This window comes from Nocardia sp. MH4, assembly GCF_019266065.1.
Lineage (GTDB): Bacteria > Actinomycetota > Actinomycetes > Mycobacteriales > Mycobacteriaceae > Nocardia > Nocardia canadensis.
The window spans coordinates 1-56,782 of sequence record NZ_LPNR01000082.1 but is presented as its reverse complement, the minus strand read 5'-3'; the positions used below and the strand labels follow the sequence as shown (position 1 = coordinate 56,782).

Genomic DNA, 56,782 nt, shown 5'->3' with positions numbered 1-56,782 from the left:
CGGGTCGCCGATCGGATCGTGGGTCCGGCGGGGCGGGGTCGGCTTGCGCGGTGCGCGGCCCGCCTCGGGGGTCTGGGCGGGCAGTGCGGTGGTGGCGGTGCGGTCGGCGGGGGATTCGGCGCGATGGGGGGCGCCCACGATGTCGTCGACGACGGGCGAGCTGTCGGCGCGCGGGGATAGATCGGGGCGCTGGGTGGGCCGGGGCGCCTGCTCGCGAGCGCGGCGGCCCGCACGCGAACCCTCGGCCTCGGGGGCGGCGTTGCGCCTGCCGCGCCGGGTTCGTTCGCTGTCGACCCGGTCGACGAGGTCCTGCACCGTCAGTGGGGCCGCACCGGGGTCCTGGGTCGCGTCCGCGTGCCGGGAACGTCGCGCGCCCGGCTCCGGCTGCTCGGTGGGTTCGGCCGTCGGATAGCGCTCCCAGGGGGCGCGACTTCCGGGCCGGGGCGTTCGCCCACGCCGATCGTCACCCACCAACGAACCTCACTTCTCTAGCTGCCGCAGCATGCGCGTCATCGTCCCGGCTCCGAGTCGAACCGCAGCCGAACGATGTCCGCAATGATAACGATTCCGCCACGAGTGGCCACTCCTGTGCACAACAGATTCGCTGACGATCTCGTTGCGACGCTCTGACCGGCGGGGAAAGCGGAAGGTCGGCAGGGGAGAAATCAGCCGCCGCTGTGCATCACGTCGGCCGCGGCGGGGACGGTGTCGTCCTCGGGGTCGTCGAGCCAGCCGTCGGGGAGGGCGACTTTGGTCTGCGGGGAGCCCTGACGGCCGCGGGGGCCGAGGGCGTCGGTGGGGAAGGGGACCGCGGGGTCGAGCTGGGCGACGAGGTCCTCGAGCTGAGCGAGCCGGGACACGGTGGCGAAGCTGCGGCGCAGCTGCGAGCCGACCGGGAAGCCCATCAGATACCAGGCCATGTGCTTGCGGATGTCGCGCATCGCCTTGTCCTCGCCGTCGTGGGCGGTGAGCAGGGTCGCGTGGCGGATCAGGATCTCGCCGACGCGGCCCAGGGTCGGGCCGTCGGGGATCGGCTCGCCGCGCAGCGCGGCGCTGAGTTCGGCGAACAGCCACGGGCGGCCGAGGCAGCCGCGGCCGACGACGACGCCGTCGCAGCCGGTCTCGGTCATCATCCGCAGGGCGTCGTCGGCGGAGAAGATGTCGCCGTTGCCGAGCACGGGGATGGTGGTGACGGCTTCCTTGAGCCGCGCGATGGCCGACCAGTCGGCCGCGCCGGAGTACAGCTGGGCCGCGGTGCGGGCATGCAGGGCGACGGCGGCCGCGCCCTCGGCCTCGGCGATGCGGCCGGTGTCGAGGTAGGTGAGGTGGTCGTCGTCGATGCCGATGCGGAACTTGAAGGTCACCGGCACGCCTGCGGGTTCGGCCGCGGCGACCATCTCCTTGACGATATTGGCGAAGAGCCTGCGCTTGTACGGCAGCGCCGAGCCGCCGCCGAGCCGGGTCACCTTGCGCACCGGGCAGCCCAGGTTGAGGTCGATGTGATCGGCCCAGCCCTCGCCGACGATGATCCGCACCGCCTCGCCGAGCGTCTTCGGATCGACGCCGTAGAGCTGCATCGAGCGCGGGTTCTCGTCGTCGTCGAACGACATCATGTGCAGCGTCTTCTCGTTGCGCTCGACCACCGCGCGGGCGGTGATCATCTCGCAGACGTAGATAGACGTCGCGCTGCCGAACTCTCGGCACAAGGTGCGGAACGCGCGGTTGGTGATGCCCGCCATCGGGGCGAGCACCACGGGCGGATCGACCGGGTAGGGCCCGATCCGCAGCGGCGTCGTCACCTGGGGCATCGTCGTAGTCACGCTGGCCATTGTCTCATCACCCGAGGTCGCGACCGAAAAAAGCCCTGGTGCGGCCGATCACAGCGAGAACGAGCACCCGAACCGAGCACCGCGACGCGCCCGGCCCCGGCCGGGCACGCCTTCTGCGTTCCGCCCGCCACGCTGCCCGAGGGGCCGGCGCTGCGGGGCGATCTGTTCGGCCCGCTGACCGGCGTCGCGGGCTGACCGCAGCACTTCGGGGGCTGAGCGGCGCGAGTGTGATCGATATCGCCCACTACCTGTTTCGTGTGGTTACAGCATCATGACCGCCCTCGCGAGCGGTCGGGTGTGAGCAACACGACAGCGTTCGGCCGTGGCCGATCGCTGCGCGCGCTACGGCTCAGTAACCTGTGACTGCTGGCACCGTCGCCTCCGGCGGTGCGCTGTCCCCACGTAATCGGAGAAACCACCCATGGCCGAACCCGCTGACGACGCCACCGACCCGACCGAGCCCGCCGCCGCGCCCGCGCGGCCGGACAAGGGGACGGTCGCCGTGCAGATCTCGTCGCTGATCGGCGGCGCTGTCATCGCCGTCCTCGCGATCATCGCGATCGTGCTCGGCGTGCTGCTCGGCTCGGCGCGCTCCGAGCTCTCCGATATCGAGGCCCAGAACGCCGACGACGCGAAGGCCGAGCAGATCGCGCTCGACTATGCCGTCGGCTCGGCGACGCTGAACTATCAGGACGTCAACGCCTGGGTGGCCAAACTGAAGGCGGGCACCTCGCCGGAGCTGTCCAGCAAGTTCGAGGCGACCGGCGACAAACTGGAGCAGATCATCGTCCCGCTGAAGTGGACCTCCAGCGCGACGCCGATCACCGCCAAGGTGATGTCGCACGAGGGCGAGGTCTACAAGGTGGCCGCGTTCGTCGACGTCAGCACCACCAACGCCCAGAATCCCGACGGCCTGCGCAACACCGTCACCTACAACATCACCGTCGACGCCGGCAAGGACTGGAAGATCACCGACGTCGGCAGCACCGACGGCGCCCTGCCGACCAAGTAGCCCCACCGACGACAACAGCGCCGCCCTCCGAACACGGAGGGCGGCGCTGTGTGGTTGTCGGCTAGACGCGCGCCAGCTCGAGCTTCTTGGCCTCGCGGGCCAGCATCTTGTCGCGCTGCTCCTCGAACTTGAGCACATCCTGGCCCAGCTTGTCGAGGAAGGCGGCGAGCCGCTCACGGGTGGCCTCACCGCGCGCGGTGAAGTCGGTCCGCTCGAAGATGTTCCACTTCTTGAGCACCGGCTGCACGACCTCTTCGAGGTGCTGACGCAGGTCGTAGATGCCGTGCTTGGCCATCAGCACGCCGTTGCGACGGAAGTTCGGCATGCCCGCGCCGGGCATCTGGAAGTTCTCCACGATCAGGGAGATGGCCTCGATCGCCTGGTCGGGGCTCAGGTCCAGCGCCGCGCCGCACAGGTTGCGATAGAAGATCATGTGCAGGTTCTCGTCGGCGGCGACGCGCTGCAGCATGCGGTCGGCGATCGGGTCGTCACAGACCTTGCCGGTGTTGCGGTGGCTCACGCGAGTGGCCAGCTCCTGGAACGTCACGTAGGCGACCGAGTGCAGGAAGCCGGCGTCGACCTCGGTGGGGGAGGCGAATCCGTTGGTCATGTGGATCATGCGGGCGTTCTCGAGGGCGACCGGGTCCACACCGCGGGTGACCACCAGGTAGTCGCGCATCACGATGCCGTGCCGGTTCTCCTCGGCGGTCCAGCGACCGACCCAGGTGCCCCAGGCGCCGTCCTGGGAGAAGTTCTCGGCGATCTCACGGTGGTAGGACGGCAGATTGTCCTCGGTGAGCAGGTTGGTGATCATGGCCGCCTTGGCGACCTCGTTGAGCTTGGACTGCTCCGGATCCCAATCGACGCCGCCCATGGCGGCGAAGTTGCGGCCCTCATCCCACGGGACGTAGTCGTGGGGATGCCATTCCTTGGCCAGCGACAGGTGCCGGTTGACGTTTTCTTCGGCAACCGGCTCCAACTCTGTGAGCAGTTCGAGTTGAGTCAGATCCCTTGCCATGTAAAAACCCTTCGCTGTCGTGCTTACGGTCGAACGTCGCGATGCGGCCATACCTTACGGCACCGTAGGTGTGATGCGAAACGCAACTGAGCGGAATTCTGCCGAGTTTGAGCAACGCCACAACCTCGTCCGACGCCGTCTCGTCGTGCTGACGAGTCTAGGTGTTCGGCCCGCAGCGTAGGGACTATCGCTGCGGGCCGCACGGTGTTAGCTCCCGGTGGGAAACCTCTCAGCGCTTGCCGCCGAGCAGGCCGCCGAGAATGCTGCCCAGACCGCCGCCCGCGTTCTTCGCCAGCGCCTCGCCGATCACGCCGCCGAGCCCGCCGCTGCTGGTGCTGCCACCGATCAGCCCGCCGAGCAGATCGCCGAGGCCGCCGCCGGAGGCCTGCGGCTGCGGCGCGGGCGCGGGCGCGGCCGCGCCGCCACCGCCGGTGAGCTGCTTGGCGACATAGGCCAGCACGATCGGCGCCAGGATCGGCAGCAGCTTGCCGATCAGGTCGTTGCCGCCGGTCCCGCCGGTGCCGCCGAGGGCGCTGATGACGGTGTTCTTCTCGTCGCCGAAGACGTTGTCGACGATCTTCTCGCCGTCGGCGACGTCCACCTGCTGCAGATCGACGGCGCCCTCGCCCTCGACGAGCCCGCCGTGGTTGTCGAGCGCGCCCAGCAGCGACGCCGCGCCCTGCGGTTCGGCCGCGTTGGCCTGCAGCCCGCCGAGCAGCGTCGGCAGCGCGGCCTGGACGGCGTTGGTCGCGGTCGCCTGGTCGACGCCGAGCTGGTCGGCGATCTGGGCGATCGGTACTTGGGAGAGCAGGTCATCGAAGGAAGTCATCGGCTCCGCCTGTGTCGAGGTAGTCGCACGCTGCGCGTGCTCGGCCCGGTAGTGCCCGGGTCGGGCTCAGGGTAGGGGACCGAGATGGCGGAACCGGGGGTTTCGGCGGCGTCTGCGTCTGGCGCGTCGCCACGTGACGTTGGCCATGCGGCCCGTGGGAGTCGGCCGCCGCCGAACCCGAGTAGCCGGGTACGCGTGCCCCGCGCCCGCCGAAGTCGGACCGTGGAGAAAACGAGCCAAGGGCGTTGGGAGTGAGGACGATGGCCGAGCAGACGATGATCGCGGCGGATCCGCCGCCGAGTCCGGCGCCGCCTCCGGCCTACGACGCCTTCCTGTCCTATTCGCACGCCGACCGCGCGATCGCCGCCGGCATCCAGCGCGGTCTGCACCGCATCGGCCGCCGCGTGGGCCGCCTGCACGCCCTGCGCGTATTCCGCGACGCGACCGACCTGACCGCCAGTCCCGATCTGTGGGGCAAGGTCGCCGAGGCGATGGACCAGGCCCGCTACTGCATCGTCGTGCTGTCCCCGCATTCGGCCGCGTCGGAGTGGGTCGACCGCGAGATCGGCTACTGGCTGCGCACCCGCGGACCGGATCAGCTGCTGTTCGTCGTCGCCGGCGGACAGGTGAAGTGGGACCGCGACACCCACCGCTTCGACCCCGCGCGCTCGACCGTGGCGCTACCGGTCCTGACCCAGCCGGGGTCACTGCCCACCGAGCCCCTCTACGTCGACGTCACCGAGGATGCCCCATGGGACCCGCGCGCCGCGCTCTTCCGCGAGAAGCTCACCGACCTGGCGGCGCCGATCCACGGCAAGCCGAAATACGAACTGGCGGGGGAGGACCTGCGGGAACAGCGGAGATTCCGGCGGTTGCGTCGCGCCGCCGTCGCCGGGCTGGTGCTGCTCACCGTCCTCGCCTTGGTCGCCGCGTTCATCGCCATCGACCGCCAGCAGGAGGCGGTGCGCCAACGCAACCAGGCGATCGGGCTGCGGTTGATCTCCGACACCGAGTCGATGCTGGGCGGTGCCCGACCACGCGACGACGTGCGCGCGATCCAGCAGACGCTGGCCGCGCGCCAGATCACGCCCGACTTCGACGAGGGAGCGTTGCTGCGGACGCTGAATGCCGAAGTGGCGGTGGACAAGATCGTGCAGACGGGCAAGCCCTACGATCCGCTCTACCTGCCCGAGGACCTCGGGGTGCTTGGCGACTACATCCGGACGGTCAAGCCGGACATGGGCATAGCGTTCAGCCCGGTCGGCGACCGAATCCTGACCATCGGCATCGAGATGCGGCTCTGGGACGCGGCGACCGGATCTCGGATCGATCGGGACTTCGAGGCGCTGTCGCCGGAATCACGCGCGATGTTCGCCGCGGCGTTCAGTCCGGATGGTCGGCGGATCGCCGCCGCCACCGGTGACGGCCCGATCCGGATCTGGGACGTCGAGACGGGCAGGCTCGTAGGCACGCCCTCGGCCGGTTACGACACGGCCCCGAACAGCATCACCTTCTCGCCGGACGGCAGGTCGATGGCAGCCTCCGGAAAGGACGGCACGATCCGGTGGTGGGATATCGCCGACGGCCGGACGGCGGTCTTCACCGGCCACGACGGACCGGTGCACGCCGTGGCATTCAGCCCGGACGGGCGCGACCTCGTCTCGGGCGGCGAGGACACCACCGTGCGGATCTGGAAGGTCGACGCCCCCGGGGACGGCCCCGAGACCCTGCGCCGGCACACCTATCCGGTGAAATCGGTCGCGTGGAGCCCCGACGGCCGGCGCATCGCGTCCGGCAGCGTCGGATCGGCCAAGGCGGCGGAAGTGGCGCCCGAATTCGGTACGGCGCTGCTGCTCTGGGATGCGCGGACACGTCAGCCTGTCGGCACACCGCTGGTCGGGAACGAGGTGCTCGTCAATGCGGTCCAATCCGTCGCGTTCAGTCCGGACAGCAGCACGTTGGCATCCGGGTCGTCCGACAACACGGTCCGGCTGTGGGACGTCGGCTCCGGGCGTGCCGAAGGGCAGCCGCTGACCGGCCATGCGGGGATGGTCATGGGTGTGGCCTTCAGTCCTGATGGCCGGCGCCTGGCCTCCACGGCGTGGGACGGAACGATGCGCGTGTGGAACGTCGGCACCCCTGGTTCCGGGTCGCTCGGCGCTCCCTGGCAGCAGGCAGCGGGATCCCCCAAGCCGGGTTTCGGTCCCGTGCTGGCGTTCGAGAGGGACGGTCGGCGGTTCGTGAAGATGGAAGAGGGGACCGCCACGGTCTGGCTGACGGACACGCAGACCGGCGGCAGTCTCGCTCTGGTGGACTTCCCCGACGGCTCCGGCGCCCGCGCCGCGCTCAGTGGAGACGGCCGTCTGGTCGCGGTCGCCGGGCCGGACAAGACCGTCACCTTCTACGACACCGCGACCGGTGCGCGAATCGGTCGCCCGCTGACCGGTTTCGCGGAGCCGGTCAGTGCGCTGGAATTCGATGCCGGCGGTGCGCGTCTGGCCACTGTCACGCTGGCCAACGTCCTCCAGTTGTGGGACACCGAGACCGCGGCCGCCGTCGGCGGCCCGTTCGAAGGGCTGCCCGATGCCGATGGGGTCGTACTCAGCTCGGACGGTCGCCTTCTCGCCGGCACCGACGGCCGGACCGTACGCCTGTGGAACACCGAGACCGGCGCCACGATCGGCGAACCGATGACCGGCCACACCTCAGACCTCAGCAGCCTCGAGTTCGACGCCACCGGCACTCGCCTGCTGACGCACAGCCCCGATTCGGTCCGCCTGTGGGATCTGCGCACCGGAGCGCTCGTCAAAGAAATCCAGGCGACGTCGATCTGGTCGGTGGCGATGGCTCCCGACGGTTCCCGCTTCGTCACCGGTGAGGAAACCACGTTGCGCCGGTGGGACCTGCGGACCGGCGAGCAACTCGGCCCCGCGATGGAAGGCCACACCGCGATGGTGCGCAGCGTGGCGATCAGTGCCGACAGCCGCTACATCGTCTCCGGTTCCAGTGATCAGACCTTGCGTTTCTGGGACCTCGGCGACGGCCACCCCCTCGGCGAACCCTTGCACGGGTCACCGGGCTGGATCGAGAGCGTCTGGCTCTACGCGGACGGTTCGGGCGTCCTCACCAGGAGTCAGGACTTCGGCAACAACTCGGCCCTGTGGACTTGGCCCGGTCCCACCACCTGGGCGGACCTGCTGTGCGACAAACTGACTTTCGAGATGAGTCGGCAGCAGTGGGCGGATTGGGTTTCCCCCGACCTGGAATATCGCTCCGGCTGCCCTGGCCTTGCGCCCCGTCCGGACGAAGGATGACACCGCTGAGCGTGGCGGGAATCACAAGAACTCGCGCCGGCGGACCTCGGGGTCCACGCACGGGGAATCTCGACGAGCGAGCCTCGGGAGTGATTGTCGGCGGGATGTCTCGGCGGTGGTACCCGCGCGAAGTCGTGGCCTGCGGGCGGCCTCGATGGCTCGCAGTGCCTATCCCCGCAGGTCAACCAGGAAAAATCATGGTGCCCCCTGTAGGACTCGAACCTACGACCTAGTGATTAAAAGTCACCAGCTCTACCAACTGAGCTAAAGGGGCGCGGTGGGGAGTCTAACCGACACCGTGCCGTCGGGCCGAATACCGGTCCCCGGCCCCGTCGCGGCCCGGGGTCGGCGCTGGTGGGCGCCGGTAACGAACCGTCGGAGTCCGACGATTCGTGGTAAACAACTGGTACCCATCACCGTTCGCGCTTCCGGCGTCGGCATGGTATCGAATACTGTTGTATCGCAACAGTTTTCGATGAGCAGGGGTTTCGTGGCCGATGAGGTGGTCCGGTGTGGGCGCGGGTCTCGCGACCGGCGGGCGAACAGCAGGGGGTTCGCGCGCGGGTGGTGGGCCGGGTCAACCGGGCTGTGCGCCTATGGAATTCGTAGCTTACGAAACCAATTCGGTTGCGCCTCGTTTGCTGGACTGGATAACCGAACCGGATGTTCGGATGGGTGTTCCATTTGCCGCGTGTCGGCTGCGGAATGCGGGTACGGTGATCGCCTGGTGAATTTCGGAACAATCACGGGTGCTGCGTTATCCGACGGCCCGGTGCTGGGTGCGGTGTCGCGGAATTCATCGAGGGTTCGAAGTGCCGGGGCACACGCGGTGGGCGCGCGAATCTTCGGCAAAGGGGCAGTCGTTACCGCAGGAGGAGGCGGTTCTCACAGGTAGTTGGGCCCGAGTGTGCACCCCCTGCGGCGCACTCGGGCAGGCGAACTATACCAGCCGGAGGGGTACCGGCTTTTCTGCGAGATTTCATACCGAAAGTATGTAATAAAACCACAATTCGCGCTATCGGTTGGTTATTGATCGTTAGCGACGAGAAGGTTCGGAGGCGTTTCGAGCATGGCACGGCAGCAAGAGCGGGCGCGCCGGACACGCGCGGCGATAATCAAGTCCGCGGCCGTCGAGTTCGGGAAGAGTGGATATGCCGCGGCATCCCTCAACCGCATTCTGGAGGGTTCGCGCGCGACCAAGGGCGCGATGTACTTCCACTTCGACTCCAAGGAGGATCTGGCGCGCGCGGTCCTGGAGACCGCGGTCGAGCGCTACCGCATCTGTGCGGAGCGCTGGCTGGCCCGCGCCGATCTGGGGCCGCTCGACGTCCTGCACGGGATGGTCGACGAGATCGCGCTGCGGCTCGAGCACGACACCATCGTGCAGGCCGAGTACCGGCTCGTGATCGAGCCCGAGTTCCACCGCGACGCGGGCAACGGTGGCGGCCGCATCGTCGGCCGGGCCACCCGGGTGCTGGCGGTGCGCGCGATCGACGACGGGCAGCTGCGCGCCGACGCCGACCCCGATCGCTTCACCCGCACCCTCTCCGCGGCCCTGGCCGGCCAGCGCTATCTGGTCGACCCGATCGCCAACGGGTCGGCCGCCGACCTGCGCGCCCGGTTCGCCGAGGTGCTGGAGGTTATCGTGGAGGCGATGGCGACCCCGGTGTGGATCCAGAACTTCCGCAGCGACGGGTGGCGTTCTCAGGCGCGCCTGGACGACCTCGGTTTGGGCGCCTGACCAGCCGATTTGGAAGTCTGCGCACACCTGTCATAAGCTATGCGAGCTCCCAACGGAAACGTTGAAAGCCGGTCCGGAGAGATCCGGGACGAGCCCCCTTCGTCTAGCGGCCTAGGACGCCGCCCTTTCAAGGCGGTAGCGCGGGTTCGAATCCCGTAGGGGGTACAGTCTTCGGACTGTGTAGTACAGCAAGGCCCTGTGGCGCAGTTGGTTAGCGCGCCGCCCTGTCACGGCGGAGGTCGCGGGTTCGAGTCCCGTCAGGGTCGCAAGTAAGCGCCGGAGTGATCCGGCGCTTCGCGTATGGCATTCAGTACGGGTGCCTGCGGCCAGGTAGCTCAGTTGGTACGAGCGTCCGCCTGAAAAGCGGAAGGTCGCCGGTTCGATCCCGGCCCTGGCCACCACGAAATCCCCTCACCAGTTCCTGGTCGAGGGGATTTTCTCGTCAGCGGGTGGGCATGCGCAGGGCGTTCACCCAGAGGCGGGTGACGGTGTAGACGATGTCTTCCAGGGGGCGGGGTTCGCCGTCGAGGTGGCCGTCGGCGACGACGAAGTAGTTGAAGGCCAGGCGGCTGACCATGCCCGAGAGGGCGCGGGAGGTGAGCATCGGGTCGAGATCCGGGTCGGCCAGGCCGCGCTTCTGCAGGTCGGCGATGCTGCGGGCGTTGCGCTGGATGAAGGCGTCGGCGCGGTTCTGGCGCAGCTTGCTGAACTCGGGATCGATCGTGGCGACCTGCTCGAGCAGGCCCATCAGCTTGGCATTGCGCCGGTAGGCCTCGAAGTAGGCGCGGTTGCTCGCCTCGACGATGGAGGCCGGGTCGTCGTCACCGGCCACATGCTGCATACCGGGATGCAGCATGTCCTCCTGGGCGTGCTCCAGGATCGCCGCGAAGATCTCTTCCTTGCCGGCGAAATAGGTGTAGAAGGTGCCCGAGGAGCAGTTGGCTTCCTGGGTGATGTCGACCAGCCGGGTGTCGAGATAACCCAGCCGCTCGAAGACCTTGCGGCCCGCGTCGATCAGGGCCGCCCGCGTCCGCAGACCGCGCGGGGTGGCGGGTAGTTCACGCAGCAGCGAAGTGCGCGCCATCGAGGGCAGCGCGCCTTCGCTGTCGGTGTCGTCCATGCAGTATTTATAGCGCTCAGGGCTGGAAGACGACGCGACCGACCGTGCTGCCGTCGCCGAGCCTGCCGAGGCCATCGGGCACCTCGGCCAGCGAAAGCCGCTCGCTGATCAGCGGTTTCAGCTGTCCCTCGGCGGCCAGCCGGGTCAGTTCGGCGTGGCAGTCCGCGATCGCCTGCTGGTTGTACTGCTTGTACAGGCCCCAGTGCAGACCGATGATCGAGTAGTTCTTGATCAGCGCGTGGTTGAGCGCGGGCTGCGGGATGGTGCCGCCGGCGAAGCCGATCACCAGGATGCGGCCCTCGAAGGCGACGCATTTGGTCGACTTGGCGTAGGCGTCGCCGCCGACCGGGTCGTAGATCACGTCCGCGCCGCGCCCGCCGGTGAACTCCTTCACGATCGGCACGAAGTCCTCGGTGTGCCGATCGATGACGAGGTCGGCGCCGAGGCGGCGGCAGTACTCGGCCTTGTCCGGACCGCCCACCACGCCGATCACCGTCGCGCCCGCGGCCTTGCCCAGCTGCACGGCGGTGCTGCCGACGCCGCCCGCGGCCGCGTGCACCAGCAGCGTCTCGCCCGCCATCAGCTGGGTGCGCCGGTGCAGCGCGAACCAGCTCGTCTGGTAGCCGATGGACAGCGCGGCCGCCTCGGCGTCGTCGAGCGCCGCCGGTGCGGGAAAGACGTTGTCCGCGTCCAGGACCGCCAGTTCGGCGAACGCGCCGCCGGGCAGCGTCGTGGTGCCGACGACCCGATCGCCGACCGCGCACCGGGTGACATCGGCGCCCACCGCCACCACCGTGCCGCACAGCTCCACACCGGGCGTGAACGGCAGCGGCGGCTTGATCTGATACTGCCCTCGGCACAGCAGCACGTCCGGGAAGTTGGCCGGGGCGGCCAGCACCCGCACCAGCACCTGGCCGGGGCCCGCGACGGGGTCGTCGACGTCGTCGAGCCGCAGCACCTCGCGCGGTTCGCCGAGTTCGCGCACCTGCCAAGCCTTCATGATGATCTCCTGTCAGATTCCGGCGTCGTCGGCGACGTCGCGGGCCAGCCGCACCACGGCGTCGATGCGTTCGACGGTCGGCGTGCCCGCCGCCGCCTTGTTCGCGGGGGTGTCCTGTGCCCGGCGCAGCACGCCCTCGGCGATGATCGCGAGCTTCCACAGGCCCAGGACCTGCCAGTACCGCAGCGCGGCCGGGTCGCGGCCGGTCAGCTCGAGGTACATCCGCGACATCTCGGCGCGGTTCGGGAAGCCGTCGAGCGCGGACGCGGGAAAGTCGCCGCCGATCAGCTCGCCCGGCTCTGCCCAGTAGGCGAGCATGCTGCCCATATCGGCCAGCGGGTCGCCGAGGGTGGACAGTTCCCAGTCCAGCGCGGCCGTCACGGCACCGGTCTCGCGCGAGGTGATGACGTTGCGGAGATGGAAATCGCCGTGCACGAGACACACTTCGGTCTGCTCCGGCACCGCGGCGGCGAGGCGGCGGGTGAGGTCGTCGAGCTCGGGCAGGTCCCTGGTCTTGGACCGTTCCAGCTGACCGCTCCAGCGCTTGAGCTGACGCGGCGCGTACGGGGTGTGCGCGGCGAGGTCGGCCAGGCCGACGGCGGCCGGGTCGACCGCATGGATGCGCGCGAGCGTGCGCGGCAGCGATTCCGCGATGGCCCGGCGGCGCTGCGGCGTGAGCGATTCCGCGATCGGCATGGTGTCGACCACCTGCCCGTCGACGTACTCCATCAGCACCAGCGGCGCGTCGACCACGTCCGGATCGGCGAGCACCCCGAAGATCCGCGGCACCGGCACCTCGGTGGACTCGAGCGCGGCGATGATCCGCGCTTCCCGCACCACATCGTGGGCCGAGGCCAGCAACGTGCCGAGCGGCGGCCTGCGCAATACCCACCGCCGGTCTTCGGCATCGGTGACCAGGTAGGTCAGGTTCGATTGGCCGAGCCCGATCCGGTCGAAGCGCAGCGGTGCGGCGCACCCGATGCCGAGCGTGCCGAACCAGCCGGTCACCGCGGCCGGGTCGATCCCGACGACGTCACGTGTGTCAGACACCGAGCGATGCTCCGCTCCGGAACAGCGGCGCGTCGCCGAGCCGCTGCCCGCCGTCGATCACCATGACCTCGCCGGTGATCCAGCTCGCGGCGTCGGAGACGAGGAACGCCACGGCGGCGCCGATGTCCTCGGGCTCGCCGATCCGGTCCAGCGCGGTGGCGCCGGCGACCGACTCCTCATGGTTCTTCCACAGGGCCTCGGCCAGCTTGGTGCGGACGACGCCCGGCGCGATCGCGTTGACGCGCACCTTCGGCGACAGTTCCAGCGCCATCTGCTTGGTCAGATGGATCAGCGCGGCCTTGGACGCGTTGTACAGGCCGATGTCGGGCTCCAGGGTCAGCCCGCCGATCGACGTCGTGTTCACGACGGCGCCGCCGTGCTCGCCCATCCAGGCCGTGGTGACCAGCGAGGTCCACAGGATCGGTGCCCACACGTTCACGTCGAAGGTCTTGGCGAACCGCCCGTGGTCCTGGCCGGTCACCGGGCCGAAGGCGGGGTTGGTGCCCGCGTTGTTGACCAGGATGTCGACGCTGCCGAAGCGCTCCACGGTCAGCTCGACGCACCGGCGAGCCGCTTCCTCGTCCGTGGCGTGCGCGGCGACACCGAGGGCGGTGCCGTCCACCTGCGCGGCGGCCGCGTCGGCGGCTTCCTGGGTGCGCGCGGTCAGTACGACGGTCCCGCCCGCCGCGGCGATGGACCGGGCGATCGCCAGCCCGATGCCGCGCGAGGCGCCGGTGACGATGGCGGTGCGCCCGGTCAGGTCGAGTCCGGTCATCAGTTGCTCTCCTTGCTGCGGTACTTGCTCAGTTCCTGGCGCGCGATGGCGCGCTTGTGCACCTCGTCGGGGCCGTCGGCCAGGCGCAGGGTGCGCAGCTGGGCCCAGGCCATCGCGAGGGGGAAGTCGTCGGTGACGCCACCGGCGCCGTGCACCTGGATCGCGCGGTCGAGGACCTTCAGCGCGATGGTCGGCGCGGCCACCTTGATGGCGGCGATCTCGGTGCGGGCTTCCTTGTTGCCGACGGTGTCCATCAGGTGCGCGGCCTTGAGCGTGAGCAGCCGGATCATCTCGATCTCGATGCGCGACTCGGCGATCCAGTCCTGGATATTGGCGTTCTCGGCGATCGGCTTGCCGAAGGTGACGCGCGACTGCGCCCGCTTGCACATCATCTCCAGCGCGCGCTCGGCCATGCCGATGCTGCGCATGCAGTGGTGGATGCGGCCGGGCCCGAGCCGGGCCTGACTGATCGCGAAGCCCTCGCCCTCACCCTTCAGTACGTCGGCCACCGGCACGCGGACATCGGTGAAATCGATCTCGGCGTGGCCCTCGCGCTCCTGGTAGCCGAACACCGGCAAACCGCGCACGATCGTGACGCCCGGCGCGTCGATCGGGACGACCATCATCGACTGCTGTCGGTGCGGCGCGGCGGTCGGATCGGTCTTGCCCATCACGATCAGCACCTTGCAGTTGCGGTGCAAAGCGTTGGTGGCGAACCACTTGCGGCCGTTGAGGACGTACTCCTCGCCGTCGCGCACCATCGACAGTTCCACATTGGTGGCGTCGGAGCTGGCCACGCCGGGTTCGGTCATCGCGAACGCGGAGGCCATGGTGCCGTCGAGCAGCGGTTCGAGGTACTTCTTCTTGTGCTCCTCGGTGCCGAACAGCTCGAGCACCTCCATGTTCCCGGTGTCGGGGGCGTTGCAGTTGCAGGCCTCCGAGGCGAGATGGCTGCGGCCCATGATCTCGGCGAGCGGCGCGTACTCGAGGTTGGTCAGGCCGGGGCCGCGACCGGGATGCGGATGGAAGAGATTCCACAGACCGCGCCGCTTGGCCTCGGCCTTGAGCTCCTCGAGGATCGGCGGCTGGAAGTGCGGGTCGCCGGACTCCCGCATCTGCTCGTCGTAGACGGCTTCGGCGGGGTAGACGTGCTCGTCCATGAACACGAGCAGGTCCGCGCGGTATTTCTCGGCGCGCTCGGAGAGATCGAACAGCGACATGGGGTGCTCCCGATGGTCGGCGGTGACTTGTCAGCGAACCTATTAGAAGTTGACGTCAACTTCAAGTTTGTGCGTGTGCGACCGCCCGGCCGGGCGGTGCCGGGGCTACCTCACGGCCGATTCCGGACCAGCGTGGTGATCCAGGCACGGGTGTCGGCGGGGTCGATCACGTCGTCGAGTTCGAACCCGGTCGCCGCGGTGAGCGCCTTGCCCTGCTGATAGGCCAGGGCGAGCAGCTGCCCGAACAGCGTCTCGCGCTCGGCCGGATCCGCGACGGCGGCCAGCTCCTTGCGAAAGCCCAGGCGCACCGCGCCCTCGAGCCCCATCGGCCCGATCTCGCCGGTCGGCCAGGCGACGGTGAAGTTCGGCGCGCGGAAGTGCCCGGCCGCCATCGCCATCGCGCCCAGGCCGTAGCCCTTGCGCAGGATGATGGTGCCGAAGGGGACGGTCAGCCGGGCGCCGAGCACGAACAGATCGCTGAACCGGCGCACCGTCGCGGTCCGCTCCGCGTCCGGTCCGACCATGAATCCCGGTGTGTCGCACAGGGAGACGATCGGCAACCCGAACGACTCGCACAATCCCAGGAAGTCGCCCATCTTGTCGGCGGCCTCGGCGTCGATGGCGCCGCCGAGATGATGACTGCTGTTGGCCACCAGGCCGAACGGCACGCCGTCGACCCGGACCAGCGCGGTGACGACGCCGACTCCGTAGTCGGGCCGCAGTTCCAGGATCGAGCCGAGATCGGCGATCGCCTCGATCGCGCGGTGGATGTCATAGGCGCGCAGGCGATTCTCCGGCACCACATGCCGGGCCAGGCGCGGATCGGGCACCTCGAAGTCCTCGACCGGGCCCTGGAAATAGCCGAGGTACTGCTTGGCCAGCGCGACCGCGTGCGCCTCGTCGCGGGCCACCAGGTGCACGACACCGTTGCGCCGCTGCACCTCGATCGGCCCGATGTCCTCGGGCCGGTACACGCCGAGCCCGCCGCCCTCGATCATCGCCGGGCCGCCCATGCCCAGATTGGCGTCCGGCGTCGCGATGATGACATCACAGACCCCGGCCAGCGCGGCATTGCCGGCGAAGCAGCGGCCCGACACGATCGTCACCAGCGGCACCCGCCCGCGCAGCGCGGCGAGCGCGCGGAAGGTCGGCACGTCCAGACCCATGCCGGTCACGTCGGTGTCGCCGGGCCTGCCGCCACCACCCTCGGCGAACAGCACCACCGGCACCCGCTTGCGGGCGGCCAGCTCGAAGGCGCGGTCGGTCTTGGCGTGATTGTTCTTGCCCTGGGTGCCCGCGAGCACGGTGTAGTCGTAGGAGACCACCACGGCCTCGGCGGCCGCCGTGCCGAAGCGGTCCGCGCCGATGGTGGCCAACCCGGTGACCAGGCCGTCCGCGGGGGTGTTGGCGATCAGGTCCTGCTCGGAGCGCCTGCTGCGCTGCGCGGCGACGGCCAGCGCGCCGTACTCGACGAAGCTGCCCGGGTCGACCAGGTCGGCGATGTTCTCCCTGGCCGTGCGGCGGCCGAGCCGGTGTCGCTTGGCCACCACGTCCGGGCGAGCTTCGTCCCGTGTGACGCGGTGGCGCGCGCGGATCTCGTCGACGTCGGCCCGGGCGCGCACCGGGTCGAGCTCGGCCTGCGCGGCGCCGGTGGCGTCGGCACCGGTGGGGGCGATGATCACCAGCGGATCGCCGGGCGCGACGACCTGGCCCGGGCGGACCAGCACCCGGACCGTCCGCGCGGCGGCCGGTGCGGCGAGCACGTGCTGCATCTTCATCGCCTCGAGCACGACGAGCTGTCCGCCCGCCGCGATCTCGAGGTCCTCGCCGGTCACCTCGACCACGGTGCCCGCCAGCTGCGCCCGCACCGCCTCCTGCCCCGGATACAGCTCGACCGCCGCGACCGCGAGCTCCGGCTGCCCGGCCTCGGCCGCCGCGACCAGCGTGGCCAGGTGCTCGCCGAGATAGGAGGTCGTGACGGTGCCGGTCTGGAATCGGCGGTCGGTGAGCACTTCCCGCAGGAAGCCGCTGTTGGTGCGGAGGCCGTCGACGGTGAATTCGGCCAGTGCGGTCGCCGCCTTGCGCGCGGCGGCGGGGAAGGAGTTCCCCCTGGTACGGGTGATCACCTTGGCCAGCAGCGAGTCGTAGCGCGGGCTCGGGGTGAGGCCCGGTCGGCCGAAGGTGTCGACGCGCACGCCCGGACCGGTGGGCGGGGCGAAGGCGGTCAGCGTGCCCGCCGTCGGCACCGCCGATCCATCGGCCGCCATGGTCTCCATGTTCACCCTGGCCTGAATGGCGATGCCGTCGGCGGCGGCCGGTTCCCCTTCGGCTCGGGTTCCGTCCGAGACGATTCCGCTCGGCAGGCCCAGCGCGTCGAAGGTCGCGCCCCGGGCGATGTCGAGCTGGACCGCGACCAGGTCGACCCCGGTCACCTCCTCGGTGACGGTGTGCTCCACCTGGATGCGCGGATTGACCTCCAGAAAGACGAAACGGTCACCGGCGACCAGGAATTCGACGGTGGCCAGGCCGCGATAGCCGACCCGCGCGCACAGCCGGGCCGCCGCCTCGTGCAGGCCACGGCGCAGCTCGTCCGGAAGCCCCTGCGCCGGAGCGATTTCGATCAGCTTCTGATGCCTGCGCTGCACACTGCAATCCCGGTCGCCGAGCGCGAGCGCGGTGGTGCCGTCGTCGGCCGCCGCGGCGACGACCTGCACCTCGATGTGCCGGGCGTCGGTCATCAGCGCCTCGGCGAACACCGCCGGATCGCCGAAGCCGAGCTCCGCCTCGGCGGCGCACTGCCGGTAGGCGTCGTCGAGCTCGACGGCGGTGCGCACCACGCGCATGCCGCGCCCACCGCCACCGGCCAGCGCCTTGATCATGATCGGGCCGGATTGGGCCGCGAAGAACGCGCCGACCTCGGCGAGCGTGCTCGCGCCCGCGGTGGCGGGCAGCACGGGGACGCCGGCGGCGTCGGCGCTCCGGCGGGCCGCGGACTTGTCGCCGAACAGGTCAAGGACGGCGGGGTCGGGGCCGACGAAGGTGTGGCCCGCCGCCGCGCAGGCCCTGGCGAACTCGGCGTTCTCGCTCAGGAAGCCGTAGCCGGGGTGGATGAGATCGGCGCCGGATTCCTTGGCGGCGGCCAGGATCGCGGCATGGTCCAGATACGGCGCGGGTCCGGCGCCGGTCAGGCCGATCGCCTCGTCGGCCGCGTGCACAGGGGGAGCGGCGGCGTCGTCCTCGGCGTAGACCGCCACGGTGCGCAGGCCGAGTTCGGTGGCGGTGCGGATGATGCGCAGGGCGATCTCGCCGCGATTGGCGATCAACAGGGTCATGGGCGTCCTCGATGTCGTCGACCGTGCCGGTCAGGGAGCTCGGTGGGGTTGCTCGGTGAAGCCGATCAGCCGGTGGGCGATGGCGATGTGGTCGGTGACGAACTGGGCGCGCTCGTCGGCGCGTACGCGGGCGGCGCCGATGAGCAGTGCGTCGGACAGGGTTTCGACGATGCGCGGCAGCGGCGCGCACGGGTCGATCGCGCCCTCGGCGTCGACGCGTTCGAGAAAGGCGATGAACCGCTGCCGCAGGCGTTCCCGCATCCGGGTCCACTGCGCGCCGATCGCCGGGTCCACGTCGGCGCGATGCTCGATCAAGGTCCCCAGGGCGCCGTTGGCGAACACCGCCTCCGCGAACGCCCGCGTGGTGGCGGCGATGACCTCCGCAGGCGCGGTGACCTCGACGTCGACCACCAGCTGCGCGTCCAGGAACCGCGCGCACACCCGCTCGGTGATCGCCTGGAACACCTCGTCTTTGGAGGAGAAGTACGCGTAGAACGTCGCCCGCGAGACCCGCGCCCGCGTGGTGATCGTTTCCACCGAGGTCTGGTCGTACCCGAGCTCGGCGAAACACCCCGCCGCCGCGTCGAGCAATTCGCCCCGCCGCGGCCCACCACTGTCCTTGCGGGCCGACCGGGCCCGCTCCTGCGCCGCACTCGTGGTCACCGCCCGAGTGTCGTTGACATTGACGTCAATGTCAACGCTTCCTCGCGGGCCCCACCTGCGTGATTACCGCCCACACCGTTCCACCGGGTACAGTCCACCCGCGATGTAGCGATACATCACGGCCCTGTGGCGCAGTTGGTTAGCGCGCCGCCCTGTCACGGCGGAGGTCGCGGGTTCGAGTCCCGTCAGGGTCGCAAGAAGATCCCCGCACCGAGTATCGGTGCGGGGATTTCTGCGTTCGGGGGCGAGGTCAGCGGCGGTGGTCGATGCTGGTGATGCGGTAGCGGCCGGGGGCCACTTCGGCGGTGCGCATGGTCTGCTGGATCTTCTCGATGGCGGTGTCGCCGGGCCACTGCTGCTGGACGGTGACGTTCCAGACGGTGGGGTCGGTGGAGTCGGCGCGGGTGATGTGAATGCAGTACTTGACGCCGGTGGGGAAGGTGGAAATGCCTGCGGCCAGGGCTGATTCGTCGCCCACGTGAGCGTCGTCGGTGACGTAGGTGCGGGCCTTGGCGGCATCGCGGTCGACGTAGTAGCTGTATTCGAAGCCGAGGATGGCGCCCTGCGGGGTGGCGGTGTCGCCGCGTTCGGCGCTGATCGTGATGGACTGGCTGCGGAAGGACTCACAGCCCGCCACCGCGTGCGCGGGCAGCGGGGCGACGGTGGTCGCGGTGGATCCCGTGGTCGGCGAACCGGAGACGGAGGCCTGTTTCGCCGCGACCGGTTTGTCGCCCGAGCCGAGGAAGATGTTCGCCGCCAGACCGAGCACCACCACGAAGATCAGCGCGCCGACGATGCCCTTCACCGCGGCGGCGGCCTTCGCCCGGCCGTGCGGATCGTCGTAGCGTTCGTCGTCGTACTTCTTGCGTGGCCTGCGCGCGATCGGGCCGCCGCCACCGAAGTCCTTGAGCCGCGGCAGCACCGGCATCTCGACCCGATCACCGCTCTGCTCGGTCGCGGTGGCGGTGGCCCAGTCGTTCCAGTCGACGTCGTCGGTCCGGCGCGGCGGTTCCTCGACGGGCGCCTCGTCGTTCCAGTCGTTCCAGTCGCCGGTGAACCCGTCTTCCTCGGCGGCGGTGCGATAGATCGGCTCGGTCGGCGCGGTGGTGAGCGCGCCGGGAACCTCGTCGTAGTGTTCCGGCTCCGGTGGCGGCCAGGTCTCCGGATTGGTGCCGATGGTCTGCGGCTCGGCCTCACGCCGCCGCCGGCGTCGCCGTTTGCCCTGTGGACGACGGCGCGCCGGATCGGCGGGCGAGGCGAAATAGGCCCCGAACGGGTTGTCCATCCGGCGCCCTTACGCCGTAGCCGGGACGACTCCCGGCTGCCCGTGCTTGGGCGCGGCCGACGGGCGCTCGCTCTCCTGATCCTGTTGCGGACGGCTCGTCGGCGGAATCACCCCGGTCTGGCTCGGCTGCTGCTGCGCGGGTGCGGGCGCGGCGGGGGCCTGCTGCTGGGGCTGCTCGACAACCGGCGCCTGCACCGTGGGCGCCGGTGTCGTCGGCGCCGCGGGCGCGGGCTTGGTCGCGGTGCCGTTGCCGCCGGAGGTCTCCGGTTTGGTGGTGGTGTCGCCGTTGCCGAGCCCGGCGAACAGGCCGCCGGAGTTCCCGCCGCCGTTGGTGGACGGGCTGGTCGGCGTCGGTGTCGTCGTGGCCGGCGTGGTCGCCGTGCCCTCGGTGCCCGTGCCGGTGACATTCGCGGCGAGGGTGTCGATCCCGGTGGTCGCCAGTTCGGCGCCCTTGTCGATGCCGTGCATCGCGACCTCGGCGATCTTGTCGATCAGATGCGTGCCGAAGGTGACGCCCGCGTCGATCGCCGCGGTGCCCAGCGAGACGCCACCGTCGATCAGCGCCTCCTGCAGCGCGATCTGCGCCGCCGTCGCCGGATCGGTGGTGGTCGTGGTCGTGTCGGTATCGATGGTGTTCGTCGACGTGCCGCCGGTGCCGAGAACGTAGACGCCCGGCGACACCTCGACCGCGCCCGGCGGCACGGTGACCCCGTTGGTGCCGCCGAGATCGGAGGTCAGCTCCTTGGTGTTGCGGGTGTGCTCGTCCATCTCGGTGCTCGCGGTCCCGACGACGGTGACGGCCTCCTGGATCGCCTCCTCCGCCAGCGCGACGATCGCGTCCAGGTTGTTGCCGTTCACCGCGGGTGCGGCGGCCTTCGCCTTGGCGCGGAAGTCGGCGATGATCGCGTCGACCTTGGCCGCCGCGGTCGACTGGGTCGAATGCGCCTGGCCGAGCAGGGTGCTGAGCTTCTGGCCGCGGTCGGCGGCCGCCGACACCTCGGTGGCGGTCTGGCGCAGGGCCGGGGTGGCGGGCGCCGCAGTATCGGTCGACTCCAGCGCGTACAGGCCGAGCCGGTGCGGGTCCTCGGTGGCGCTGGTCGCGGCGCTGGCCGTGGTCAGGGCGTTGACCACGTCGGTATCGGGGTCGGCGGAGGTGTTGGAGCCCAGCGATTTCCGCAGCTCCAGCAGCGGCACCTCGAGCAGGGCGACCACCGGCGCGATCTTGGCCTCGGCCTCCTCCTGCGTGATCGTGCTCAGTGTGGTCTCGGTGACCAGGGATTTCGCGCGCATCACGCCACCTCGCTCTCGATCGCGCCCAGGTCGCCCGCCAGCCCGCTGTCGACCCCGGTGACGTTGGCGCCGTACTGATTCAGGATGTCCTGATACGCGCTGACCAGATTCCCCGCGGTACTCAACGTCGACGCGTGCGCCCCCGCGGCCGCCGTCCACGCGGCCGCGAATTCCTTCCCCAGCACCCCGAGCCCCGACAGGTCCACCCCCGCCGCCGTCGTCGTGCTCGTGGCCGCTTCTCCGAGTAGATCCGCGACCCGAGCAGCAGCGCGCTGATACGCGTCGAGCGCTGATGGGTCGAATGACATTTCCGCCACGATGTCTTCCGTTCCATGAAGCCAGACAGTGTGTCCCGGTCATCGACTCGCCGTCTTGCGACGACGAGGTTGAGTCAGTGACTCTTCCCGAGGCAGTCTCCCTGCACGACGAGGTCGTGTCCGACAGGAGTTCCTTCGGGCTGCTCCCGCACCAACTGTACGGTGTCGGCCGCTAGCGCGGCGAGGTTTCTCGCGGCGTTGACGTCCCGGTCGAGGGTGTAACCGCAGGCCTTGCAGACATAGCTGCGTTCGGACAGGGCGAGCTTGGCTTTCGCCGCGCCGCATCCGGAACATGTCTTATGACGATCGTGTCGAACTCGGCAACCAGACGGGTGGTCAGCTTTTGCTGTGTATCGCGGCGCCGGTTCGCGACTCGGGCATGCAGTGTGTCGGCTCGCGCATGGGCCTTGGTCCAGCGCCGGGACGGCATGAGACCACCGCGCCGATCGGGGCCCTGTCGGCGTGCGATCTGCCGCTGCACCCGCCGCAACGACGTCTGCATGCGGTCGAGGTGTCGTGGATTCGGCACCTGTTCGCCGGTGGACAGCACGGCCAGCGACTTGATTCCCAGGTCGACGCCGACTGTCCGGTTCCCCGCACGGGAACGAGGGGCCGGGTCCCGCAACTCGACCGAGAATGACACGCTCCATCGGCCCCTCCCGAAGCTCAGCGTGGCCGAGCGTATCCGGGCAGACCCGCAGGCCACCTTCCGCGCCAGCTTACGAGTGGACTCATGGGTGCGGACCGTACCGATCACCGGCAGTTTGATGTGTCGGCGATCGGACCCCAGCCCGAATGCGCCGGTGGTGAACCGGCACGTCGGACGCGTTCGATGTTTCGACTTGAAGCGAGGTAGCCGCGTGAGCCCGGCGCTGTAGTTCTTCAACGCAGTGGCGAGGTTCGCGCCGCCGGAGGCATACGCTTCCTTACTGTTCTCCGCCCACCACGGGGCCACCTCGCCTTTGGCCGCATTCCAGGCCTTGCGCAAGCTGTACGCCGAGGCGCTGATCCATGGGGTCAACGCGTCGGGCGCCAGGCCATACGACTCCTCGGCCCGGCGTTGGGACCAGTTCGCCAGCACACGCGCCAGACACCAGTTGAAGGCCAAGCGTTGTGCACCACAATGCGACCGCATCGCATCGGCCTGCGCGTCGGTGGGGTCGAGTGCGAAAACGAACGCGCGGATCATCGCGCGTCGTCGTCGGCGGTGGAGGTCGCCACTTCCCCCGGAGTGTTCGGTCTCACCCGGTCATTGTCACTCGTGCCGTCCTCGATCGCAGCTTCGCGAGGTCGGCGGTCGTCGGCTCGACCGTGACCGGCGAGTAGGGTCGCGGGGGTCATGGGTGTCCTGCTGATCACGTTGCTCGGGTTTGCGGTGGTCGACGCGTTGGATGTGCTGTTGGTGGCGATCACGACGGCGGTGGTGGCGGACAGTCGGTTGGCGCGGCGGTCGCCGGTGGTCGGGGGGCTCAGTTTTCTCGGTGGCGTGTTCGCGGTGTCGGTGGCGTTCGGGATCGCCACGGTGCTGGGGATCGATTTCCTGGTCCGGCTGTTCGACTTCGAGCTGACGCCGCTGCTGCGGTACTGGGGTGAGCTGCTGATCGGTGTGGTGCTGATCGTGGTGGCGGCGTTGCCGATGGACACGACGATGGGCAGCGGCGGGCGCTGGGTACGGCCGGTGCGGAAGTATCCGTGGTTGATGGGGGTGGTCGGGGTCACGCTGGGGCTGGCGAAGGTGCCGACCTCGGTGCCGTACCTGGCGGCGCTGGCGATGGTGTCGGCGCAGCGTCCGCTGCCGGTGGTGTGGCCGCTGATCGTGGTCGCGTACTGCGCGATCGCGCTGCTGGTGCCGCTGGTGGTGCTGGCGCTGGCCCTGCGCACGACTCCGCGCGCCCGCCGGGTCTATCGGGTGCTGGTGCGGGCGATCACCCGCTACGGTCCGCCGGTCGTCCGGGTGTTGTTCGTCGTTTTCGGCGTGGTCCTGGTGGTCGACGCGCTGGTCCACGCCCGCCAGCTGTGGTGACGCGGCCACGGCCGCTCAGGTTCGCGTCAGGTCGATCGAGTACGGTCATAACGAATCGATGACATGCTCGCGCACCCGTTCGGTGGGTCGCGCAGCGTAACCAGGTGAGCAGGGAGGGCGACCCTTGAGGGTTACCGTTGTTGTGCCGACCTACAACGAGCGGGAAAATCTGCCGGTGGCGGTGGAGCGGCTGACGGCACTGCCGGTTCCCGATCTGCACGTGCTGGTGGTGGACGACAACTCACCCGACGGCACGGGGGAGGTGGCCGACAAGCTGGCCGCCGAGCTGCCGAACGTGGTGAGCGTGCTGCACCGCACCGAGAAGGACGGCCTCGGCCGCGCCTACATCGCCGGCATCACCCAGGCCCTCGACGAGGGTGCCGACGTGGTGATCCAGATGGACGCCGACCTGTCGCACCCCGCCGAGGTGATCCCGGCGATGCTGGAGAAGCTGAGCTCCGCCGATGTCGGCGTCGTGCTGGGCTCGCGCTACGTCCCCGGTGGCTCGACCGCCGCGGAGTGGAAGTGGTACCGCAAGGCGCTGTCGGCCTGGGCGAACTTCTACGTGAACCTGATCCTGCGTCTCGGCGTGAAGGACGCGACCGCCGGCTTCAAGGCGTGGAAGGCCGACACCCTGCGCGCGATCGACGTGGCGTCGATCCGCAGCAACGGCTACTCGTTCCAGGTCGAGATGAACTACCGCGCGATCAAGAAGGGTTACACGATCGCGGAGGTGCCGATCCGGTTCGAGGAGCGCACCCTCGGCGCGTCGAAGATGAGCCTGAAGGTGCAGCTGGAGTCGGCGCTGATGCCGTGGAAGCTGCTGTTCGGCCGCTCGGTCTAGGACTTACGGCGAAGGGCCCCACCGGTTTCCGGTGGGGCCCTTCGTCATGTTCGGACTATCCGGTGGTGATGCCGCGGCGCACACCTTCCAGCGCGACCACGATCACCGGCACCAGCACCACGTGCATCACCGACAGCGCGATGGTGGAGGCGGTGTCGAAGTCGGCGTCGACGGTCAGCGCGATGGTCGCGATCGACAGCAGCGACCCGACGACGGCGGCGACCCGCAGCACGCCGGTCCACAGGTAGGACACCGCGACCGCGACCGTCAGGCCGATCAGCAGCGGCACGGACGACATCAGGACCACCCCGCCGGGGGCGACATCGGAGACCTTCCCCGCGTTGGTCATGGTGAAGTCACCGCCCGCCGCGGCGCCGATCGCCCACACGATCAGGTTGAGCGCGACGGCGGCGACGACGCCGCCCAGCACGGCGACGGGGCGGGACAGCGCGGGCAGGGTCAGGGTGCGGGTGGCGGGGGCGGTGGTGGTGGTCATGTCGTTCTCCCTCATTCGGTGGTGAGACCATCATCAAACCTAAACAAATATTGAGGTCAAGTCGTCGGTCGAAATCTTTCGCTTCGCATCGATGAGACGCTGGTCATAGGCCCTGCGCCCGGTCACTACGACAGATGGTCGTAGCATGGCGGGGTGCGTTCACCGAGGGATCACACCGCGCGCTTACGTGGCGCCGCGGTGGGTGCCGCCTCCGGTGCGGTCGCCGTCCTGGCGCACGGACTCGGTGGCGCGAGCACGGTTCCCGGCGGATCGTCGGTGGCCCTGCTGCTCGCAGCCTGCGCGCTGATCGGCGCCATCGCCTCGGCCCTGCCGCGCGGGAACACGCCGCTGGCGACGATGGCCGTGCTGGCCGTCGGCCAAGGCGTCGGGCACACCGCGCTGTCGCTGGGACACGCCCAGCATCACCACGCCTTCTCCGCCGCCATGCTGGTCGCCCACCTGGTGGCGATCCCGGGGGGCGCGCTCGCGATCCGCGCCGCCGAGGTCGGGGTGCGCCGGGCGATCACCAGCGTGCGACGGCTGGTCCTCGCGCTGGATGGTCCGCCTGCCCCGTCCGCGCGACCGTGTCCGCTGCCCCGCGCCGACGAGCGCGCCCTCGCGCGGCAACTGCTCCGGCGACCCGGGATCGGACTGCGCGGTCCGCCTGCCGCAGGTCGTACCGCACTTCACCCCGTTCCGGCGTAGCCGCCGACATCCGCCGACGCGGCGGATGATTCGCCGTGCCGGTCCGGGTCCTCACCTCACCCGATGATCGGAGATCTGCCGTGTCCGCATTCCCGCATACCCTCCTGCGTTCGTCCCGCGCCGCCCGCCGGCTCGGCGCCGCGACCGCGCTGTCCGTCCTCGCCGTCTTCGCCACCGCCTGCTCGGACGCCGAGCCCGCGCCCGCCGCGCCCGCCGCGGCGGGTGACCGGATCACCATGAGCGACCAGTGGATCAAGGCCGCCGACTCCGGCATGTCCGCCGCCTTCGGCAATCTGAAGAACACCGGTGACGCGCCGGTGACGTTGGTCGCCGCGACCAGCCCCGTCTCGGATCGGGTCGAGATCCACGAGGTGGTCCCGGACAGCACCGGCGCCAAGACCATGCGCCCGAAGGAAGGTGGCATCACCATCCCCGCGCACGGCGAGGTGACGCTGAAGCCCGGCGCCGAGCACCTGATGTTCATGGACCTGAAGCAGCCGCTGCGCACCGGCTCGGAAACCTCGCTGACCCTCACCTTCGCCGACGGCTCGAGCACCGTCGTCACCGCGCAGGTGCGCGACTTCGCCGGCGGCAAGGAGAACTACGCGCCGGGCACCGAGAACTCCTCGCACGGTGGCTGATCCGCAGACCAAGCTCTCCCGCCGGCGATTGCTCGGCGGGGGAGCGGCGGCGGCGGGCGTGGTCGGCGCCGCCGGGATCGGCTGGGGTGCGGCCGGTCTCGCGCAGCGCGAACCCGAACGCGACGACGCGCTCGAGGTCGTCCCGTTCTACGGCGCCCATCAGGCGGGCATCGAGACGACCCCGCCCGGTCATGTCGCCTTCGCCGGTTTCGACCTGGCGCCGGGTGTCGGCCGCGAGGACGTCATCGGGCTGCTCCGGATCTGGACCGACGACGCGTCCCGGCTCACCCAGGGTCGGCCCGCGCTCGCCGACACCGAACCGGAGCTCGCCGTCCGCCCCGCGCGTTTGACGATCACGGTCGGTTTCGGCCCCGAGCTGTTCACCGCTGTCGGCCTGACCGAACGGCGGCCGAGCTGGTTGCGGCCGCTGCCGCCGTACCCCATCGACCGGCTCGAACCCGCCTATACCGGCGCCGATCTGGTGCTCCAGGTCTGTGCCGAGGAGGCGACGACGGTCGCGCACGCCGTGCGGGTGCTGTCCAAGCACGTGAAGTCGCTGGTGACGGTGCGCTGGGTGCAGCGCGGTTTCCGGGACGCGCCGCGCGGCCAGACCATGCGCAACCTCATGGGCCAGGTCGACGGCACCGTCAACATCGCCCCGCGCACGGTCGACTTCGATCGGCTGGTGTGGGACGACGGCACGTCGACGCCGTGGCTGGCCGGTGGCTCCTCGCTGGTGCTGCGCCGCATCGCCATGGACCTCGACACCTGGGACGAGCTCGACGCCGACGGCCGGGAACTGACGGTCGGCCGCCGGGTGTCCAACGGCGCTCCCCTGACCGGCACCGCCGAACACGACGAGCCGGACCTGGCCGCCGTCGACCGCAACGGCATCCCGGTCATCCCACCGTCGTCGCATGTCGCCAGGGCCAGGCACACCCACGCCGGGGAACGGTTCCTGCGCCGGGGATTCAACTACGACGAGGCCCCCGCGCCGGGGCAGGTGTCGAACTCGGGCCTGCTGTTCGTCGCCTACCAGCGCGACATCGCCGCCCAGTACCTCCCGGTCCAGGCGCGCCTGGCGGAATTCGACGCGCTGAACCAATGGACGACCCCGGTCGGCTCGGCGGTCTTCGCCATCCCACCCGGTGTCCCCGGCCCTGGTCGCTACCTCGGCCAGCAGCTGTTCGAGGGGTGAGACCGAGTCCGGCCGGGCTCAGTCGGCCTGCGGCCAGTCCAGCAGGGTGTTCTCGAACAGCCGGCGGACGCTTTCGACCTCGTCGTCCATGTCGGTGGGGTCCCAGCCGGAGACGTCGATGGGCGGCAGTACCGCGACATCGACGACTCCGGACCGGGCGATCGGTGAATCGCGCCAGGCGATCTCGCCCGCGTTGCGGATCACCACGGGGATCACCGGGACGCCGGCCTGGATGGCGATGTGGAAGGCGCCCTTCTTGAACGGGCCGACGCCGGGCGTGTAAGACCGGGTGCCCTCCGGCGCGACGGCGATGGACAGGCCGTCGCGCAGGGTCGAGACCACCGGCGCGAGCGCGGCTTTGGCGCGTTCGGTGTCGGTGCGGTCGATGAAGGTGACGCCGACGAACCGCATGAGCGGGCCGAACAGGGGATGGTTGGCGAGTTCCTTCTTGCCGATGCCGGTGACCGCGCCGTCGAGCACCTTGGGCACGATGATCACGTCGAACTGGCTCTGGTGGTTGAACAGGAACACCGCGGGGCGCGGGGAGCGGGCGTGCTCGGCGCCGACGACCCGCAGCCGCACATCGATCGCCGCCAGGGTCGCGGTGGTGCCGTCGTGCATCAGCGCGTCGGCCATCGCCTGACGCTCGCGGGTGTAGCTCTTGCGCAGCACGCCGACCAGCGCGCCGCCGAGGAGCGCGGCGAACCCGGCGAGGGTGCGCAGGTAGTCGACCGGCCGCGGGGCCTGCCGGGGCCGGAACGTCAGCGCGGGCCAGCCGCGTTCGGTGGCGAGCTCGGCGAGTTCGGGATCCGGGTCGACGACCGTCGGGATCTCGGCCAGGTCGAGCAGCGTCAGATCGGTGATGCTGTCGGCGTAGGCGTAGCCGATCTGCACTTCGGCGGCGGCGGCGAATTCGGCCACCGCCTCGGCCTTCTCGACCCGCCACAGTGGCGCGCCGTCCGGCTGCCCGGTCACGACCCCGTCGCGCACGGCCAGCTGGGTGCACAGCACGTGGTCGATGCCGAGCCGCTCGGCGGCGGGCTGCACCTGGAAGCGGGTGAGCTCGCTGACCAGCACCACCGTGTGCCCGGCGAGCTGATGCGCGCGCACGAGCTGCCACGCCTCGGGGAACAGCCGCCCGTAGATCTCCCGGCGGAAGGCGCTGCGGCCCAGCTCGTCCAGCTCGGCCTCCGACATCCCGGCCCAGCTCCGTTCGACGGCTTGCAGGAACCGCCCGAAGTCACCGTCGCCGCCACCGCGCCGAATGCCCCCGAGCAGTGCGGCCCGGCGCGCGTCGCCACGGCGCAGCACCCGGCTCGGCAGCCCACGGCGGGGCAGCCCGTCGACTACGGTGCCCCCGAAGTCGAACACGGCGGCGACGCCCGGTCCCTGCGGACCCGACCTGATCGCGGCGACGGCCGCGGCGAGGGTGCCCATCAGATCGTGGTCCGGTTCGACGGGTCGAGGCTGGCCGCGCGCGCGATGCGCTCGCCGAGATCACGCAGCCGATCGGCGAATTCTTTTCTGCGCGCGACCAACTCGTCCTCGGCGCCCTCGGGGGCTGGGCCGATCAGTCCGTGGTTGGCCGCCAATTTCCAGGCGCTGGTGAACAATTCGGTCGATACCGATTCGGGGCTGTGCAGCCGCTGCTGCAACAGCATCTGCTTGCCGACGGCGACGCACTCGTCGATGAACTCCTTGCGATCGATCGTCGCGTCGGCCGGGCGCGCGGCCAGTCGCTCGGCCACCACGAGCTGGGCGTCGAAGAACGAGCGCAGGACGCGATGGGCCATCACGAACCCGGAATCGGTGAGCGCGCCGAGGAATTGACGATCCAGCCGGTCGTCGGGGGTGTTCTCGTCCCATTCCGGCACGATCAGGCGCACCTCGTCGATGATCTGCTCGGCGAATTCCTGGCGCTCGGGGAAGAAGAACTCGAACTTGAGCAGGTCGCGCAGCGCGAAGGCGGCCTTCCAGGCCGAGCGCAGCGGGTCGTCACCCGGTTCCTCGACGGCGGTGAGCGCGGCCAGCTCGAGGATGGCGCGGTTGACGAACCAGTGCACCGCGCTGTTGCGATAGAAGGCGGCCTCCAGGTGCGCGCCCGGTTCGATCGCGTAGACCGGTTCCAGCCCACCGCGATACACGGTGACCACCCCGGCCAGCGCGAGCTGTTCCAGCACTACACGCAGGCCCTGGTCGTCGCGCAGGGCGGACAGCTCGCCGCTGGGCAGGCCGCGCTGGGCGATATAACCGAGCACCGGGTCGACCACGGTGCGGACCTGTCCGAGCGTCAGCGCGCGCTCGTGCACGCCGAGCAGGGCTAGGGTGACCAGCGCGTTCACCGTGATCGGGGTGACGGCGTTGATCCCGACGGCGACGTCGAAGGCCAACCGCTGCACCGCTTTGCGCTCGGTCTCGCTCAGCGCCGACTCGTCGGGAACGCTTGTCGCGCCGGTCGTGGTGTCGCGCAACGGGATGGTCGTCGGCCGCTGGTCGAGCGGATCACCGTGCGCGCCCAGCCGTTCCCGCGCCGAGAGCGGCTCGCCGAAGCGCACATACACGCGTCCGGCCGAATGCTGCTGGCTGCGGACATATCTGGCGAGCCAGCCGATGCCCTCCGGCTTCTTCTTGCCGCCGGACTGTTCGCTGGCGATCGCCCCCAGCTCGTTGAGCCGCTCGTAGGTGATCGACACCGGCACCAGCAGCACGTCTTCGACGCGGCGTGAACGGACCGCGGCGGCGAGGTAATTGAGCAGACCGTAGCGCGGCGGCCGCAGCTTGCCGGTGCGGGTGCGCCCGCCCTCGAAGTACCACTCCATGTTGAATCGCTTGGCCAGCAGATAGGCGAAGTACTCCTCGACGACGGCCTTGTACACCTCGTCGTCGCCGAAGCTGCGGCGGATGAACACCGTTCCGGTGCGCCGCGCGATCGGGCCCATCGGCCAGAAGTTCAGGTTCGCGCCGCCGATCACGTGATTGGGGGGGAAGTCGTTGCGCGCCAGCACGTCACCGAGGACGAACGCGTCGACGTAGGAGCGGTGCGAGGGCAGGAACACCAGCGGGAACTTGCGGTTGAGCTTGCGCAACGCGTCCAGGCCGTGCAGGTCGGTGTCGACCTTCCAGGTCGAGGCGTGCACCGGCCGCATGGCCTGGGTGAACAGGTCCGAGACCAGTCGGCTCTGCGCGGCGACGAGCTCGCGCAGCGCCTTCTCCGCGTTGCGGTACACCTGGTCCGGCTCGGAGCCGATCTCCTCGGCGATGTAGTCGAGTTTGCGCTGGAATTCGGGGGAGTCGAGGATCTCCTCGGCCACCAGCTGCGGCACCTTGTAGCGGTCGCCGATCACGGTGCGTTCGGCCCGTTCCAGCGCCACCACGGCCGCGCGCACCACCGACCGCGCGAACGGATCGGCCGAGCCGGCCCGCAGCAGGGCGGCGGCCTCGGGGTTGTTGGTGCGCAGTTCGCTGAGCCGGGCCGGCGCGCCGACGAGCACCCGGTGCCGGTCGGGTTCGGTGCGCAGCAGCCTGCGCTGGACCAGCCGATTGGGCTTGCGGGGGTTGGTGAGCAGGGCCAGATCGGCGAAGGTGACCCGGCGGACGCCGTCGCGCTCCGGCGGCAGCCACAGCACCCGGACCGGGACGACGAGTGGGTCGTCGTGCCTGCCGACCAGGCGTTTGGTGATCGCCTTGGCGTCGAGGTCGAGCTGGGTCACCGGGGCGTCGGAGCCGATGTCGCGGGCCAGCCCGCCCTCGGCGATCCAGTTGCCGATCAGTTCGCGTTCGACGCCGGAGGCCGCGTCGACCAGGGCGACCACCGAGTCTGCCCCGGATCCCGTTCGCGGGCCGCGCCGCCCACCGATGTCGATCATCCCTCCATTCAAGCGGCAGTTCCGCCTCGGCGCACCGAACTTCGACGACAGCGCGTGGCGGGGACCGCTCGGGGGTGGCATAGGTTACCCAATGCTGGGCTGGCCAATCGACGAGGTAATGCTAACCTAACCCGAAGAAGTTAGGTCAGCATTACCTTGGAGGATCGTTGTCGTCGACGGAGCAGCCCGTACGGGTGGAGTATGTGACCGATCCAGCGGCAGCGATGTCTCGTCTGGCGGCGGCGGACCGCTTCGGTGAGTACGTGATGTACGAGCAGCCGGGGGAGTGGGTGTTCGCCGCCGATCCGCTCGGCAGCGTGGAACTCGACGCCGGTGAGCTGCGCACGGTGTGGGGCGGCAAGACCACCGCGCGCGCGTGGACGGGCAGTCCCGCGCAGGTCGTCGACGCCGCGCTGGCCGAACTGCCGCTCGACGGCCGCAACGCCTTCGGCTGGATCGGATTCGAGTTCTGCGCGTACTCGCTGGCGGCCACCCGCTACCTGAACCAGCGGACCCCGCTGGCGCACCTGATGATTCCGCGGATCGAGGTGCGCATCGACGCCTCCGGCGTGCGGATCAGCGGCGCGACCCCGGGGGAGGCGTGCGATATCCACGACCTGATCGCCGCGTCGCAGGGCACCGACCTGCCGGTCGCGCACCCCGTCGACGTGCGGCCCGACCCGACCGGCTACCAGGACCGCGTCGCCGCAGCGGTGGCCGAGATCCGTTCCGGCAGCTACCAGAAGGTCATCCTGTCGCGGAAGGTCGCGCTGCCCTTCGCCGTCGATGTGCCCGGCACCTATCGCCTCGGCCGCGCCAACAACACCCCCGCCCGCTCGTTCCTGCTGCGCCTGGGCGGGCTGGAAGCGGCCGGGTTCAGCCCGGAGCTGGTGGCCTCGGTCGACGACGATCGCATCGTCACCACCGAGCCGCTGGCGGGCACCCGCGCCTTCGGGCTCGGTGTCGAGGCCGACGACGCGGCCCGCGCGGACCTGCTCGCCGATCCGAAGGAGATCGTGGAGCACGCGATCTCGGTGCAGACCTCGTTCGCCGAGATCACCGAGGTGGCCGCGCCCGGCACGCCCGCTGTGTCCGACTTCATGGCGGTGCGCGAGCGCGGCAGCGTGCAGCACCTGGCCTCGACCGTGCGCGGCACCCTCGCCGCCGACCGGACCAGCTGGGACGCGCTCGAGGTGCTGTTCCCCTCGGTGACCGCCTCCGGCATCCCCAAGCGCGAGGGCGTCGACTCCGTCTTCCGCAACGACCACGACCCGCGCGGCCTGTACTCCGGTGCGGTGGTGTGCGTCTCGCCGACCGGCGCGCTCGAGGCGACCCTGGTACTGCGCGCGATCTATCAGACCGGCGAGGGCGCCTGGCTGCGCGCCGGTGCGGGCATCGTCGGGCAGTCGCGGCCCGAGCGTGAGTTCGAGGAGACCTGCGAGAAGCTCGGCAGCGTCGCGCCCTACGTCGTCAAGGCTTGAGCCTGTCCGCGAATTCTGCCGATCGTCGGGTGCGCGGGACTTGGGCATCGGGCCGACGGTGGTGGCCGTCGGCCCGATGCCGGGCGTACCCGTGTTCACGCGAGATCAGTGCGCGGGGTCAGGCGAAATCGGCGCGTAGGGCCTTCTTGTCGATCTTGCCGACGGCGGTGATCGGCAGCGAATCCGCCTGGCGCACCAGGTCGGGCAGCTTGTAGGTGGCCAGCCCGCGCTCGGTGAGGAAGGTCTTGATCTCGCTCAGGCTGGGCAGTTCGCCGGTGACGACCAGGACCACGCAGGCCTTCTCGCCGAGCGAGGCATCCGGCAGACCGACCGCCGCCGCGTGCCGGACGGCGGGATGGGCGAGCAGGTGCTCCTCCAGCTCGTCGCACGAGATGTTCTCGCCGCCGCGGTTGATCACGTCCTTGATCCGGCCGCTGACCACCAGGTGCCCACTGGGCAGCTGCCGCACCAGGTCACCGCTGCGGTAGTAGCCGTCGGGGGTGAAGGCGCGCGCGTTGTGTTCGGGCGCGCGGTAGTACCCGCGCAGCGTGTACGGGCCGCGGGTGAGCAGTTCGCCCTCCTCGCCGGGCGCGACGTCGTTGCCGTCGGCGTCGACGACGCGCAGTTCGTCAGCGGGGGAGAGCGGGCGGCCCTGAGTGGTGTAGACGAGCTCGTCGTCATCGTCGAGGCGGGTGTAGTTGAGCAGGCCCTCGGCCATGCCGAACACCTGTTGGAGACGGCAGTGCAGGGCCGGCTCGACGTCGCGGGCGTTGACCTCGGCCAGACGCGCGCCGCCGACCTGCAACAGCCGCAGCGAGCTCAGGTCGGCGTCCTCCCAGTCGACCGCCGCGCTCCACAATTGGGCCAGCGGCGGGACGACCGCGGTGACGGTGACGCCGTGCTTCTCGATCGCGGCGAAGGCCGCCTCCGGGCTCGGGTCGACAGTGAAGGCGATCGCGCCGCCGGTCGCCACCACGCCGAGGATGCCGGGGCAGGCCAGCGGGAAGTTGTGCGCGGCGGGCAGGGTCGCGAGGTAGACGTCGTCGGCGGTGAGTTCGCAGATCCGGGCGCTGGCGGTCGCGTTGTAGGCGTAGTCGTCGTGGGTGCGGGCGATCAGTTTGGGCAGGCCGGTGGTGCCGCCGGAGACCAGCATCAGCGCGATCTCGGACGGGTCGATCACCGGCAGTGATGCGCCGTCGGCCGCGATCGAATCCAGCGCGGTGAACTCACCCGGATCACCGGCGACGAGGACGTGGCGCAGGCTCGGGACGGCCTGGCGCACGGTGGCGGCGAGCTCGCGGTAGTCGAAATCGCCCAGGGTGTCGGGGATCAGGTAGGCCACGGCGCCGGAAAGCGCGGCCAGGTGCTCGATCTCGGCGCGGCGATGCGCGGGCAGGGTCAGCACGGGGATGATGCCCGCTCGCAGCAGGCCGAACAGGGCGGTGGCGAACTCGGGAATGTTGGGCAGCTGCACGACCACCCGGTCGCCGGGTTCGATGCCGAGCGCGAGCAGGCCGTGCGCCATCCGGTCGGCGGCGGCGTCGAGGTCGGCGTAGGTGCGCACGCCCGTGTCGGCGAGGATCGCGGGCCGGTCCGGCTGGGTGCGGGCGGAGTCGCGCAGGAGGTCGCCGAGGGTGCGTCCGGCCCAGTAGCCATCGGCGCGGTACTGCTGTGCGGCGGCCTCGGGGAAGGGGACGTAGCCCTGGCGATGGTCTGCTGCGGCTGATGTCGACGTCACGTTCTGCCTCGCTGCTCTGGCCGGTGGTCCGGTGGTTCGGCGCCCGCGTCGCAGGCTACCCTTGCATAGGTTAGGCAACCCTATCTCAATGGAGTAGGCTGCCGCCGAGCAGTACCGGAATCCGTCCGGCCACGGACGGCGAGCAAGGAGTGAACCGGCAGATGGATACCGCACCCGCAGGCGTCGTGATCGACCGCGCCGAGATCCGCGCCGCGATCGCCCGCCAGCTCGAGCTCACGCCCGACGATGTCGCCGACGTCACCGACCTCATCCAGCTCGGCCTGGACTCGATCCGCACCATGAAGCTCGCCGGCGGCTGGCGCAAACGCGGCATCGCGGTGAACTTCGCGCTGCTGGCGGCCCATCCGACGGTCGACGCCTGGTACGCCTTACTCAACGGCGCGCATCCGGGCGAACTCGATGCCGCCGCTCCGAATCCGTCCGCGGAGGATGCGTCGCCGGCCGGCTCCGCCGAGGGCTCGGCCGCCGCACCGAGCGCGGTAGCGCGTGGCCCGCTCGTGCGCGACCGCCTCGAATCCACGACGGCTGATGGCGCGCAGCCCGTCGGCGACCCGGTCGGGGCCCCCGACTTCGAGTCGGCGGCAAGCGAATCGGAGATCGTCCCCGACGACGGGACGCCGTTCGCGCTGGCCCCCATGCAGCACGCCTACTGGATCGGCCGGTCCGACGCCCAGGAACTCGGCGGCGTCGCCGCGCACCTCTACGTCGAATTCGACGGCGCGGATGTCGATCCCGAGCGGCTCGCGCGGGCCGTCGACCAGCTGCTGGTGCGCCACCCCATGCTGCGCACCCGGTTCCTGCCCGACGGCACCCAGCAGACCCTCGACCGTCCCGGTCGCCCCGTCTACAGCGTCACCGACCTGCGTGCGTCCTCCGCCGAGGACGCCGAGCGGCGGCTCGGGGACCTGCGGACCGCGCGCACCCATCAGCGGATGGCGGTGCAGGACGGCCAGGTGATCGATATCGCGCTGACCCGCCTGCCCGAGGGCCGCACCCGCCTGCACCTCGATGTCGACATGCTCGCCGCCGACGCGATGAGCTACCGCATCCTCGTCACCGACCTGGCCCGGCTCTACCACGGCGAACAGCTGCCGCCGCAGGACTACACCTTCCGGCAGTACCTGGCCGAGCACCCGGCGGGCACCGGTGACGAGCACGCCCGCGACCGCGCCTGGTGGCAGGATCGTCTGCCCGAGCTGCCCGGCTCGCCGGAACTGCCGCAGTCCCAGCACATTTCCGACCCCAGCCGGACCGTCCGCCTGCACCGCTGGCTGTCGCCGCAGGCCAAGGCCCAGGTGTTCGACGCCGCCCACGCGCGCGGCATCACGCCGGCGATGGCGCTGGCCTCGGTGTTCGCCGAGACCATCGGCGGGTGGTCGGCGCAGCGCCGGTTCCTGCTGAATCTGCCGCTGTTCCACCGTGAGCCGGTGCACCCGCAGGTCGACGGCGTCGTCGGCGACTTCACCTCCTCGGTGCTGCTCGAGGTCGACGTCACCGAGCCGGCCACCGTCGCCGACCGGGCCCGCGCCCTGCAGCAGCGGCTGCACGAGGCGGGCGCGCACTCGGCCTACTCGGGCCTGGAAGTGCTGCGCGATCTGGGCAGGCACCGCGGCGAACCAGTGCTGGCCCCCATCGTCTACACCAGCGCGCTCAACCTGGGCGAACTGTTCGCCGACGCCGTCACCGACACCTTCGGCGAGCCGGTCTGGATCATCTCGCAGGGCCCGCAGGTGCTGCTGGACGCCCAGATCACCGAGGTCCGCGGCGGCCTCCTGCTGAACTGGGACATCCGCGAATCCGCCTTCCCCGTGGGCATGGTCGAGTCCATGTTCGCCCGCTACATCGAGGCCATCGAACGTCTCGGCGGGCAGACCTCCGCGCCTGCCGACGCGCCGGTGAGTGTCGAGTCGGTCGCCGGTGCCACCGAGCCCGTGGCGGACTCCGCGACGCCGGAGGCGGCCGACCCCGGTGGCCGGGGACGGTCTGCCGCCGCGATCGGCGGTGCCGGGTGGCAGGCCGAGGCAGGCGTGCGAATCCCGGTGGAGCAGGCCGCGACTCGGGCCCGCGTGAATGCCACGGCCGGTCCGGTCAGCGGGGGACTGCTGCACACGGGCTTCTTCGCCAACGCCGCCACCAACCCGTCCGCGCCGGCGGTGCTCTGGGAGCCCGCCGGGCAGCTGACCTACGGCGAACTGGCCGCCGACGCGCTGGCGGTCGCCGGTGCGTTGCGCGAAGCCGGTGTGGCGCCGGGTGATTCGGTCGCGGTGCAGCTGCCGAAGGGGCCGGAACAGATCGTCGCGGTGCTCGGTGTGCTGGCGGCCGGCGCGGTGTACGTGCCGATCGGCTTCGATCAGCCCGCCGCCCGGCGCGCGGAGATCCTGCGCACCGCCGACGCGGTCGCGGTGCTGACCGTCGGCGGCGCGCGGATCCCCGACGTGCGAGCGATCGATCTGGCAGAGGCCCGCGCGCACGCGGAACCGTTGGCGCGCCCCGTCTTCGGTGATCCGGAGAACATCGCCTACGTGCTGTTCACCTCCGGCTCCACCGGCAAGCCCAAGGGTGTCGAGGTGCCGCATCGCGCCGCGATGAACACCATCGACGACCTCAACGAGCGCTTCGGCCTCGGCGCCGCCGATCGGGCACTGGCCCTCTCGGCGCTGGAGTTCGACCTGTCCGTCTACGACATCTTCGGCCTGCTCGCCGTCGGCGGCGCGGTCGTCGCGGTGGACGACACCCAGCGCGCGGACCCGGTCGCGTGGGTGGACCTGATCGGCCGCCACCGGGTGTCGATGCTCAACTGCGTTCCGAGCCTGCTCGACATGCTGCTCACCGCCGCGGCGGGTGCGGCACTGCCGTCGCTGCGCACGGTGATCCTCGGCGGCGACTGGGTCGACGTGGCCCTGCCCGCGCGCCTGGCCGCGGTGGCGCCGGAGTGCCGGTTCGCCGGTCTCGGCGGCGCCACCGAGACCGCGATCCACTCGACCATCTGCGAGGTCGTCGACGCGCGGGTGCCCGCCGAGTGGAGCGCGGTGCCCTACGGCACCCCGCTGCGCAATGTGCGCTGCCGCGTCGTCGGGCCCGCGGGCAACGACTGCCCCGACTGGGTCACCGGTGAGCTGTGGATCGGTGGCGACGGCGTCGCGGCCGGCTACCGCGCCGATCCGGAACGCACCGCCGACCGGTTCGTCACCCACGAGGGCGTGCGCTGGTACCGCACCGGCGACCTGGCCCGCTACCTGCCCGACGGCGGCCTGGAGTTCCTCGGTCGCGCCGATCACCAGGTCAAGATCCGGGGTTACCGGGTGGAGCTCGGCGAGGTGGAGAGTGCCCTGCGCGCGGTTCCCGGCATCCGGCACGCGGTCGCGGCCGTGGTCGGCGCCGCGGCCCCGAAGCTGGTCGCCGCGGTCGTCGCCACCCCGGGCACCGCCCTCGACGTCGATGCCGTGCTGGCGGCGACCGCCGAGCTGGTGCCCGCCTATATGGTTCCGACCCGGCTGGAACTGCTCGCCGAACTCCCGCTCACCTCGAACGCCAAGCCGGACCGCAAGGCGGTGCGCGCGGTGCTCGAGCGCAGCGAGACCGTGGTCGAATTCGTCGCGCCGCGGACCGATCTGGAGCGCGCGCTCGCGTCGGTGGTCGGCGAGGTGCTCGCGACCGAGCGGATCGGCGTGACCGACGACTTCTTCGCCCTCGGCGGCGACTCGGTGCTCGCCACCACCGCCGTGGCCCGCATCCGCGAGTGGCTCGACGCTCCCGACACCGTCGTCGCCGACCTGTTCACCGCGCGCAGTATCGCCGGGCTGGCGGCGCGCATGCTCGAACGGGAAGCCGCGGCGGGCGCCACCGGCAGGCTCGAGGCGGTCGCCGCGATGTACCTCGAGGTCGCCGCGATGACCGACGAGGAAATCCTCGCGCAGTCCTGATGACCAGAGCCGGTGCGAACCACGCACCGGCTCTTGTCGATTCGCGCTTTGCGCAGGTCGCAGTAGACTTTCGCCGGTGAGCAAGTGGACTACCGCGAACCTGCCCGACCAGACCGGCCGCACCATCGTCGTCACCGGAGCCAACAGTGGCTTAGGCGCCGCCACCGCGCGGGCGCTCGCCGGCGCGGGCGCCCAGGTGATCCTGGCGTGCCGAGATACGGGCAAGGCGGAGCGGGTCGCGGCGAGTCTGCCGGGCGAGACCGAGGTCCGCCCGCTCGACCTGGCGAACCTGGACTCGGTGCGGGCCTTCGCCGACTCGATCGAGCGGGTCGACGTGCTCATCAACAACGCGGGCGTGATGGCGCTGCCGCTGCGCCGCACCGCCGACGGCTTCGAGATGCAGTTCGGCACCAACCACCTCGGCCACTTCGCGCTCACCAACCTGCTGCTCGACCGGGTCACCGACCGGGTGGTCACGGTGTCCAGCGGCGCGCATCGCATCGGCCGGATCGATCTCGACGACCCCAACTGGGAGCGCCGCCGCTACGACCGCTGGATGGCCTACGGCCAGTCCAAGCTGGCCAATCTGATGTTCGCCTACGAATTGCAGCGCAGGCTGGCCGGGGAGGGCGCCGCCGTGGTGTCGGTCGCCGCGCACCCCGGCTACGCCGCCACCGAACTCATGTCGCACACCGAGACCATCCAGGACGCGGTCATGTGGCTGGGCAACCGCACCCTGGCGCAGAGCGCCGAGCAGGGCGCGCTGCCGACGCTGTTCGCCGCCACCGCCGACATCGTGCCCGGCGCGTTCTACGGCCCCGACGGCCTGCTCGGCCTGCGCGGCTACCCGGCCCGCTGCGGCAGCAGCGCCGCGTCGAAGGACCGCGCGGTCGCGGCCGAACTGTGGGAGCTCTCCGAGAAGCTCTGCGGCCTGATCTGAGATGCGGTGACCGGCATCACCTTCGGTGATGTCACATCCCGGGTGGCTCCCTCGTCCTCTCTGTAGAACCCCACAGAACGACGAAGGAGCCATCATGGAACCGCGCTTCAACCTCTTCGGTAACCCCGTCGCCGCCGGCTTCGCCAAGCGCCTGACCATGGCGAGCAAGGTGATCGACGATTCGACGCTGGACAAGGCCACCTACGAGCTGGTAAAGCTGCGCGCCTCGCAGATCAACGGCTGTAGCTACTGCACGGACATGCACTTCAAGGACGCCGTGCACGCGGGCGAGTCCGCGACGCGGTTGAACCTGGTCGCCGCCTGGCACGAGGCCACCGTCTTCACCGAGGCCGAGCGGGCCGCGCTCGCGCTGACCGAGGAGGCGACTCGCGTCGCCGACGGCGGCCACGTCTCCGACGACACCTGGGAGCAGGTGCGCAAGCACTTCGACGACGACCAGACCGCCGCGCTGATCGCCGCCATCGCGATGATCAACGCCTGGAACCGGATGAACGCCATCGCCCGCACCCCCGCGGGCGACTACGTCCCCGGTCAGTGGGGCTGAGCGAGCCGGTGCCCGCGCGGCCCCGCCGGTGACGACGTCGCGGTCAGCGGGGCCGCGCGAACCGGTGCCCGTGTTCGGCCGCCCACTGCGCGAACGTGCGCGCCGGGCGGCCGAGCACCTGTTCCACCGTCGGATCGACCGTGTACGACTCCGGGCTCGACTCGGCGTACCAGCCGATCACGTACTCGGCGTCGGCCCGCGAGACACCGGTGGCCAGCAGCCGGTCGACGGCCTGCTGGTGGGTGATCCTGGCGAACTCGATCGGCCTGCCCGCCGCCGCGGCCAGGATCGCGATCCGCTCGCGGGTCGTGAGCGGCGCGGGTCCGGTCAGGTTGTAGGCGCGGCCGTGATGGCCGTCCTCCAGCAGCGCCGCCGCCGCGACCGCGCCGATATCGGCCTCGTGGACCACCGCGCTCGGGTGGTCGTAGGGCTCGCGGACCACGCCGTCGGCCAGGATCGTCTCCCGCCAGGTGAGCGCGTTCGACATGAACTCCTGCGGCTCCAGCCGCGTCCATTCCACGCCGGACTCGGCGACGGCCCGCTCGACCGGCCCGACGCCGCCGCCCCAGACCACGGTGATGCGGCGCACACCCGCGTCGACCGCCCGGCCGATCAGCTCCGGTCCGACCTCGGCCAGTCCGGCCGTCGCCGTCACGTGCAGCCGGTCGACGCCGTGCCAGGCGTCGTCGAGGGTCGACGGCACGGTGTGCGTGCCGGTGACCAGTTCCACCTCCGCGCCGAGCAGCGTGCGCGCGGCGGCGGCATCGCGGGTGAGTGCCTTGACCTTCTCTCCGCGACCGACGAGTTCGCGGACCACCTGGCGGCCGGTATTGCCGGTCGCGCCCGTAACCAGTGTTGTCACAGTCGTTTTCCTTTCCTCGGCTACCGACGCTAAAAGCTCGAGCGAGGTAGAGGTCAAGGGTTTCGGTCTGCGGACCCGCGGGCGCGGCGGTGTGATGGTCCGCACTCCGGGCAACCATGCCCCGGCCGACGACGTTTCACCGGTGGTACAGTCCACGGCATGCAGCGCGCATATTTCTGGTTTAGCGAGCCGGCCCTGGGTGGGCCGGTCTGCGACCCTGCGCGCTGACCTCTTCCACCCCGAGCCGGACACTGACCGGCTCGACGGGTTCGCGAAAGTCCGTGGGTCGGCCTCGAAGAATAGGAAACCCACACATGACCACCGCAGCCGATGTCGACTCGCGGCATTCCGATCTCGATGATCAGCGCACCCTCAGCGTGAGCCCCCTGCGCTCGCCCGCCGAGGTCCGCACCGTCCACCCCATCACCGACCAGCTCGCCGACACCGTGCGCGCCGGCCGCAAGGCCACCGTCGACGTGCTCAACGGCGACGACGACCGCCTCATGGTGATCGTCGGCCCGTGCTCGGTGCACGACCCGGCCGCCGCGCTGGACTACGCCCGCAAGCTGGCCGCCAAGGCCGCCGAGCTGAGCGACCGGCTGCACGTGGTGATGCGGGTGTACTTCGAGAAGCCGCGCACCACGCTGGGCTGGAAGGGGCTGATCAACGATCCGCACCTGGACGGTTCGTTCGACGTCAACACCGGCCTCGGCATCGGCCGCAAGGTGCTCGTCGACATCACCGCGCTCGGTCTGCCGGTCGCGTGTGAGTTCCTCGACCCGATCACCCCGCAGTACATCGCGGACCTGGTCTCCTACGGCGCGATCGGCGCCCGCACCGCGGCCAGCCAGGTGCACCGCCAGCTGTCCTCGGCGCTGTCCATGCCGGTCGGCATCAAGAACGGCACCGACGGTGACGTGCAGGTCGCCGTCGACGGCGTGCGCGCCGCCGCGGCCAGTCACGTCTTCCCCGGCACCGACCTCGACGGCCGCTCCGCGCTGATCCGCACCACCGGCAACCCGGACTGCCACGTCATCCTGCGCGGTGGCAGCAACGGCACCAACTACGACGCCGCCTCCGTCGCCGAGGCCAAGCTGCGGCTGGAGAAGTCCTCGCTGGCCCAGCGCGTGGTCGTCGACGCCAGCCACGGCAACAGCAACAAGGACCACAACCGCCAGGTCGACGTCGTCACCGACATCGCCGAGCGGCTCGCCGCCGGCGAGCAGGGCGTGGTCGGCGTCATGCTGGAGTCGTTCCTCGTCGCGGGCCGCCAGGACCTGACCCTCGGCAAGGCCGACGAGCTCATCTACGGCCAGTCCATCACCGACGCGTGCATCGACTGGGACGTCACCGCGGCCCAGCTCGACCGCCTCGCCGCCGCCGTCGAATCCCGGCGCGGCTGAGCCTTTCTCGTCCTGTGGCCCCGGAGAAATCCGGGGCCACAGTGTTTTCCGCTACTGGTTCTGCACCGCGAGGCGACCGGCCAGCGCGACGAACGAGGCGCCGAACACCCGTCGCATCCACGTCACCACGACCGGTCGCGCCAGGATGTGCGAGCGCACCGCCGCCGCGGCCGCCCCGTATACGGCGAAGACCACGAAGGTCGCCAGCATGAACAGCCCGCTCAGTTCGAGCATGCGCGCCAGGGCATTCGGGGCGCCGGTGGGCACGAACTGCGGCAGAAACGCGAAGAAGAAGATCGTCAGCTTCGGGTTCAGCACATTGAGCAGAATCGCCGACCCGATCACCTTCCGCGCCGACGGCGCGGGCCCCGCCTCCGCGTCGGGAACCCCCAGCGCTCCCTTGTCCCGGAAGGTGCTCCACGCCATGTACAGCAGATAGGCGACGCCGAGATACTTCAACGTCTGAAACGCGACCGCACTGGTGTTCAACACGGCCGCCAGCCCGGTGATCGCGGCGATCATGTGCGGCACGATGCCGAGCGTGCACCCGAACGCGGCGACAACACTGGCCCGCACCCCCCGAGCCAACCCGGCAGCCAGCGTGAACAGCACCCCGGTCCCCGGCGTAGCGACGATGACGAGCGTAGTCAGCACGAATTCGATGCTCATCTCCCGCAGGGTAACCGCTCGCCGAACCTCGAGGAAGGCTCGATCTCGCGGGCGTAGGGTGTGCCGGTGACCGGGCGCCGAGACAACCCACACGACAGCTTGTTTCGTGGCATCATGGGCGAGCCGACCTACGCGGCTTCCGAATTGCGGTCGGTGCTACCCGAACGCACTATCTGCCGCGATTCCGGTTCATGCTCGACGACATCACGGCGGTGGATTCGGCAGAACTGGCCGAGCGCCCGCTCGCACCGGAAGTGCGGCTGATGCTGAATGTGATGAAGTCCGCCCCGAACAATTCCGATCTGGGTCGGGCGCTCGCCGAATGGACAGCCGACCTGGCCGAGGTAGCCGATGGCGTGGACGCCTTTCGGGTCCTGAATATGCTAGTTCGCGACATTATGCTGGTCGGTGAGACCGAAGAGAAGGCGTTGACGCCGCTGTTCGATGGGCTCGGACCGGAAGCGAAGGAGGCGCTCGTGACTGCTGCTGATCGGCTTCGTGCCGAGGGGGAGTTGCGTGGGCGTGCCGAAGGCGAGGCTCGAGGAGAAGTTCGGGGCGTGGTCAAGACGCTGCTGAATCAGCTCCAGCTCAAATTCGGTGTTGTGCCTGCTTCTGTTGTCGACACCGTCCGTGCTGCCGACCCCGAGGATCTGAATCGATGGGCTGGGCAGATTCTGACCGCGAACACGATCGAGGAAACGCTGCGCTGATCGCGGTGGCGGCCGCCGGGACGAGTTCGCGAGCCGGCCGGGTGCGTGCTGGAGGTTTGTTCTGGGTCGGCACACTGGTAGGCGATGAAGCTGCCTGAACTACCTGATCTGCCGGTGCGGCCCGCGCTGGGGGAGATCGTCGAGACGCTGGTCGAGCGGGGGGTGGCGGTGCTGGTCGCGCCGCCGGGGACCGGGAAGACGACCCTGGTGCCGTTGGCGTTGGCGGCGGGGACCGAGGGGAAGGTTGTCGTGGCCGAGCCACGGCGGCTGGCGGCGCGGGCGGCGGCGGCTCGGATGGCGGCCTTGCTCGGGGAGCGGGTGGGGGACAGCGTCGGGTATTCCGTGCGCGGGGATCGGAAGGTCGGGTCGCGGACGCGGATCGAGGTGGTGACCTCGGGGCTGCTGGTGCGGCGGTTGCAGAGTGATCCCGAGTTGGATGGCGTGGGTACCGTCGTGCTCGACGAATGCCACGAGCGGCACCTGGACGCCGACCTGCTGTTGGCCCTGCTGCTCGACGCCCGCTCCGGACTCCGGCCCGACCTGCGGGTCCTCGCTACCTCGGCGACGGTCGCGGCCGGTCGCCTCGCGGTGCTGCTCGGCTCGGGGGAGGCGCCGCCGGGCTCGGCGCCGTCGTCGGCGGGTGGTGCGGGCACTGCGCTCGAGGCTGGCCCGATGGTCGGGGGCGGCGATGACCCGATGATTCCGAGGGCCGCGGCCGATGGCGGCGCGGTGTCGTCGGCGGTCGTGGCTGATGGCGGTGCGGCTGAGGCATCCGGCAGTGGCTCGGTGGCTGGGGTGAGCGCTGACGCGAGTGGCGCGGCACCGGTGGTCGAAGTTCGGGGCCGGGCGTATCCGGTTGCGGTGGACTATGTTCCGGCGCTGGCTCGGGAGCGGGTGGAGGCGCAGGTCGCGCGGGCGACTCGGCGGGCGCTGGCCGAGACCGAGGGGGATGTGCTGGTGTTCTTGCCCGGCGTCGGTGAGATCACTCGGACCGCGGGGTTGTTGCGGGATCTCGACGGTGTCGACGTGGTGCCGTTGCACGGGCGATTGGGGAGCTCGGTGCAGGATGTCGCGTTGCGGCCGGGGGCCAGGCGGCGCGTCGTATTGTCCACGGCGGTAGCCGAATCCAGTCTCACCGTGCCCGGGGTTCGCGCGGTCGTCGACTCGGGTCTGTCGCGGGTGCCTCGCATCGATCACCGTCGTGGGTTGTCCGGCCTTGCGACCGTGCGGGTTTCGGCCGCCGTCGCCGAGCAGCGCGCGGGGCGGGCCGGGCGTGAGGCGCCTGGTCATGCGTGGCGCTGCTGGCCCGAGTACGAGCATCAGACGCTGCCCGCCTATCCCGAGCCGGAGATCCGCACCGCCGAACTCACCCGCCTCGCACTGGAATTGGCATGCTGGGGAACTCCCGACGGCACCGGCCTCACCTGGTGGGACGCCCCGCCCGAAGGTGGTCTCGCCGCCGGCCGTGCGGTCCTGCATGCCCTGGGTGCCCTCGACGACGCGGACCACGTCACCGAACGTGGCCGCGCCATGGCGGCCCTCGGCCTGCACCCCCGCCTCGCCCGCGCCCTCCTCGACGGGGCCGCCGACGTCGGTGCTCGCGCGGCCGCCGAGATGGTGGTTCTGATGGATGACGATGCCCTCGCCTCCGGGGTCGACGCGGCAGCTGCCCTGCGCGCTCTGCGCGCCGAACGACCGCCCCGCTGGACGCGAGAGGTCCAACGCCTGATCCGGCTGATCGATGCGAGCGCGGGCGCGGCGACAGCTGGTGACCAGGGCGCTGGAGCCGCCCGCGGTGGTCCGAACGCCGGGTCGGCTGCTGGGCGGCGTGGCGGAGCGAAGGTTGCGGGCGATGACCGGGGTGGTGTCGTGAGTTCGGCGTCGGCGGATCCGGCGGCGCTCCTCATCGCGTTGGCGCATCCGGAGCGGTTGGCTCGGCGGCGGGCGAACGGGGCGTCGTATCTGATGGCGGGTGGGACGGCGGTGACCTTGCCGCCGGGGTCCGGGCTCGCGGCGGCGGAGTGGCTCGCGGTCGCGGTGGCCGATCGGGATCCGGGGCGGGCCGAGGGGCGGATTCGGCTGGCGGCCATTGCCGATGAGGATCTCGCGCGGGCGGCCGCGCCGGGGTTGGTGACGCGCGCCGACGAAGTGCGCTGGGAGTCCGGTGATGTCGTCGCCCGGCGGGTGGAACGGCTCGGGGCGATCGTCCTGTCGGAAAAGGCCCTGCGCGAACCGGATTCGCGATTGCTGGCAGAAGCGGTGCGCGAGGGGTTGCGTTCGGAGGGGCTCGACCTGCTGCGCTGGGACGAGGACGCCCGTGGTCTGCGCCAGCGCCTCGACTTCCTGCACCGCACCCTCGGCGCACCCTGGCCCGCCGTCGACGACGACACCCTGCTCGCCGACCTCGATGCGTGGCTCGGCCCCGAGCTCGGCACGGCCCGCCGTCGCTCCGACCTGGCTCGTATCGACGCCGGCACCGCGCTGCGCCGACTGCTGCCCTGGCCGGCGGCCGCCCGCCTCGACGAGCTCGCCCCGGAACGCCTGGAGGTGCCGTCGGGCAGCCGCATCCGCCTCGACTACAGCGCCGACCCGCCGGTGCTGGCGGTGAAGGTCCAGGAGATCTTCGGCTGGACCGAGCCGCCCACCCTCGCCGGCGGCCGTGTCACGATCGTGCTGCACCTGCTGTCGCCCGCCCAGCGTCCCGTCGCCGTCACCGCCGACCTCCCGTCCTTCTGGCAGAACGGCTGGCCGCAGGTCCGCGCCGACCTCCGCGGCCGCTACCCCAAACACGCCTGGCCCGAGGACCCCACCACCGTCACAGCCCACCGAGGCACCGCCCGCAACGCCAACCGCTGATCCCGACGACCGGACGTTCGCACGGGGCACAGGCAAGAGGCACGCCCAGCGTCCGCTCAAAGGTGAGAGATCGAGCCCGGCCCGGGACCATCCGACAGCGTTCCGAATCGGTCACTCCTGACGGCGAGAGTGCTTCGGCCGGGGCGGATCGCGTCGTGGCCCGGTCTGCGCACGCGCCCGCAGGACCTCGGCGACGCGTGACTCGGTGAAGCGGTGACGCGCTGACGCCGTGGGGGTGGCGCGGTGGAGTGGTGGACGCTCTACGGCGATACCGCCCGTGCGGCCAGGAGGTCGCCGGAAGTGGTGATTTCGCAGCGGAATCCGGCTGCGGCGAAGCGCGTGGTGAGTTGGTCGGGGGTAGGTTTCGGGCTGGTAGGCGGATCGGTAGGGCTGCCGTAGCCGTAGCAGAGCCACAGTCGCCCGGTGGGGGACAGGCACTCTCGGATCATCGACCAGGCCGCCGTCGCGGGGCCGGTCCAGAAGAGGTTGACGTTCACCGCGAACACGAGGTCGAAACGCCGGTCCCCGTCGAGCTGGGCCAGCACCGTGCTCGTCGACGCCGGGCCGATCGCCCCCTCGACCAGCCGAACCCGGCCGTCCGCGATCTCGGCGGCGCAGCGTTCCTGGGCCCGGCCGATCGCGGTGGCCGACCGATCGAGACCGACGATCCGCCCGCTCCGCAAGCGGTCCGCGATCCGCGGCAGCGAAGCGCCGGTCCCCGGCCCGAACTCGAGCACACGGTCGTCCGCCCGCACACCCATGAGGTCGGCGAACCACTCGAACCGCGCGTCGTCAGACATCGGAACTCCTCGGAGTGCCCATGCCTCCATGTTGACACGCCGCCTCGGCAATCGATTCTGGTCACCGTGGGGTCGGCCCGGACCGGCGGCTCAGCGCGGCGCGATCTCGGCAGGCCAGCCTTCGGCGAAGACGCCGGGGTCGGTGGCGAGGCGCGCCGCGTGCCATTCGTCGACGCGAGTGCCGCGCTGCATCCCGCCCTGCCGGGCCAGGCCCTCGTAATGGAACCCGACCCGGCGGACGGCGGCGGCCGAGGGATGGTTGCCGACCATGGCGCGCCAGGTGACGCGGTCGAGGGCGAGGCCGTCGGGGGCGAAGGCGAAGTCGCAGGCCAGGGTGATGGCGCGGGTCATCAGGCCCTTGCCGCGGTGGTCCGCGGTGAGCCAGAAGCCGATCTCGCAGACGCCGGGGCCCCGGGCGTGCAGGCCGAGCATGCCTTCGACGGAGCCGTCCGGGGCGGTGCGCAGCGCCCAGACCGGCGTGTTGCTCGCCCAGCCGGGGGCGACGACCGTGTCGAGGAATTCCTCGGCGTCGGAGCGGGCATAGGGAACGGGGATCGTCGTCCAGTGGCCTACCTCGGGGTCCTGGCAGCACTCGACGATGCGGTCGATGTCGGCACCGGTGGGGCGGGTGAGCCACAGGGTGCCGTCGGTGAGCGTGTGCTCGTACATCGTGTCATCGTGACAGGTCGGCGCCCGGTTTCTCAGCTGGTTTTCGCCGTCCGTAGGATCTGCGGCGATGGTTTCCCCGCTTCTCGCCGACCTGTTCGAATCGCATCGAGCGCATCTGCTTTCGGTGGCCTATCGGCTCACCGGCAGCGTCGGCGACGCCGAGGACGCCGTGCAGGAGAGCTGGCTGCGGATGGCCGGTGTGCACCAGTCCGAGATCGAGGACCTGCGGGCCTGGCTCACGACCGTGGTCAGCCGGATCTGCCTGGATCACCTGCGCAGCGCGGCGGTGCGCCGGGAAACCTATGTGGGGCAGTGGCTGCCCGAGCCGATCGTCACCACGGCGAGCAGCACCCCGGATCCGCTGGACGTGGTGGTCCGGCATCAGGACAGCCGGCTGGCGGCGCTGGTGGTACTCGACGCGCTGACTCCGCAGCAGCGGGTCGCGCTGGTCTTGCACGACAGCCTGGACGTGCCGTTCGACGAGATCGCCGACATCCTCGGGGTATCGGCCGACGCCGCACGGCAATTGGCGGTGCGCGCCCGTAAGGCGGCGGCGAAGGCGCCGCAACCGGTCGCCGACGAGGTGCACGACGCGGCGGTGCGACGCTTCCTGGCGGCACTGGCCACCGGCGACGTCGAGGCGGTAGCCGCCACCCTGCATCCGGCCGCGACCTTCGTCGCCGATGCCGGCGGCACCACCAGGACGGCGCTCAATGTCGTTGCGGGAGCGGAGAAGATCGCGCGCCTCGCGCTCGGCCTGTGGCGCAAGCAGCAGGAGGAACCGGGTCTGGAGCTGGGCTTCGCCACGGTGAACGGGCAATCGGGCCTCGTGTTCACCGATCCGAACTCGCCGTTCGGTCGCCCCGTGCGGGTGCTCGGCTTCGCGGTGCGCGAGGGAAAAGTCTGGGCTGCCTACGATTTCGCCAATGTGGCGAAGCTGTCGGGCGCGCGGTCGCGTTGACCCCGCGTCGGACCGGACCCGCGCGATCCGGTCCGACGCGCCGAGTGTCTACGGGTAGGTCGACCCCCACTGATGGTCGCCGGTGGACGAACCGAGGTTCATGTCCCCGGTCGAGGAACCCATGTTGTTGTCCGGGGTCGCCGAGCCGGTGAAGTAGTCGACGATGGGGCTGCCCATCAGGTGATCGTGGATGAACCGCAGAGCCGAACCGGCAACCTCCGACGCAGCCGGGTCGACAATGAAATCGAGCAAGGGTGAGGCCATAAGGAGCCCCTTTCGATATGCCACCACGCTGTGGTGTGTGAGGTAGAACACGGCGAGGCTAGCTCAGCCTGGGTGATCGCACAATAGTGCAGGTCAACCCCGCAAAATGTTTGTGAAACATGCGTGTTCGCTATCGGTCGGCAACGGTGCCGAAAAGTGGGATACGCTGCGGAGATGTCGTCTGCGCCGCCCACTGTCTCCCGTTTGCGCCCGTTCGGATCGACCATCTTCGCCGAGATGACCGAACTGGCCCTCCGCCATGACGCGGTGAATCTGGGGCAGGGATTTCCGGATACCGACGGACCCGCGGGCATGCTCGAGGTCGCCAGGGCAGCCATCGCCGACGGGCTCAACCAGTACCCGCCGGGCCGCGGCATGCCGGTGCTGCGCCAGGCGATCGCCGACGACCGCGCCCGCCGCTACGGCACCGCCTACGACCCGGCCACCGAGGTACTGGTGACCGTCGGCGCCACCGAGGCGATCAGCGCCGCCGTGCTCGGCCTGGTCGAACCGGGGCAGGAGGTGGCGCTGATCGAGCCGTACTACGACTCCTACGCCGCCTCGGTCGCGCTGGCCGGTGCGCAGCGGCGCACCGCGCGCCTGGTCGCCGACGGTGATCGTTTCGTCCTCGACCTGGACAGCCTGCGCGCCGCGATCACCCCGAAAACCCGCATGCTGGTGATCAATTCACCGCACAACCCCACCGGCGCGGTGCTCGACCGCGCCGACCTCACCGCCATCGCGGAGCTGGCGCGCGAGCACGATCTGCTGGTGCTGGCCGACGAGGTGTACGAGCACCTGGTCTACGACGGCGTCGAGCACATCAGCATCTCCACGCTGCCCGGCATGCGCGAGCGCACGATCGTGGTGTCGAGCGCGGCGAAGACGTTCAATGTCACCGGCTGGAAGATCGGCTGGGTGTGCGCGCCGGCGCCGCTGCTCGACGGTGTGCTCGCGGCCAAGCAGTTCCTCACCTTCGTCGGCGGTGGACCGTTCCAGCCCGCGGTCGCGCACGCGATCAACGCCGAGATCGACTGGGTGCACGCCCTGCGCGACAGCCTGTCCGACAAGCGGCTTCGGCTCTCGGCCGCGTTGCGTGACACCGGGTTCGGCGTCGCGGCCAGTTCCGGCGGGTATTTCGTGTGCGCGGACATCCGCCCGCTCGGCGCCGAGGACGGGATGGCGTTCTGCCGGGAACTGCCGGCCCGGCTCGGCGTCGCCGCGGTGCCGGTGAGTGTGTTCGCCGACCACGCCGACAACTGGAAACACCTGGTGCGCTTCACCTTCAGCAAGCGCGACGAGACCATCGACGAAGGCGTGCGCCGCCTGCGCGCGGGCATGGCGGTGCGCTGAGGGCGCGCTCAGTCACGAGCGTGCCGGGCCAGCGGCGCGTGCCACTGGTAGTGGCGGGCCAGCAGGCGGAAGCCGATGGCGCCGACGGCGGCGAGCAGCCCGGTCCACGACCGGTACAGGTCGAAGTGCAGCAGGGTGGCCGTGGCGGCCGCGCCGAACAGGGCCGGGATCGCGTAGAGGTCCTGGTCGGGGCGCAGCACGCTGGGCACCTCGCCGCTGAGCACGTCGCGCAGGACACCGCCGCCGATGGCCGTCGTCATGCCGAGCAGCGCGGCGGTTGGCGCGCCCACCCCGGCCGAGTACGCGATGACCGTGCCGGTGACGCAGAACAGGCCGAGTCCGATCGCGTCGGCGATCTCGAGCGGTCCCTTGGTGAGCCGGCGCGAGGGCGCGATGAAGTACAGGACCAGCGCCGTCAGCAGCGACGCCGACAGGTAGGTCAGGTCGGTGAACGCGCCCGGCGGCGTGCGCCCGATGAGCAGGTCGCGCACGATGCCGCCGCCCAGCGCGGTGGCGGTGGCCAGGATCGCCATGCCGAACAGGTCGAGCCGCTTGCGCACGGCCACCAGCGCGCCCGATGCCGCGAACGAGACGACGCCCATCAGCTCGCCGCTGTGATGCACGGCGGTCAGCGCCGAATCCAGCTCCGTCGCCGACGGCCCGGCCGCGACCATCGCCACCAGCACCCCAACACTCACCACTCGCTCCTTCTCGCCTGCGCCACACAGCAGCGTGACACGGCGGGGTGCGACGAGGGCGACCCGGCCACACGTGTCGCGTGCCCGTGGTCGCGCCGGCGAGCTCCGACAGCGCGTCGGGTCGTGCGGGGGTCAGGCCGGGGTCGGGCGGGCGCGGTCGGTGGCGAGCATGATCGCGATGCCGCCGAGCGCGGTGCCCATGAGGTACCGCTGGGTGCGCAGCCAGAGCGGGCGGGCGGTGAGGAACCCGGCCAGCCCGGCCGCGCCGAGCACGATCAGCGCGTTGACGGTGAGCGCGACGGTGATCTGGATCGCACCGAGCGACAGGCTCTGCAACCACAGCGCCCCGCGCTCGGGATCGACGAACTGCGGGATCAGCGCCATGTACATGATCGCGATCTTGGGATTGAGCAGATTGGTGACCAATCCCATGGTGAACAGTCGCCGGGCCGGGTCGACGGGCAGGTCGACCGGCGCGAAGACCGACACCCCACCCGGCCGCACCGCCTGCCAGGCCAGCCACAGCAGATAGCAGGCCCCGGCGAGCTTGAGCCCCAGGTAGAGCCCCGGAACCACCGCGAACACCGCCGTGATCCCGGCCGCCGCGGCCAGCAGATACACCCCGAACCCCGCCGCGACCCCGGCCAGCGAGATCAACCCGGCGCGCCGGCCCTGCGCCACCGTCCGTGACACGAGATACATCATGTTCGGCCCCGGCGTGAGGACCATGCCGAGCGCCGCCGCACCAACCCCGAGTACCGCCGTAGTCTGAAGCACGCCCTGAGTCTGACCTGGTCAGCCGGGCCTTGTCGCGGTCCAGTCGACACCTGCTGGACCGCCCACCCAGCGCTTCGCCCCAGGTCGTGTCGGCTCGGGTCCGTACAATCGACAAAGGCCGCCGAAGCGATCCGCCCGCGGCGGCGCCAACGTCAAACATCCCGGCCGAACGCACCCCGCACAGGGCGAGCTCGACGAGCCCGTTCGGGGCCGCCCTTCGGTTCAACGCTCGAAGCGCAGGCGCCGCAGGCGCGAGTCTCGAGCGTTGAACCGAGGGGTCACGAGGCCCCGAACCCGCGGCCCCGGCCGCCGAGGAGCACAGTGACCGACGGTCCGCTGATCGTGCAGAGCGACAAGACCCTGCTGCTCGAGGTCGACCACGAGCTGGCAGGCAACGCGCGGCAGGCCATCGCGCCGTTCGCGGAGCTCGAGCGCGCGCCCGAACACGTGCACACCTACCGGATCACGCCGCTGGCGTTGTGGAACGCCCGCGCGGCCGGTCACGACGCCGAGCAGGTCGTCGACGCGCTGGTGAACTTCTCGCGCTACGCGGTGCCGCAGCCGCTGCTGGTCGACATCGTCGACACGATGGGCCGCTACGGCAGGCTGCAGCTGGTCAAGCATCCGGCGCACGGGCTGTGCCTGGTGAGCCTGGACCGCGCGGTGCTCGAGGAAGTGCTGCGGCACAAGAAGATCGCGCCCATGCTCGGGGCCAGGATCGATGACGACACGGTGATCGTGCACCCCTCCGAGCGCGGTCACATCAAGCAGATGCTGCTCAAGATCGGCTGGCCCGCCGAGGATCTGGCCGGTTACGTCGACGGCGAGGCGCACGACATCGGCCTGGACTACACCGCGGGCAAGTGGCACCTGCGCGACTATCAGGAGATGGCCGCCGATTCGTTCTGGGCGGGCGGCTCCGGCGTGGTCGTGCTGCCGTGTGGCGCGGGCAAGACGATGGTCGGCGCGGCAGCCATGGCCAAGGCCAAGGCCACCACGTTGATCCTGGTCACCAATACCGTCGCGGGCAGGCAGTGGCGGCGTGAGCTACTGGCGCGCACCACGCTCACCGAGGACGAGATCGGCGAGTACTCCGGCGAGCGCAAGGAGATCCGCCCGGTCACCATCGCGACGTACCAGGTGATCACCCGCAAGACCAAGGGCGAGTACAAGCACCTGGAGCTGTTCGACAGCCGGGACTGGGGCCTGGTGATCTACGACGAGGTGCACCTGCTGCCCGCGCCGGTGTTCCGGATGACCGCCGACCTGCAATCGCGGCGCAGGCTCGGCCTGACGGCCACGCTGGTGCGTGAGGACGGCCGCGAGGGCGACGTCTTCTCGCTGATCGGTCCCAAGCGCTACGACGCGCCGTGGAAGGACATCGAGGCGCAGGGCTGGATCGCCCCCGCCGACTGTGTCGAGGTGCGGGTGACGCTCACCGACGCCGAACGGATGGCCTACGCCACCGCCGAGCCGGAAGAGCGCTACAAGCTGTGCTCCACCGCGCGCACCAAGATCCCGGTGGTGGAGTCCATCCTGGCCAAGCACAAGGACGCGCCGACGCTGGTGATCGGCGCGTACCTGGACCAGCTCGAGGAGCTGGGCGTGGACCTGAACGCGCCGGTCATCACCGGCGCCACCAAGAACAAGGAGCGCGAGGCGCTCTTCGACGCGTTCCGGTCCGGCGAGGTGCCGGTGCTGGTGGTCAGCAAGGTCGCGAACTTCTCCATCGATCTGCCGGAAGCCTCGGTGGCGGTGCAGGTTTCGGGCACGTTCGGCTCGCGGCAGGAGGAGGCGCAGCGCCTCGGCCGGCTGCTGCGGCCGAAACAGGATGGGGGACAGGCGCATTTCTATTCGGTGGTCGCCCGCGACACTCTCGACGCGGAGTACGCGGCCCATCGGCAGCGCTTCCTCGCCGAGCAGGGCTACGCCTACCGCATCGCCGACGCCGACGATCTGCTCGGACCGCCCATCGGCGACGGCGCGTAGCGACGATCGCCCGGTCGGAACGCGGTACCGTGCGGTGAAGTCCTCGGCAGATAAGTGGAGGCAACTCCTCCGCAACTTGTGCTAGGAAGGAACCGTGCGCCGCTTCGAATTCGTGGTCGACCGTGAGCACGCTCATGCGGTCAACGAGACGTTCACCGGGTTACGCAGGTTGCGGGTGGTCGCCCTGCTGGTCGCCGGGCTCGCCGTCGCGGCCACGGCCGCCCTGCTGTGGAGCGGGCAGGCCTGGGGGTTTCTGCTCGCCGTCGTGTGCGTGCTGGTCGCGGCGATCGCGCTGTGGGTCGCGCTGTGGACCCCGCACCGCTCCAGTATCGAAAAGCTCTACCAGGACGGCGCATTGGTGCCGGCCGTGGTCACCGAGGCCGAGGACTCCGGCATCGTGCTGCTCGCCCTCGTCGACATCGCCGAGCCCGCCGCGCCGACGCGCAGCTGGGCGCTGATCACGCGCAAGGTGCGCGCGCTGCCCGGACACCTGCCCGAACCGGGGGAGCGCGTGCCCGCCGTGGCGGTGCGCACCGATCGCGCGCCGCGCCAGGTCGGCGAACGATGGCAGCTGGTCACGGCCATGCCGATCGCCTGGGGAACGCGTGATCGCCTGGTGATCGAGCGGGCCCGCGACGCCATCACCGAACGGGAATGGCGGTTGCTCGCCGAGAATCTGGCACTGGCCGCGCGGGTGAAGCGGACCGCGACCAAACGGCTGCTGCTCGACCCGCAGCAGCTGCCCGGCGACCTGGGCTGAGCGCGGGCTCGCACCGACCGCGCGTATTAGGACCTGCGCGGCGTGCCTGCGACGATGGAGGGTGTCCGCGGGATCCGAGCCGGAGCAGGCGAAAGGTGTCAGTCGAGGATGCGATGGTCGGCCGGAGTGTGCGCGGTGCTCGCCCTGCTGGCGCTGGGTGTGCGCCCGGTCGACGCCGACCCTGGCCTGATCGGCGCGCCGGGACTCGGTGATCCCTACTACCCGCTCGACGGCAACGGCGGCTACGACGTCGCTCACTACGACGTGGCGGTCGACTACGACCCGGCCACCTATGTCCTACGCGGCACCGCGACCGTCGACGCCCGCGCGACTCAGCCGCTGGCCCAGTTCGATCTGGACTACCGCGGCCCCGAGGTGCTGATGGTGACGATCAACGGGCAGCCCGCGGGCTTCACCCACGACGGCGACCAGGAACTGGTCGTCACGCCGCTGCTGCCGCTGCCGCCCGGCCTGCCCATGCGCGTCGTCGTCGACTACGCGGGCCCGGTCGCCGACACCGAGGGCGAGGGCTGGACCTACGCGCCCAGCGGCGGCGCGTTCGCCGTCGGCCAGCCGCACAGCGCCGGCACCTGGTACCCGCTCAACGACACCCCGTTGGACAAGGCGACCTTCACACTGCACGCCACGGTGCCCGCCGAGTGGGAGGTGATGTCGACCGGCGAGCGCACCCGGCACGAGGTCGTCGACGGCCGCCTGCACACCACCTGGGAGACGCGGCAACCCGTCATCGGCTACCTGACCACGATCGCCGTCGACCACTTCACCTTCCTCGAACAGCGCACCGCCGACGGCACGCCGGTGCTCAGCGCCTTCGCGCCGGAATCGGAGGGCAATCGCGACGACGAGCAGCGCCTGCCGGAGATCCTCGCCTTCCTCGAAAACCTCTACGGGCCCTACCCGTTCGACGTCGCCGGTGGCATCTACGTCGACGCCGTGATCCCGTTCTCGCTGGAAACCCAGACCCGGCCCACCTACGCGCCGTGGACCGACCTGAACACCGTCGTGCACGAACTGGCGCACCAGTGGTGGGGCGACACGATGTCGGTGCGGCAGTGGTCCGACATCTGTCTGAACGAGTGCTTCGCCAGCTACACCGCCGACTACCTGTGGCCGGAGCGGATCGACCACGCCGACGTCGACACCAAGTACCGCGAGAAGATCGCGAAATACCGTGATGATCCGGAGTTCTGGGAGGTCGCGCTCGCGAGTCCGGGCGCGGGCAACGAGTTCACCTCGGTCTACTATCGCGGCCCGCTGTTCCTGCACGCGCTGCGCAAACTGCTCGGCGAGGACGTGTTCTTCACCGCTATCCGCGATTTCGTGAACGCGCACCGCGACGGCAACGCCTCGATGCCGGAGTTCCGGGAGTTCCTGCAGAGCCGGACCTCGCTGCCGCTCGGTGAGTTCCTGGCCGAATGGCTGGACACGACCACGCCGCCGCGCGAGTCGTTCCTGTACCCGGGCACGCTGGGCCGGTAGTCAGTCCTCGTCCAGGCGGGCTCGCGCGCGATCGGTCAGCCGCTGCATGCGCTCGAATTGGCTGCGCGCCGAAGTGAGTTCGCCCCTGGCCCGATGGTCGGCGGTCCGGGCGAAATGGCGCTGCTGCTCGGCGTGCTCGAGGTCGGCGCGCAGTTCGTAGATGCGGGCCTCGATCTCGTCGAGCGCGGCTTTCGCCCGCGCGGCGGCGGCTTCGGCCTCGTCGCGCGCGGAGCGAGCCGTGGCCAGCGCGGCCTCGGCGTCGTCGAGTTCCTGCC

At 70.5% G+C, this 56,782-nt stretch carries 45 protein-coding genes, 5 tRNA genes and 4 pseudogenes; 25 read left to right on the top strand and 29 right to left on the bottom strand.

All coding sequences use genetic code 11. The features are described from left to right. Both ATM97_RS09225 and dusB read right to left on the bottom strand, forming a co-directional pair. A pseudogene (locus tag ATM97_RS09225) lies at positions 1 to 471 on the bottom strand (LytR family transcriptional regulator); the annotation flags it as partial. Between the two features lie 194 nt (positions 472 to 665). Further along, positions 666 to 1,829, bottom strand: a complete 1,164-nt coding sequence (gene dusB, locus ATM97_RS09220; RefSeq protein ID WP_255587445.1) for a tRNA dihydrouridine synthase DusB — start codon at positions 1,827 to 1,829, stop codon at positions 666 to 668. 421 nt (positions 1,830 to 2,250) lie between these two features. Here dusB and ATM97_RS09215 point away from each other — a divergent pair, with 421 nt between their 5' ends. Continuing rightward, the gene (locus ATM97_RS09215; protein ID WP_218717538.1) at positions 2,251 to 2,841 is read left to right on the top strand and encodes a hypothetical protein; all 591 of its coding nucleotides are present in this window, start codon (positions 2,251 to 2,253) and stop codon (positions 2,839 to 2,841) included. Positions 2,842 to 2,902: 61 nt separating this feature from the next. Here ATM97_RS09215 and ATM97_RS09210 read toward each other — a convergent pair whose 3' ends face one another. Next, entirely contained in the window at positions 2,903 to 3,859 is a 957-nt protein-coding gene (locus ATM97_RS09210; protein WP_218717537.1) for an acyl-ACP desaturase, read from the bottom strand. Between the two features lie 229 nt (positions 3,860 to 4,088). After that, positions 4,089 to 4,688, bottom strand: a complete 600-nt coding sequence (locus ATM97_RS09205) for a DUF937 domain-containing protein (RefSeq protein ID WP_218717536.1) — start codon at positions 4,686 to 4,688, stop codon at positions 4,089 to 4,091. A gap of 260 nt (positions 4,689 to 4,948) precedes the next feature. Between ATM97_RS09205 and ATM97_RS09200 the strand changes: the two genes are divergently transcribed. Further along, complete coding sequence (locus ATM97_RS09200) at positions 4,949 to 8,002, top strand: toll/interleukin-1 receptor domain-containing protein (protein WP_218717535.1); 3,054 nt, start codon at positions 4,949 to 4,951, stop codon at positions 8,000 to 8,002. Between the two features lie 198 nt (positions 8,003 to 8,200). On the opposite strand, the gene ATM97_RS09195 is transcribed toward ATM97_RS09200, so the two are convergent. Further along, a tRNA-Lys gene (locus ATM97_RS09195) sits at positions 8,201 to 8,276 on the bottom strand. A gap of 795 nt (positions 8,277 to 9,071) precedes the next feature. Here ATM97_RS09195 and ATM97_RS09190 point away from each other — a divergent pair. From ATM97_RS09190 to ATM97_RS09175, 4 genes are all read left to right on the top strand, one after another. Further along, the gene (locus ATM97_RS09190; protein ID WP_218717534.1) at positions 9,072 to 9,743 is read left to right on the top strand and encodes a TetR family transcriptional regulator; all 672 of its coding nucleotides are present in this window, start codon (positions 9,072 to 9,074) and stop codon (positions 9,741 to 9,743) included. A 92-nt stretch (positions 9,744 to 9,835) separates the two neighbouring features. Next, a tRNA-Glu gene (locus ATM97_RS09185) sits at positions 9,836 to 9,908 on the top strand. Between the two features lie 27 nt (positions 9,909 to 9,935). Beyond that, a tRNA-Asp gene (locus tag ATM97_RS09180) sits at positions 9,936 to 10,009 on the top strand. A gap of 58 nt (positions 10,010 to 10,067) precedes the next feature. After that, positions 10,068 to 10,144: transfer RNA gene (locus ATM97_RS09175), tRNA-Phe, on the top strand. A gap of 41 nt (positions 10,145 to 10,185) precedes the next feature. Here ATM97_RS09175 and ATM97_RS09170 read toward each other — a convergent pair. The 7 genes from ATM97_RS09170 to ATM97_RS09140 all read right to left on the bottom strand — a co-directional run bounded on the left by ATM97_RS09170 (position 10,186) and on the right by ATM97_RS09140 (position 18,903). Continuing rightward, entirely contained in the window at positions 10,186 to 10,863 is a 678-nt protein-coding gene (locus tag ATM97_RS09170; protein ID WP_218717533.1) for a TetR/AcrR family transcriptional regulator, read from the bottom strand. A gap of 16 nt (positions 10,864 to 10,879) precedes the next feature. Continuing rightward, on the bottom strand, positions 10,880 to 11,863 hold the full coding sequence (locus tag ATM97_RS09165; RefSeq protein ID WP_218717532.1) for an NADPH:quinone oxidoreductase family protein: 984 nt from the start codon (positions 11,861 to 11,863) through the stop codon (positions 10,880 to 10,882). Positions 11,864 to 11,875: 12 nt separating this feature from the next. After that, entirely contained in the window at positions 11,876 to 12,913 is a 1,038-nt protein-coding gene (locus ATM97_RS09160; protein ID WP_308248424.1) for a phosphotransferase family protein, read from the bottom strand. Next, positions 12,906 to 13,688: an SDR family oxidoreductase gene (locus ATM97_RS09155; protein WP_218717531.1), complete on the bottom strand. Its 783-nt coding sequence runs from the start codon at positions 13,686 to 13,688 to the stop codon at positions 12,906 to 12,908. Before ATM97_RS09155 ends, ATM97_RS09160 begins: the two co-directional genes overlap by 8 nt. Continuing rightward, positions 13,688 to 14,908 (bottom strand): acyl-CoA dehydrogenase family protein, encoded by a 1,221-nt coding sequence (locus tag ATM97_RS09150; RefSeq protein WP_218717530.1) that lies wholly within the window; start codon positions 14,906 to 14,908, stop codon positions 13,688 to 13,690. Before ATM97_RS09150 ends, ATM97_RS09155 begins: the two co-directional genes overlap by 1 nt. Before the next feature lie 110 nt (positions 14,909 to 15,018). Beyond that, a complete protein-coding gene (locus ATM97_RS09145) occupies positions 15,019 to 18,240 on the bottom strand; it encodes a carboxyl transferase domain-containing protein (RefSeq protein WP_218717529.1) in 3,222 nt (1,073 codons plus the stop codon). A gap of 30 nt (positions 18,241 to 18,270) precedes the next feature. After that, on the bottom strand, positions 18,271 to 18,903 hold the full coding sequence (locus tag ATM97_RS09140; RefSeq protein WP_218717528.1) for a TetR/AcrR family transcriptional regulator: 633 nt from the start codon (positions 18,901 to 18,903) through the stop codon (positions 18,271 to 18,273). A 120-nt stretch (positions 18,904 to 19,023) separates the two neighbouring features. Between ATM97_RS09140 and ATM97_RS09135 the strand changes: the two genes are divergently transcribed. Then, positions 19,024 to 19,097, top strand: a tRNA-Asp gene (locus tag ATM97_RS09135). Positions 19,098 to 19,153: 56 nt separating this feature from the next. Here ATM97_RS09135 and ATM97_RS09130 read toward each other — a convergent pair. From ATM97_RS09130 to ATM97_RS09115, 5 genes are all read right to left on the bottom strand, one after another. Beyond that, positions 19,154 to 20,188, bottom strand: coding sequence for a hypothetical protein (locus tag ATM97_RS09130; RefSeq protein ID WP_218717527.1), 1,035 nt, complete (start codon positions 20,186 to 20,188; stop codon positions 19,154 to 19,156). A 9-nt stretch (positions 20,189 to 20,197) separates the two neighbouring features. Beyond that, a complete protein-coding gene (locus tag ATM97_RS09125; RefSeq protein ID WP_218717526.1) occupies positions 20,198 to 21,478 on the bottom strand; it encodes a hypothetical protein in 1,281 nt (426 codons plus the stop codon). Next, the gene (locus ATM97_RS09120; protein ID WP_218717525.1) at positions 21,478 to 21,786 is read right to left on the bottom strand and encodes a hypothetical protein; all 309 of its coding nucleotides are present in this window, start codon (positions 21,784 to 21,786) and stop codon (positions 21,478 to 21,480) included. The genes ATM97_RS09125 and ATM97_RS09120 overlap by 1 nt, the downstream gene beginning before the upstream one ends. A gap of 83 nt (positions 21,787 to 21,869) precedes the next feature. Further along, positions 21,870 to 22,052, bottom strand: coding sequence for a transposase (locus tag ATM97_RS34275; RefSeq protein WP_255587452.1), 183 nt, complete (start codon positions 22,050 to 22,052; stop codon positions 21,870 to 21,872). Continuing rightward, complete coding sequence (locus ATM97_RS09115) at positions 21,968 to 22,984, bottom strand: RNA-guided endonuclease TnpB family protein (RefSeq protein WP_218717524.1); 1,017 nt, start codon at positions 22,982 to 22,984, stop codon at positions 21,968 to 21,970. Before ATM97_RS09115 ends, ATM97_RS34275 begins: the two co-directional genes overlap by 85 nt. 150 nt (positions 22,985 to 23,134) lie before the next feature. On the opposite strand from ATM97_RS09115, the gene ATM97_RS09110 reads away from it, so the two are divergent. After that, complete coding sequence (locus ATM97_RS09110; RefSeq protein WP_218717523.1) at positions 23,135 to 23,818, top strand: GAP family protein; 684 nt, start codon at positions 23,135 to 23,137, stop codon at positions 23,816 to 23,818. A 124-nt stretch (positions 23,819 to 23,942) separates the two neighbouring features. After that, positions 23,943 to 24,662, top strand: coding sequence for a polyprenol monophosphomannose synthase (locus tag ATM97_RS09105; protein ID WP_255587442.1), 720 nt, complete (start codon positions 23,943 to 23,945; stop codon positions 24,660 to 24,662). Positions 24,663 to 24,717: 55 nt separating this feature from the next. Here ATM97_RS09105 and ATM97_RS09100 read toward each other — a convergent pair whose 3' ends face one another. Beyond that, positions 24,718 to 25,158: a DUF6069 family protein gene (locus tag ATM97_RS09100; RefSeq protein ID WP_218717522.1), complete on the bottom strand. Its 441-nt coding sequence runs from the start codon at positions 25,156 to 25,158 to the stop codon at positions 24,718 to 24,720. Positions 25,159 to 25,311: 153 nt separating this feature from the next. Here ATM97_RS09100 and ATM97_RS09095 point away from each other — a divergent pair, with 153 nt between their 5' ends. From ATM97_RS09095 to ATM97_RS09085, 3 genes are all read left to right on the top strand, one after another. Beyond that, the gene (locus ATM97_RS09095) at positions 25,312 to 25,863 is read left to right on the top strand and encodes a hypothetical protein (RefSeq protein ID WP_218717521.1); all 552 of its coding nucleotides are present in this window, start codon (positions 25,312 to 25,314) and stop codon (positions 25,861 to 25,863) included. A gap of 80 nt (positions 25,864 to 25,943) precedes the next feature. Further along, positions 25,944 to 26,504, top strand: coding sequence for a copper chaperone PCu(A)C (locus tag ATM97_RS09090; RefSeq protein ID WP_308248423.1), 561 nt, complete (start codon positions 25,944 to 25,946; stop codon positions 26,502 to 26,504). Further along, positions 26,497 to 27,702, top strand: a complete 1,206-nt coding sequence (locus ATM97_RS09085; protein WP_218717520.1) for a Dyp-type peroxidase — start codon at positions 26,497 to 26,499, stop codon at positions 27,700 to 27,702. The genes ATM97_RS09090 and ATM97_RS09085 overlap by 8 nt, the downstream gene beginning before the upstream one ends. Positions 27,703 to 27,720: 18 nt before the next feature. On the opposite strand, the gene ATM97_RS09080 is transcribed toward ATM97_RS09085, so the two are convergent. Continuing rightward, the gene (locus ATM97_RS09080; RefSeq protein WP_218717519.1) at positions 27,721 to 29,139 is read right to left on the bottom strand and encodes an HAD-IB family hydrolase; all 1,419 of its coding nucleotides are present in this window, start codon (positions 29,137 to 29,139) and stop codon (positions 27,721 to 27,723) included. Beyond that, positions 29,139 to 31,568 (bottom strand): glycerol-3-phosphate 1-O-acyltransferase, encoded by a 2,430-nt coding sequence (locus ATM97_RS09075; RefSeq protein ID WP_218717518.1) that lies wholly within the window; start codon positions 31,566 to 31,568, stop codon positions 29,139 to 29,141. Before ATM97_RS09075 ends, ATM97_RS09080 begins: the two co-directional genes overlap by 1 nt. Positions 31,569 to 31,762: 194 nt before the next feature. On the opposite strand from ATM97_RS09075, the gene ATM97_RS09070 reads away from it, so the two are divergent. Further along, positions 31,763 to 33,049 (top strand): salicylate synthase, encoded by a 1,287-nt coding sequence (locus tag ATM97_RS09070; RefSeq protein ID WP_374104843.1) that lies wholly within the window; start codon positions 31,763 to 31,765, stop codon positions 33,047 to 33,049. 118 nt (positions 33,050 to 33,167) lie between these two features. Here ATM97_RS09070 and ATM97_RS09065 read toward each other — a convergent pair whose 3' ends face one another. Further along, a complete protein-coding gene (locus ATM97_RS09065) occupies positions 33,168 to 34,787 on the bottom strand; it encodes a (2,3-dihydroxybenzoyl)adenylate synthase (protein WP_218717516.1) in 1,620 nt (539 codons plus the stop codon). Between the two features lie 161 nt (positions 34,788 to 34,948). On the opposite strand from ATM97_RS09065, the pseudogene ATM97_RS34855 reads away from it, so the two are divergent. The 4 genes and pseudogenes from ATM97_RS34855 to ATM97_RS09050 all read left to right on the top strand — a co-directional run. Further along, a pseudogene (locus ATM97_RS34855) lies at positions 34,949 to 35,185 on the top strand (phosphopantetheine-binding protein); the annotation flags it as partial. 168 nt (positions 35,186 to 35,353) lie between these two features. Then, positions 35,354 to 38,731: pseudogene (locus ATM97_RS09060) on the top strand (amino acid adenylation domain-containing protein); the annotation flags it as partial. A 76-nt stretch (positions 38,732 to 38,807) separates the two neighbouring features. Beyond that, on the top strand, positions 38,808 to 39,671 hold the full coding sequence (locus ATM97_RS09055) for an oxidoreductase (protein WP_218717514.1): 864 nt from the start codon (positions 38,808 to 38,810) through the stop codon (positions 39,669 to 39,671). A gap of 94 nt (positions 39,672 to 39,765) precedes the next feature. Continuing rightward, positions 39,766 to 40,236, top strand: a complete 471-nt coding sequence (locus tag ATM97_RS09050; RefSeq protein ID WP_218717513.1) for a carboxymuconolactone decarboxylase family protein — start codon at positions 39,766 to 39,768, stop codon at positions 40,234 to 40,236. 43 nt (positions 40,237 to 40,279) lie between these two features. Here the strand turns inward: ATM97_RS09050 and ATM97_RS09045 are convergent, their stop codons facing one another. Beyond that, entirely contained in the window at positions 40,280 to 41,098 is an 819-nt protein-coding gene (locus ATM97_RS09045; protein WP_218717512.1) for an NAD(P)H-binding protein, read from the bottom strand. A gap of 314 nt (positions 41,099 to 41,412) precedes the next feature. Between ATM97_RS09045 and ATM97_RS09040 the strand changes: the two genes are divergently transcribed. Further along, positions 41,413 to 42,501, top strand: coding sequence for a 3-deoxy-7-phosphoheptulonate synthase (locus ATM97_RS09040; protein ID WP_218717511.1), 1,089 nt, complete (start codon positions 41,413 to 41,415; stop codon positions 42,499 to 42,501). A 51-nt stretch (positions 42,502 to 42,552) separates the two neighbouring features. Here the strand turns inward: ATM97_RS09040 and ATM97_RS09035 are convergent, their stop codons facing one another. Continuing rightward, entirely contained in the window at positions 42,553 to 43,170 is a 618-nt protein-coding gene (locus ATM97_RS09035) for a LysE family translocator (RefSeq protein WP_218717510.1), read from the bottom strand. Between the two features lie 191 nt (positions 43,171 to 43,361). Between ATM97_RS09035 and ATM97_RS09030 the strand changes: the two genes are divergently transcribed. Together ATM97_RS09030 and hrpB are read left to right on the top strand one after the other, a co-directional pair. Further along, a complete protein-coding gene (locus tag ATM97_RS09030) occupies positions 43,362 to 43,880 on the top strand; it encodes a hypothetical protein (protein ID WP_218717509.1) in 519 nt (172 codons plus the stop codon). A gap of 84 nt (positions 43,881 to 43,964) precedes the next feature. Further along, positions 43,965 to 46,736, top strand: coding sequence for an ATP-dependent helicase HrpB (hrpB, locus tag ATM97_RS09020; RefSeq protein ID WP_255587440.1), 2,772 nt, complete (start codon positions 43,965 to 43,967; stop codon positions 46,734 to 46,736). A gap of 260 nt (positions 46,737 to 46,996) precedes the next feature. On the opposite strand, the gene ATM97_RS09015 is transcribed toward hrpB, so the two are convergent. Beyond that, positions 46,997 to 47,536, bottom strand: coding sequence for a class I SAM-dependent methyltransferase (locus tag ATM97_RS09015; protein ID WP_218717508.1), 540 nt, complete (start codon positions 47,534 to 47,536; stop codon positions 46,997 to 46,999). A gap of 90 nt (positions 47,537 to 47,626) precedes the next feature. Then, on the bottom strand, positions 47,627 to 48,205 hold the full coding sequence (locus tag ATM97_RS09010) for a GNAT family N-acetyltransferase (protein WP_218717507.1): 579 nt from the start codon (positions 48,203 to 48,205) through the stop codon (positions 47,627 to 47,629). Between the two features lie 67 nt (positions 48,206 to 48,272). Here ATM97_RS09010 and sigJ point away from each other — a divergent pair, with 67 nt between their 5' ends. Beyond that, complete coding sequence (gene sigJ / locus ATM97_RS09005) at positions 48,273 to 49,166, top strand: RNA polymerase sigma factor SigJ (RefSeq protein ID WP_218717506.1); 894 nt, start codon at positions 48,273 to 48,275, stop codon at positions 49,164 to 49,166. A gap of 48 nt (positions 49,167 to 49,214) precedes the next feature. Here sigJ and ATM97_RS09000 read toward each other — a convergent pair whose 3' ends face one another. Then, on the bottom strand, positions 49,215 to 49,430 hold the full coding sequence (locus ATM97_RS09000; protein WP_218717505.1) for a hypothetical protein: 216 nt from the start codon (positions 49,428 to 49,430) through the stop codon (positions 49,215 to 49,217). Positions 49,431 to 49,604: 174 nt separating this feature from the next. Between ATM97_RS09000 and ATM97_RS08995 the strand changes: the two genes are divergently transcribed. Next, positions 49,605 to 50,783 carry a pyridoxal phosphate-dependent aminotransferase gene (locus ATM97_RS08995; RefSeq protein ID WP_218717504.1) on the top strand — a complete coding sequence of 393 codons (1,179 nt, stop codon included), beginning with the start codon at positions 49,605 to 49,607 and terminating at the stop codon, positions 50,781 to 50,783. An 8-nt stretch (positions 50,784 to 50,791) separates the two neighbouring features. On the opposite strand, the gene ATM97_RS08990 is transcribed toward ATM97_RS08995, so the two are convergent. Further along, a complete protein-coding gene (locus ATM97_RS08990; RefSeq protein WP_255587448.1) occupies positions 50,792 to 51,457 on the bottom strand; it encodes a trimeric intracellular cation channel family protein in 666 nt (221 codons plus the stop codon). 156 nt (positions 51,458 to 51,613) lie between these two features. Beyond that, positions 51,614 to 52,210, bottom strand: coding sequence for a LysE family translocator (locus ATM97_RS08985; protein WP_255587447.1), 597 nt, complete (start codon positions 52,208 to 52,210; stop codon positions 51,614 to 51,616). Positions 52,211 to 52,579: 369 nt separating this feature from the next. On the opposite strand from ATM97_RS08985, the gene ATM97_RS08980 reads away from it, so the two are divergent. The 3 genes from ATM97_RS08980 to ATM97_RS08970 all read left to right on the top strand — a co-directional run bounded on the left by ATM97_RS08980 (position 52,580) and on the right by ATM97_RS08970 (position 56,507). Next, positions 52,580 to 54,247 carry a DNA repair helicase XPB gene (locus tag ATM97_RS08980; RefSeq protein WP_218717502.1) on the top strand — a complete coding sequence of 556 codons (1,668 nt, stop codon included), beginning with the start codon at positions 52,580 to 52,582 and terminating at the stop codon, positions 54,245 to 54,247. A gap of 94 nt (positions 54,248 to 54,341) precedes the next feature. Beyond that, entirely contained in the window at positions 54,342 to 55,007 is a 666-nt protein-coding gene (locus tag ATM97_RS08975; protein WP_218717501.1) for a DUF3239 domain-containing protein, read from the top strand. A 108-nt stretch (positions 55,008 to 55,115) separates the two neighbouring features. Beyond that, positions 55,116 to 56,507 carry a M1 family metallopeptidase gene (locus ATM97_RS08970; protein WP_218717500.1) on the top strand — a complete coding sequence of 464 codons (1,392 nt, stop codon included), beginning with the start codon at positions 55,116 to 55,118 and terminating at the stop codon, positions 56,505 to 56,507. Here the strand turns inward: ATM97_RS08970 and ATM97_RS08965 are convergent. Further along, positions 56,508 to 56,782, bottom strand: a pseudogene (locus ATM97_RS08965) (hypothetical protein); the annotation flags it as partial.

Excerpts from the sequence above, each read along its gene's own strand:
- ATM97_RS09080 (WP_218717519.1), bottom strand. The coding sequence starts at position 29,139 with ATGGGCACCCTCGCCGCGGCCGTCGCCGCGATCAGGTCGGGTCCGCAG.
- ATM97_RS08970 (WP_218717500.1), top strand. The coding sequence starts at position 55,116 with ATGCGATGGTCGGCCGGAGTGTGCGCGGTGCTCGCCCTGCTGGCGCTG.
- ATM97_RS09155 (WP_218717531.1), bottom strand. The coding sequence starts at position 13,688 with ATGACCGGACTCGACCTGACCGGGCGCACCGCCATCGTCACCGGCGCC.
- ATM97_RS09150 (WP_218717530.1), bottom strand. The coding sequence starts at position 14,908 with ATGTCGCTGTTCGATCTCTCCGAGCGCGCCGAGAAATACCGCGCGGAC.
- ATM97_RS09010 (WP_218717507.1), bottom strand. The coding sequence starts at position 48,205 with ATGTACGAGCACACGCTCACCGACGGCACCCTGTGGCTCACCCGCCCC.
- ATM97_RS09040 (WP_218717511.1), top strand. The coding sequence starts at position 41,413 with ATGACCACCGCAGCCGATGTCGACTCGCGGCATTCCGATCTCGATGAT.
- ATM97_RS09035 (WP_218717510.1), bottom strand. The coding sequence starts at position 43,170 with ATGAGCATCGAATTCGTGCTGACTACGCTCGTCATCGTCGCTACGCCG.
- ATM97_RS08995 (WP_218717504.1), top strand. The coding sequence starts at position 49,605 with ATGTCGTCTGCGCCGCCCACTGTCTCCCGTTTGCGCCCGTTCGGATCG.
- ATM97_RS09015 (WP_218717508.1), bottom strand. The coding sequence starts at position 47,536 with ATGTCTGACGACGCGCGGTTCGAGTGGTTCGCCGACCTCATGGGTGTG.
- hrpB (WP_255587440.1), top strand. The coding sequence starts at position 43,965 with ATGAAGCTGCCTGAACTACCTGATCTGCCGGTGCGGCCCGCGCTGGGG.
- ATM97_RS09075 (WP_218717518.1), bottom strand. The coding sequence starts at position 31,568 with ATGATCGACATCGGTGGGCGGCGCGGCCCGCGAACGGGATCCGGGGCA.
- ATM97_RS09165 (WP_218717532.1), bottom strand. The coding sequence starts at position 11,863 with ATGAAGGCTTGGCAGGTGCGCGAACTCGGCGAACCGCGCGAGGTGCTG.
- ATM97_RS09130 (WP_218717527.1), bottom strand. The coding sequence starts at position 20,188 with ATGGACAACCCGTTCGGGGCCTATTTCGCCTCGCCCGCCGATCCGGCG.
- ATM97_RS09050 (WP_218717513.1), top strand. The coding sequence starts at position 39,766 with ATGGAACCGCGCTTCAACCTCTTCGGTAACCCCGTCGCCGCCGGCTTC.
- ATM97_RS09205 (WP_218717536.1), bottom strand. The coding sequence starts at position 4,688 with ATGACTTCCTTCGATGACCTGCTCTCCCAAGTACCGATCGCCCAGATC.
- sigJ (WP_218717506.1), top strand. The coding sequence starts at position 48,273 with ATGGTTTCCCCGCTTCTCGCCGACCTGTTCGAATCGCATCGAGCGCAT.
- ATM97_RS09145 (WP_218717529.1), bottom strand. The coding sequence starts at position 18,240 with ATGACCCTGTTGATCGCCAATCGCGGCGAGATCGCCCTGCGCATCATC.
- ATM97_RS09210 (WP_218717537.1), bottom strand. The coding sequence starts at position 3,859 with ATGGCAAGGGATCTGACTCAACTCGAACTGCTCACAGAGTTGGAGCCG.
- ATM97_RS09170 (WP_218717533.1), bottom strand. The coding sequence starts at position 10,863 with ATGGACGACACCGACAGCGAAGGCGCGCTGCCCTCGATGGCGCGCACT.
- ATM97_RS09000 (WP_218717505.1), bottom strand. The coding sequence starts at position 49,430 with ATGGCCTCACCCTTGCTCGATTTCATTGTCGACCCGGCTGCGTCGGAG.
- ATM97_RS09200 (WP_218717535.1), top strand. The coding sequence starts at position 4,949 with ATGGCCGAGCAGACGATGATCGCGGCGGATCCGCCGCCGAGTCCGGCG.
- ATM97_RS09030 (WP_218717509.1), top strand. The coding sequence starts at position 43,362 with ATGCTCGACGACATCACGGCGGTGGATTCGGCAGAACTGGCCGAGCGC.
- ATM97_RS09190 (WP_218717534.1), top strand. The coding sequence starts at position 9,072 with ATGGCACGGCAGCAAGAGCGGGCGCGCCGGACACGCGCGGCGATAATC.
- ATM97_RS09120 (WP_218717525.1), bottom strand. The coding sequence starts at position 21,786 with ATGTCATTCGACCCATCAGCGCTCGACGCGTATCAGCGCGCTGCTGCT.
- ATM97_RS09110 (WP_218717523.1), top strand. The coding sequence starts at position 23,135 with ATGGGTGTCCTGCTGATCACGTTGCTCGGGTTTGCGGTGGTCGACGCG.
- ATM97_RS09115 (WP_218717524.1), bottom strand. The coding sequence starts at position 22,984 with ATGATCCGCGCGTTCGTTTTCGCACTCGACCCCACCGACGCGCAGGCC.
- ATM97_RS08990 (WP_255587448.1), bottom strand. The coding sequence starts at position 51,457 with ATGGTCGCGGCCGGGCCGTCGGCGACGGAGCTGGATTCGGCGCTGACC.
- ATM97_RS09125 (WP_218717526.1), bottom strand. The coding sequence starts at position 21,478 with ATGCGCGCGAAATCCCTGGTCACCGAGACCACACTGAGCACGATCACG.
- ATM97_RS08985 (WP_255587447.1), bottom strand. The coding sequence starts at position 52,210 with ATGGTCCTCACGCCGGGGCCGAACATGATGTATCTCGTGTCACGGACG.
- ATM97_RS09100 (WP_218717522.1), bottom strand. The coding sequence starts at position 25,158 with ATGACCACCACCACCGCCCCCGCCACCCGCACCCTGACCCTGCCCGCG.
- dusB (WP_255587445.1), bottom strand. The coding sequence starts at position 1,829 with ATGGCCAGCGTGACTACGACGATGCCCCAGGTGACGACGCCGCTGCGG.
- ATM97_RS09215 (WP_218717538.1), top strand. The coding sequence starts at position 2,251 with ATGGCCGAACCCGCTGACGACGCCACCGACCCGACCGAGCCCGCCGCC.